The following is a 57463-nucleotide window of genomic DNA, read 5'->3' on the forward strand; positions in this document are numbered from 1 at the left end:
CTCACACCGGGCGCGCTCCCGGCGTGCGGGCCCGCTCGGGCGTACGGTCGTGACCATGCGCATTGTCATCGCAGGTGGACATGGTGGGATCGCACTGCGGCTGGAGCGTCTGCTCGCCGCACGCGGGGACGAGGCGGTCGGGGTCATCCGCGATCCGGGCCAACGCGGGGATTTGGAGGCGGTGGGCGCCGAAGCGGCCGTCCTGGACCTCGAATCGGCCTCCGTGGACGAGGTGGCCGCGGTGCTCGAGGATGCCGACGCCGCCGTCTTCGCGGCGGGCGCGGGCCCCAGCAGCGGCGCCGCCCGCAAGGACACGGTGGACCGGGCGGCAGCGGTGCTCTTCGCGGACGCGGCCGAACGGGCGGGCGTACGCCGCTACGTCATCGTCTCGTCCATGGGCGCCGACGCCACGCACGCGGGCGACGAGGTCTTCGACGTGTACCTGCGGGCGAAGGGCGCGGCCGACGACAACGTACGGGCACGCCCCGGGCTCGACTGGACGATCCTGCGCCCCGGCATGCTCACCGACGACGCCGGCACCGGACTGGTCCTGCTCTCCCCGTCCACCGGCCGCGGCCCGGTCCCCCGCGACGACGTGGCGGCAACCCTCGCCGAGCTGCTGGACACCCCGAGCACGGCGGGGCTGACCCTGGAGCTGATCTCGGGCAACGTACCGGTGGCGGTCGCGGTCAGGAACGTCGCGGGGAACTGAGCGGGGCGGGGCGCCCGGGGTTGACCTGGGCGCCCCGCGACGGGTGAGCCGCCGGGCGCCGGGCCCGGCTCGTACGGCCCGCGCTCAGCCCTGCGGTTGCGGTCCCGGACCATGAGAAAAGCCCCCGTCCACATTGCTGTGGACGGGGGCTTCCCGTTCGGTGGCGGCGCCAGGGTTCGAACCTGGGTAGGCTGAGCCGGCAGATTTACAGTCTGCTCCCTTTGGCCACTCGGGCACACCGCCTCGAACATTGCTCCGGAACTCCGCTGGTGAGCTCCTTGGCGACGACGTAAACGATACCCGATGCGCGGGGGTGCTCCGCCACTCGATTGATCAGCGTCCGGACCCGGGGTCAGCCTTTAGGCTTTCTTCTGCACGCCACGCTCACGACTGTTCACGACTGTTCACGACTGTTCACGACGCAAGGAGCCACACGTCATGGCCGACTCCAGTTTCGACATCGTCTCGAAGGTCGAGCGGCAGGAGGTCGACAACGCCCTCAACCAGGCCGCGAAGGAGATCTCCACGCGCTACGACTTCAAGGGCACCGGCGCGTCGATCGCCTGGTCCGGCGAGAAGATCCTGATGGAGGCGAACGGCGAGGAGCGCGTCAAGGCGATCCTCGACATCTTCGAGACCAAGTTGATCAAGCGCGGGATCTCGCTGAAGTCGCTGGACGCGGGCGAGCCGCAGCTCTCCGGCAAGGAGTACAAGATCTTCGCGACGATCGAGGAAGGCATCTCCCAGGAGAACGCCAAGAAGGTCGCCAAGGTCATCCGCGACGAGGGTCCCAAGGGCGTCAAGGCCCAGGTGCAGGGCGAAGAGCTGCGCGTCAGCTCGAAGAGCCGTGACGACCTCCAGGCGGTCCAGGCGCTGCTCAAGGGCAAGGACTTCGACTTCGCCCTCCAGTACGTCAACTACCGGTGACGGACGGGCTGAGGCCCGTATCCGTGCTCGCTCGCTGAGGTTCCCCACGGCGGTGTCGTCCCCGGCACCGCCGTGAGCCGTGTTCCGGCCCTGTGGAGCGGGCCGGGCCGCGCGGATGCCCCGGAAACCCGATGTCGGATTTCCGCCAGTCGGAGGACGTGCCTGTGGCGCAGACTCGTAGGTACGGGACCGGGGTGGCACGCGAGAGGGATGACGGGCGATGACGACGGTGTACACGAGGTTCGACAGCCCGCTGGGCGAGCTGCTGCTGGTCGGCGACGAGGCGTCCGGGGGGCTGCTCTCGGTGTCCGTACCGGAGCAGAAGGGCGGGGCCGTGGTCCTGGCGGGGTGGCGGGAGGCGCCGGAGGCGTTCGGGGAGGCGCGGGCGCAGCTCTCGGCGTACTTCGCGGGGCGGCGGACGCGTTTTGAGCTCCCCCATGCGCCCGGAGCCGGGACGGAGTTCCAGCGGCGGGTCTGGCGGGCGCTGGAGGAGATCCCGTACGGCGGAACGGTGTCGTACGGCTGGGTGGCGGAGCGGGTCGGTGCCGCCGGCGCCGGGGTACGGGCGGTGGGCACCGCGATCGGGCGCAATCCGCTGCTGGTGGTGCGGCCGTGCCACCGGGTGATCGGCGCGGACGGTTCGCTGCGGGGGTATGCCGGCGGCCCGGAGCGCAAGGAGCGGCTGCTGACGTTCGAGGGCGCCTGGGCCGGGGGCCGGGCGACCGGGCACGAGGCCGGGGGCGCGGTGGGGGTCGCGGCCGGGGGCCGGGCGACCGGGCGGGGCTGACGGTGTCGGCGGGGCTGTTCCCGAGGGAGCGGCGGACCGTGGCGCCCGGGGCGGTGCACGTGCCGGGATGGCTGTCCGTGGAGCGGCAGCGGGAGCTGGTGGTGGCCTGCCGGGAGTGGGCGCGCGGGCCGGTGCCGCTGCGGCACACGGAGCTGCCGGGCGGCGGGGTGATGTCGGTGCGGACGGTGTGCCTGGGGTGGCACTGGCGGCCGTACAGGTACGTCCGGACCGCCGACGACGTGAACGGGGCCCGGGTCGCGGCTTTCCCGGGGTGGCTCGCGGAGCTGGGGCGGGCGGCCGTGGCGGATGCGTACGAGGACGAGGCCGCGGGCCGGGCGTACGCGCCGGACGCGGGGCTGTTGAACTTCTACGACGACACGGCGCGGATGGGCATGCACCAGGACCGGGAGGAGCTCTCCGGGGCCCCGGTGGTGTCGCTGAGCATCGGCGACACCTGTGTCTTCCGGTTCGGCAACACGGAGGACCGGGGGCGGCCGTGGACGGACGTGGAGCTGGAGTCCGGTGATCTGTTCGTCTTCGGCGGACCGTCGCGCTTCGCGTTCCACGGGGTGCCGAAGGTGTACCCGGGGACGGCCGGCCCGGATACGGGGATGCGGGCCGGCCGGCTCAATCTGACACTGCGGGAGACTGGTCTCGACGACCGGTGACCGGCGGGTGGGGCGGGGCGGGTCAGCGGCGTTCGCGCGAGTTGCCGAAGAGCAGCCGGTAGACGATGAGCAGCACCAGGGAGCCGGCGATGGCGGCGACCCAGGTCGCGAGGTCGAAGAAGTCGTCGTTGATGGGGCGGTCGAGGATCTTCGCGGAGAGCCAGCCTCCGACGAAGGCTCCGGCGATCCCGATGAGGGTCGTGATGATGATGCCGCCGGGGTCGCGCCCCGGCAGCAGGACCTTGGCTATGACTCCGGCGACAAGCCCGAGGATGATCCACGCGATGATGCCCATGTGACCCGCCTACCCTCTTCCTGGTTGTGGAAGCAGGGACGCGCGTGGAGTGGGCACGGTTGCCCGCGCCGGTCGGATTCGTCGTTCGTCGTACCGGCGTGGCTCGCGATGCCGGCGTGGCTCGCTCTCCCCCGGCGCGGCGCCGCTCTCCCCCGGCGCGGCGCCGCTCTCCCGGTGCGGCTCGCGCTACCGGGCGGCGAAGGGCTGGTCGGTGGGGACGACCTCCTTGCCGAACGGCATCAGGGACACCGGGATCAGCTTGAAGTTCGCGATGGCCAGCGGGATGCCGATGATCGTGACGAAGAGCGCGATACCGGTGACGATGTGGCCGAGGGCCAGCCACCAGCCGGCGAGGACCAGCCAGAGGACGTTGCCGACGCAGGAGGCGCCGCCCGCGTCCGTGCGGTCGACCACCGTGTAGCCGAAGGGCCAGAGTGCGTACAGGCCGATACGGAACGCGGCCACGCCGAAAGGGATGCCGATGATCGTGATGCAGAGGATGAGACCGGCGGCGAGGTAGCCGAGGCACATCCAGAAGCCGCACAGGACCAGCCATATGACGTTCAGGATCGTCTTCACGGTCGATGACCTGCCATCTTCTCTAGACGGGCGATGCGCTCCGCCATCGGTGGATGCGTGGAGAACATCTTGGACACGCCCTGGCCGGGCCGGAAGGGGTTCGCGATCATCATGTGACTCGCGGTCTCGATCCGCGGCTCCGGCGGCAGCGGGAGCTGTTTGACGCCGGCGTCGAGCTTGCGCAGGGCGCTCGCCAGGGCGAGCGGGTCCCCGGTGAGCTGGGCCCCGGAGGCGTCCGCCTCGTACTCGCGCGAACGGCTGACGGCGAGCTGGATGACGGAGGCGGCGAGCGGGCCGAGGATCATCACGAGGAGCAGCCCGAAGATGCCGGGGCCCTCGTCGTCGCTGGAGCGGCCGACCGGGATCAGCCAGGCGAAGTTGACCAGGAACATCACCACGGAGGCGAGCGCTCCGGCCACCGACGAGATCAGGATGTCACGGTTGTAGACATGGCTCAGCTCGTGGCCGAGGACACCGCGCAGTTCGCGTTCGTCCAGGATCTGGAGGATGCCGTCGGTGCAGCAGACGGCGGCGTTGCGCGGATTGCGTCCGGTGGCGAAGGCGTTGGGCGCCTGGGTGGGCGAGATGTACAGCCGGGGCATCGGCTGGCGGGCGGCGGTCGAGAGCTCGCGCACGATGCGGTGGATGGCGGGGGCCTCGAACTCGCTGACGGGCCGCGCCCGCATCGCCCGCAGGGCCAGCTTGTCGCTGTTCCAGTACGCGTACGCGTTGGTGCCGACCGCCACGAACAGCGCGACGATCAGGCCCGTACGCCCGAAGAAACTGCCGATGACGATGATCAGCGCGGACAGGCCGCCGAGGAGTACGGCGGTCTTCAGCCCGTTGTGCCGGCGGTGCACGGTTACGCCCTCCAAGTGGTGCAGCAGGGGAACCCTTGCTCGATAGGGCTCCACTTCTCAGTGGAGCTTCCCGCTCTGGTCAACGCCAGGCGGAGTGAGCTAGTTCCCTTGTGCACGGCGCCCGGGGAGGCGAGGGCCGGGCGGCCGTACGGGCGGGAGGGCGAGGTAGCCCGTACGGGTGGCACGCGGACAGGCCGGCGGGGCGGGGCCGGTCCCGGTCGGGCTTCAGCGCTGGGCGGGCAGCTTCTGGGCGCCCGCGGGCTTCCCGGTGAGCCGCTCGGCGAGCGCCACGGCGGCGGGGTCGGGCTCGACCTCACTGGTGCAGTGGCCGCAGCGCGAGGCGATGGCCGGGATGGCGGTGTAGCAGCGCGGGCAGTCGCGCAGGGCGGCCTTGATGTCGGCGGGCTCGTCGGCCTTCTTCGCGGTGAAGCGGTCCTGGACCTTCTGCATGGGGACGACGACGCAGAAGTAGAGCACCGCGGCGGTGATGAGGAAGGCGATGGCCGCGGCGATGAACAGGCCGTAGGGGAACGCGACGTTCTCGACCTTGAAGGACGCCTTGCTGAAGTCCCCGGTGCCCCGGGTGATGACTCCGATGAGCGGCACGATGAAGGCGTTGCTGAACCCCGTGACGACGGCCGTGAAGGCCGCTCCCACGGCGAGGCCGATCGCCATCGAGACGACGTTGCCCCGCAGGATGAAGTCCTTGAATCCGTTCAGCACTGCGCTCTCTCCCTGGTTGTGCTCGTTGCGCGCCGGGGTCGCCGCCCGGTGCGTGATGGATGCACGCACGACCCTGCCCTGTCCCGGGCCGCCGGAGCAAGCCGGGGAGGTGAGGGCCGGGACGGGTGGTACGGAACCGTCAGAAAAGCGTTCCGGTGGCGAACCCCAGGACGATCTGCGGCGCTCCGGAGAGGACGAGCGCGGCGGCGGTGGTGAGGACGAGCGCGGCCACGAGGGGGACCGGCGCGGCGGCCGGGATCGCCGGTGCGGGCAGGGCCACCGGTACGGGCACGTCCTCCGTCACGGTCTCCGGGGCGTGGGTGCCGCGGAAGAGCAGCGCGGTCCACCGGAGGTAGTAGGCGAGGGCGATCACCACGTTGACGGCCATCACGACGGCGAGCCAGCCGAGGCCCGCGTCGACGACGGACGAGAACACGGTGACCTTGGCGAAGAGGCCGATGATCCCGGGCGGCAGTCCGGCCAGGCAGAGCAGGAAGAACGCCATCGCCAGGGCGGTGAGGGGCCGGTGGGCGTAGAGGTTCCGGTAGTCGGTGAGCCGGTTGCCGGGGCTCGTACGGGCCACGAGGGCGGCGACCGCGAAGGCGCCGAGGTTCACGACGGCGTACATCAGGGCGTACGCGACGGTGGAGCCCACGTGGAGGTCGTCGCTGTACGCGGACGACGCGATCGGCACCAGGAGGTAGCCGGCCTGGCCCACGGAGGACCAGGCGAGCAGGCGTACCGCGCTGCGGGAGCGGCCGGGGTCCTGGCGGAGGGCGGCGACGTTCCCGACGGTCATGGTCAGCGCGGCGAGCACGGCGAGGGCCGGTCCCCAGACGTCGGCGTATGCGGGGAAGGCGAGCACGGTGACCAGGATGAGGCCCGAGAAGCCGACGGCCTTGCCGACGACGGAGAGGTACGCGGCGATGGGCAGCGGGGCGCCGACGTAGGTGTCGGGGACCCAGAAGTGGAAGGGCGCCGCGGCGGTCTTGAAGGCGAAGCCGACGAGGGTCAGCGCGACGCCCGCCCCGGCGAGGGTGGCGAACCGGGCGGGTACCTCGTCGAGGCCGGCAGCCAGTTCGGTGAGGTGGGTGGTGCCGGTCGCCGCGTACACGAAGCTGACGCCGAGGAGCATCACGGCGGTCGCGGTGACGGACGAGAGGAAGAACTTGAGGGCCGCCTCGGAGGAGCGGCGGTCGCCGCGCTTGATGCCGACGAGGGCGAAGGCGGGGAGCGAGGCGACTTCCAGGGCGACCACGAGGGTGATGAGGTCGCGGGCGGCCGGGAGCAGCGCCGCGCCGGAGGCCGAGGAGAGCAGCAGGAACCAGAACTCGCCGGCCGGCAGCTTGCGGGTGTCGTCGAGCGAGAGCAGCGCGGTGAGCAGCGCCCCGCCGATGACCAGGGCCTGGACGGCGAGGGCGAAGTGGTCGGCGGTGTAGCTGCACGCCTGGCCCGCGCCGGGGGTGGCGGCGTCCACGCAGAAGGTGGAGCGGTGCCCGCCCCGCAGCGGGATGAGCAGGGCGAGGGCGACGACGAGTCCGGCGACGGTGGCGTACCCGAGGAGCGGCTTGTGGCGTTCGGCGAGGAAGAGGTCGGCGACGAGGACGACGAGTGCCAGTACGGCCACGGCGAGCGGCGGGGCGACGGCGAGCCAGTCGATGGACTGGACGAGGCTCGCGGCGCCGCCCGCCAGGGGCGTTCCGGTCGTCGTGCCCGCGCCGGAGCCGCCCGGGGCCGTGCCGACCCCGGCGGCCACGAGTTCCGTGATCACGACTTGCCTCCTGCGAGGAGCTTCTGCACGGCCGGGTCGCTGAGTCCCAGGAGGACGGCGGGCCAGAGTCCGGCGAGGACGGTGAGGGCGACGAGCGGGGTCCAGGTGGCGAACTCGTACGGGCGGATGTCGGCGATCTCCGCGGGGGCCGCCGTCTCCGGAGCGGTGACCACGGCCACCGCGCTCCCGACCGCTTCCGCGCTCTCCGGCCGTGTGGCGGCGCCGAGGCCGGTGCTCGTGCCGAGGCCGGTGCCGCCGCTCGGGCGCGCGGGCGGTTCGCCCATGCAGACGCGGCGGACGACGACGAGCATGTACGCGGCGGTGAGCAGGGTGCCGAACGCGCCGATCGCCATGAACGTCAGGAACGCGGAGCGGCTGAGGCCCTCGGCCGGGTCGAACGCGCCGAACAGGGTGAGCATCTCGCCCCAGAACCCGGCCAGGCCGGGGAGCCCGAGGGAGGCGACGGCGGCGAAGGCGAGCAACGCGCCCAGCCGGGGCGCGCGGCCGTAGAGGGCGGCGCCGGTGGCGCCCGCGAGGGTGTCGAGATCGGCGGTGCCGTGTCGGTCCTTCACCGCGCCGACCAGGAAGAACAGCAGGCCGGTGATGAGGCCGTGCGCGATGTTGGCGAAGAGCGCGCCGTTGACGCCGGTGGGGGTCATGGTCGCGATGCCGAGGAGCACGAAGCCCATGTGGCCGACGGAGGAGTACGCGATCAGCCGCTTGAGGTCGCCCCGGGCGCCCGGACGGGCGAGGGCGAGGCAGGCGAGCGACCCGTAGACGATCCCGGCGACCGCGAGGGCGGCGAGGTAGGGCGCGAAGGTGTGCATGCCCTCGGGGGCGATCGGGAGGAGCACGCGGACGAATCCGTAGGTGCCCATCTTCAGCATCACACCGGCGAGGAGCACCGAGCCGACCGTGGGGGCGGCGGTGTGCGCGTCGGGCAGCCAGCTGTGCAGCGGCCACATCGGGGTCTTCACGGCGAGCCCGATCCCGATCGCCAGAACGGCGATGACCTGCACGGACGTGGAGAGGCCACGGCCGTTGTCAGTGGCGAGTGCCACCATGTCGAAGGTGCCGGCGTCGAGCCCGACGAGCAGCAGTCCGAGCAGCATGACGACGGAGCCGAGCACCGTGTAGAGGACGAATTTCGAGGCCGCGGCCTGCTTGCCCTCGCCGCCCCAGCGGGCGATGAGGAAGTACATCGGGATGAGGACCATCTCGAAGGCGAGGAAGAAGAGCAGCAGGTCCAGCACGGCGAAGGTCGCGAGCGTGCCGGATTCCAGCACCAGGATCAGGGCGACGAACGCCTTCGGGGACGGCCCCGCGGGCATCTTGAAGTAGCTGTACACCGCGCAGAGGAAGGTCAGCAGCGCGGTGAGCACGAGAAGGGGGAGAGAGATGCCGTCGATGCCGAGGTGGACGCGGACGTCCAGCGCCGGGATCCAGCTGATGTCGGTGGTGGCCTGCATCGTCGCCGCGTGGTCACGGTCGAAGCCGGCCGCCAGCAGCAGGGTGACGACGAGGATCGCGCCGGTCACGGTGACGCCGTGGCGGAGCACTGCCTGGTCGGGGTCGCGGCCCTGCAGCCCGGGCGGGGCGGGGAGCAGGGCGGAGACGGCGCCCAGCAGCGGGCCGACGACGGCCAACGCCAGAAGGACCTGCATCACGGACGGGCTGATATCGATCACGGTTCACGCCCCGGCGTTGACGTTGGCATAGACGACGACGGCGATCGTCAGGACGAGTGACCCGGCCAGCAGGGCGGAGACGTAGGTCTGCGTGTTGCCGGTCTGGGTGCGGCGGACCGCGGTGCCGAGCAGGCGTGCGGTGGTGCCGGCGCCGCGTACGTACGTGTCGACGACCTCGCGGTCCAGGAAGCGGACGAGGCGTGCCGCGGCCAGGACGGGCCGTACGAACAGCCACGAGTACAGCGCGTCCAGGTGGAAGCCGGCGGCCGCCGGGGCGTGCAGGGGGCCGAGCAGCAGGCGCCCGGGGTCGGCGGGGTCGTCCGCCTCCGCGATGTCGCCGTAGAGGGCGGTGTGGGAGCTGATGGCCTCGGCCTCCACGAGCGCGGGTTCCGCCCGGGGGTGAGCGGTGACGGCACCGAGAGGATGGCCGGCGGCGTGCGCGGTGGTGTGGCGCCATGCGGCGTAGGTGACGAGTCCGCCGACGAGTCCGACGCCCGTGGAGAGGACGGCGGTGGTCAGCGTCGGGGTGAGGCGGTGCCCGTCGAACCAGTCGCCGATCATGCCGACGGTGAGGCCGAAGCCGAGGGTGGGGACGGCCAGCACCCAGAGGACGGAGGTCATCGCGACGGGCTGCTTGCCGTGGTCCGGCACGTCGGGGCCGCGGCCCTTGAAGGTGAGCAGCCAGAGCCGGGTGGCGTAGGCGGCGGTGAGCACGGCGGCCAGCAGGCCCGCGACGAGGATCGTCCAGCCGGCGGCGGCCGGGGCGACGTCGCGGTCGCCGAGGGCGGTGTGTTCGGCGGCGACGAGGACGGCTTCCTTGGAGAAGAAGCCGGCGAACGGCGGGATGGCGGCCAGCGCCAGCAGGGCGACGGTCATCGTCCAGTAGGCGTCGGGGATGCGCTTGGTGAGGCCGCCCATGCGGGACATGGCGGCGAGCGAGTTGGTGCCGGTGGCGTGGATGACGACTCCGGCGGCCAGGAAGAGGACGGCCTTGAAGGCGCCGTGCGACAGGAGGTGGAAGACGGCGGCGCCACGGTCGCCGACGGCCAGCGCCCCGGCCATGTAGCCGAGCTGACCGAGGGTCGAGTAGGCGAGGACGCGTTTGATGTCGTCCTGCGCGAGCGCGGCCAGCCCGGATCCGACCATGGTGACGGCGGCCATCACGGAGAGGACGACGAGGGCGGCGCCGGAAGCGGCGAAGACGGGCAGCAGCCGGGCCACGAAGTAGATCCCGGCGGCCACCATCGTCGCAGCGTGGATGAGCGCGGAGACGGGCGTCGGGCCGGCCATCGCGTCGGGCAGCCAGGTGTGCAGCGGGAACTGCGCGGACTTGCCCGCCACCCCGGCGAGCAGCAGCAGCGCGATGAGAGTGGGGTGGTCGAGTCCGCCGTTGCCGACCGCGCCGAGGATTCCGGTGATGCGGAAGGTGCCGGTGTCGGCGGCGAGCGCGAAGATCCCGATGAGGAACGGGACGTCGCCGAGCTTGGTGACGAGGAACGCCTTGAGGGAGGCGGCGCGCGCCTCGGGCGTCTCCCAGTAGTGGCCGACGAGGAAGTACGAGCAGATGCCCATGATCTCCCAGCCGACCAGGAGCACCATCAGGTCGCCGGAGTAGACGACGAGCAGCATCGCGGAGGTGAAGAGGGAGACGAGGGCCGCGTAGGAGGGGTAGCGGGGGTCGTCGCGGAGGTACGCGAGCGAGTAGACCTGCACGCAGGTCGCGACCAGCCCGACGAGGACGGCCACCAGGACGGCGAAGCCGTCCAGGTGGAGCGCGAGATCGATCGGCACCGAGCCGGTGGGCGTCAGCCGGGTGGAGGCGTCCACCGCCCGGCCGCCGCCCTGGTCCGCGGCGACGACCACGGCGAGCACCGCCGCGGCCAGGACCGGGAGGATGGCGAGCGGCCGGACGAACCCGGGCGCGGTGCGGCCGAGCAGCAGCCCTGCGACGGCCCCCAGGAAGGGCAGCAGGGGGACGAGGACGGCGAGGGTCGTGGTGGTCACGCGGTGGCCTCTGTCTTCCTTGCCTTCCCCGCCGGAGCGGTGGCCGGTTCATCGGGGCTGCTGGTGCGCGGGTCGGCGGGTTCGCCGTCGCCGGTCCACTCGTCGGGGAGTGCCTCGGCGTCGTCGGTCTCGGCGGTGTCGCGCAGCCGGTCCACGTCGGAGGAGCCGCGGTTGCGGTACACGGCGAGCACGATCGCGAGGCCGATGCCGATCTCGGCCGCGGCGATGGCGATGGTGAAAAGGGTGAGGGCCTGGCCGGCGTGGAGCGAGTCGCGGAGCCAGACGTCGAAGGCGACCAGGTTGAGGTTGACGGCGTTGAGCATCAGCTCGACGGAGATCAGGACCAGGATCGCGTTGCGGCGGGCGAGCACACCGTAGACACCGACGCAGAAGAGCAGGACGGCGAGCACGGCGGGATAGGCGAGGTGCATCAGCTCTTCCCTTCTTCCGGGGCGTCGGGGGCGGCAGGACCGGCCGGGGCATCGGGACCGGACGGGGCGGCATGGCCGTTGCCGGTCTCGCGGGCGGGCGTGCCACCGGGGCCGCTGCCGGGCTGGTGACCGGCGCGCGTACGTCCGGTGGCGGCACGGCGGGCGGTGGCGCGGGGTGCGGTGACGCGGGTGCCGGAGCCGCCGGGTGTACGGCTGCCGGGTGTACGGCTGCCGCGGGTGCGGCGGGCGCCGGGGAGGGCCGCGCGGGTCTCGGGGTCACGGCGGGACAGCACGATCGCTCCCACCAGGGCGGCGAGCAGTAGCACGGAGAGCGCTTCGAACGGCAGCACCCAGTGGCGGAAGAGGAAGCTTCCGGTGGCGGCGGTGGAGCCCTGGGCGGGCCCGTCCAGCTCGATCCAGGTGGTGCGGAAGGCGTCCACGACGACCCAGACGAGGGCCGCCGCCGAAGCGAGGGCCACACCGAGCGCGACCCACCGGTTCTCCGAGTCGGCGTCCGGCGACCGGCCGATGGGGGCGCGGGTGAGCATGAGGCCGAAGAGGAGGAGGACCACGACCGAGCCGACGTAGATCAGTACCTGGACCCAGGCGATGAACTCCGCCGTGAGCAGGAGGTACTCCACCGCGAGGCCGCCGAGCGTGACGACGAGCCAGAGTGCGGCGTGCACCAGCTGCCGGGTCGTGACGGTGACGAGGGCCGCGCCGAGGGTCACGAGTCCGACGAGGACGAACGCGATCTCGACGCCGGACGGGGAGAGGAAGCCGGGGTGGGCCGCCGCGCTCGCGGCGAGTGCGGGCATCATGCCTGGCCCTCCTCGTCGATCGGGCGTTCCGCCGGTGCGGTCCGTTCGGCCTGTGCTGGCTGCTCGGCGGCCTGGGCTGCCTGAGCTGCCTGAGCTCCCTGTTCCGCCTGGGCGCGCTGGGTTTCGAGCTTCTCCGCCGTCTTGCGGGCGGCGGCGATCTCCTTCGGTTCCTCCGCGCCCGGGTCCAGCGCGGGGGGCTCCGGCACGGTCCACATCCAGTCGCGGAGCTTGTCGCGCTCGTGGGTGAGGTCGCGGATGTCCGTCTCGGCGTACTCGAACTCCGGCGACCAGAAGAGGGCGTCGAAGGGGCAGACCTCGATGCAGATGCCGCAGTACATGCAGAGGGAGAAGTCGATGGCGAAGCGGTCGAGGACGTTGCGGGAGCGCTCGCGTCCGCCGGGGGCCGCGGGCGGGCTCGTCTCCTTGTGGGAGTCGATGTAGATGCACCAGTCGGGGCACTCGCGGGCGCAGAGCATGCAGACCGTGCAGTTCTCCTCGAACAGCCCGATGACGCCGCGGGAGCGCGGCGGGAGTTCGGGCTGCGCGTCCGGGTACTGCGCGGTGACCGTGCGCCTGGTCATGGTCCGCAGGGTGACGGCGAGGCCCTTGGCCAGGCCGGAGCCGGGGATCGGAGGCACTAGTTGATCGCCACCTTCACGATGCCGGTGAGCGCGATCTGCGCGAGGGCGAGCGGGATGAGTGTGGTCCAGGCGAGCTTCTGGAGCTGGTCCTCGCGCAGGCGCGGGAAGGTGACCCGCAGCCAGATCACGACGAACGCGAGGATCACCGTCTTCAGCAGGGTCCAGAGCCAGCCGAGGCTCTCCCCGCCGAACGGGCTGTGCCAGCCGCCGAGGAAGAGCACGGTGGTCAGACCGCACAGGACGACGATCCCGGCGTACTCCGCGAGCAGGAAGAGCGCGAAGCGCAGCCCGGTGTACTCGGTGTACGCGCCGAAGATGATCTCCGAGTCGGCCACCGGCATGTCGAAGGGCGGCCGTTGGAGTTCGGCGAGTCCGGCGACGAAGAAGATCAGGGCGCCGGTGATCTGCCAGGGCAGCCACCACCACTCGAAGGCGTCGAGGATGCCGGGGAGCGAGACCGTCCCGGCGGCCATCGCCACGGAGGCGGCGGCGAGCAGCATCGGCAGTTCGTACGCCAGGAGCTGCGCGGCGGTACGGAGGCCGCCGAGCAGGGAGAACTTGTTGGCGGAGGCCCAGCCCGCCATCAGCGAGCCCAGGACGCCGATCCCCATGACGGCGAGGACGAAGAAGATGCCCGCGTCGACGACCTGGCCGACCGCGCCCTCTCCGGGCCCGACCGGGATGGCGAGCACCACCAGGAGGTACGGCAGCAGGGCGACGGCGGGCGCGAGCTGGAAGATGCGGCGGTCGGCGTCGGCCGGGACCACGTCCTCCTTCTGCACGAACTTGACCCCGTCCGCGACGAGCTGCGCCCAGCCGTGGAACCCGCCCGCGTACATGGGGCCGAGCCGGCCCTGCATGTGCGCCATCACCTTGTGCTCGGTCTGACCGACGACGAGCGGGAAGACCAGGAAGACGACGAAGACGATGAGGAGCCGGAGGGCGACGTCCAGTACGTCGTTCACGCGGTATCGCCTCCGGAGGGACGGTGGTCGGGATCATCGGGCACGGCGGGGTCTGCGGGTACGGCGGGGTCATCGGGCACGGCGGGGTCTTCGGGCGCTTCGGGTCCGGGCCGCCCGGGTTCTGCGGACCGCCCGAGTTCCTCGGACTGCTCCGGGGCTTCAGGACCGGCCCCGGGGTCGGCCCGGGGGTGGGGCCCGGCCTCGGACTTGGCCTCCGGCGCGATCTCGGGCTCGCGGTCGGGCTCGCGGCCGGGCCCCACCTCCGGCTCGGGCCCCCCCTCCGGCTCGGGCTCCGACTCCGCCTCGGGCTCCGACTCAGCCCCGGCCTTCTCCTTCGCCACGCCGGGACCGTCGTCGAACGCCGGGCGGGCATGGTGCCACGGGGCGTCCGCGCTTCCGGTCGTCCGGGGAGCCGGGTTCGCCGGGGCGCCGGAGTCCGCTGTGGTACCGGTCCTCCCGGCTGCCTCCGGGTCCGTCGCGGCGGTCTCCGTACCGTCCGGGGCGGCGCCCTCCGTGCGCTGACTGGCGGAGCCGGCCGAGACGCTGCGGGACCGGCGATCGGGGCGGGCGGGCGGTGCGCCCTCGGCCGGGGTCGCGGCGGCCGGGGCGGACGGTCCGGCCTGACCCGTCCCCGGCGTCCCGGCATCGACGGCCGGGGTGTCCGGTCCGGCCGGGGGCGCGGCGGGGCGTTGTCCCGCCGAGCCCTCGGTGACGCTCCGGGCGCGGCGTACCGGTCGCTCGCCTGCGGCGGCACCGGCCCCGGCGCGGGCGCCGCGCGCCGGGCGGGCCGGTGCGGGCGGCAGCTGCCCCTTGAGCGGGCCCCATTCGTTCGGATCGGGTACGCCCGGCGGGAGCATGGTGCGCCGCTTGGGCCCGCCGTGCTCGGACTCACCGGGCTCCTTGGCGCCCGGCCATGCCTTGGCGACCCGGGCGGCGAGGACGAAGTCCTTGCGCAGCGGATGGCCCTCGAACCCCTCGGGCAGCAGCAGGGGTACCAGGTGCGGGTGGCCGTCGAAGCCGATGCCGAACATCTCGTGGGTCTCGCGCTCGTGCCAGGCGGCGCCCGCATAGACGTCGATCGCGCTGGGCAGTACGGCCGCACCGTGCGGAACCGTCGTACGGACCAGCAGCCGCCGGACCGTACCGGGGGAGAGAGCGGCCACGTGGGCGCCGACCAGGAAGCCGGTGCCGGGTTCGTCGACGGCGCTCAGCCAGTCGAAGTAGGTGCAGCCGAGCCGGTCGCGCGCGGTCTCCAGCGCGGCGGTCCAGGTGTCGGCGGGTACGTCCACGGTGAGCAGGTCGTACGCGCGGGCGGCGCTCGCCCCTTCGCCGAAGAGCCCGGCGACGGCCTCGGCGACCGCGTCCGGGTCGGCGCCGAGCAGCCGGTCGTACAGGTCGGCGGGGGGCGCGGAAGCGGACTCCGACTCGGCGGAATGCTCGGACGCGGGCTCGGCGGGGTTCACGGAAGCGGACCCGCCCGGGTTCTCAGCGGCGTTCTCGGGAGCGTTCTCGGGAGCGTTCACCGTGACTCCCCGGGCTCGGCGGGTGCGGCGACGAGACCGCTGCGCAGCGCGGCGGTCGAGGGCCGGGCGGTCGCGTACCGTTCCGCCAGCGACTCGCGGGCGATCCGCTCCTGGAGCTTGAGGATGCCCTGGAGCAGCGCCTCGGGCCGGGGCGGGCAGCCGGGGACGTACACGTCGACGGGGATGATCTGGTCGACGCCCTTGGTGACCGAGTACGAGTCCCAGTACGGGCCGCCGCAGTTGGAGCAGGCGCCGAAGGAGATCACGTACTTCGGTTCGGGCATCTGCTCGTAGAGGCGCTTCACGGCCGGGGCCATCTTGTCCGTCACCGTGCCGGACACGACCATCAGGTCGGCCTGGCGCGGGCCAGGGGCGAAGGGGATCACGCCGAGCCGCATGAAGTCGTGACGGGACATCGAGGCGGCGATGAACTCGATGGCGCAGCAGGCCAGGCCGAAGTTGAAGACCCAGAGGCTGTAGCGGCGGCCCCAGTTCAGGACCACCTTCATCGGTTCCGGCGCGAGCCGGGACAGCACGCCGAGCTGTCTGGGCTCGGGCAGCGGGACCGGTCCGGGGCCCGACACGGCCTCCCGGGTTCCGGCTGCGGGCTGCGGCTCGGGGGTCTGCCGGCTCGTCACGCCCATGTGAGGACGCCCTTCTTCCATGCGTAGAGCAGTCCCACGGCGAGGAAGCCGAGGAAGACGAACATTTCCACCAGCGTGGTCGCGCCGAATCCGGGCGCGGCGAACACGGTCGCCCAGGGGAAGAGGAAGACCGAGTCGACGGCGAAGATCACGTAGAGGAAGGCGTAGACGTAGTACCGCACCTGCGTGTGCGCCCAGCCCTCCCCCACGGGGTCCACGCCGCACTCGTAGGTGAGGAGCTTCTCGGGCGTCGGGACCACGGGCCTGAGGAGGCGTCCCGCCCCGAAGGCGACGGCGACGAAGAGCACGCCGACAAGGGCGAGCAGTCCGACGACCGAGTAGCTGTGGAAGTAATCCGACGCGAGAGCGGTCGGCTCCGGCAGTTCCGGCACGTCCGCCACGTCCGTTCCTCGCTCCCTCGAACCCTTCGACGATCTGTACGCACGGGAGTCTAGGCCCTGTTGAAGAGAGGGTAAGCAGCCGCGTCCCGGGCGGGGGCGGGCCGAGGGGTGGGGTTATCCCCCTTCCCTCGCACCCACGAGCCCCATGGCGTGCGCGGGGTTCGTACCGGCAGGCTGGGGCGCATGACGATGAGCCCCTCCGAGAGCCCCTCCGCGCCGGACGACCCCCGGCCGCCCCGACCGCGTCCGGCCCTCGACGTGTGGACGTGGAAGGAGATCGCCCATCTGCTGGCGAACCTGCCGACCACGATCATCGGCTTCGTCTACGCGATCGTGCTGGTCGGCGTCGGTGCCGGACTCTCCGTCACGGTGGTCGGACTGCCTCTGCTCGCCCTCGGTATCCAGGGCTCGCGCGGGCTCGGCCAGTTCGAGCGCGCCCGGGCCCGTGTCCTGCTCGGGGTGCATGTCGAGGAGCCGGGGGCGATCGCGCGGACCCGCCGCGAGAAGGGGTTCTTCGCCTGGCTCTGGTCGGGGCTGGGCGACCGGGTGGGCTGGCGGTCGCTGCTGTACTCGTTCGTCCGGCTGCCCTGGGGCGTGGTGACGTTCACGGTGACGCTGGTGGGCTTCTTCGTGTTCTGGCCGGTCCTCCCCTACGTGACGCGGGCGCTCGCCAACGTGGACCGCGCGATGGTGCGGACGCTCCTGGCGCCGTCGGACGAGCTGGAGCGGCGGATCGCCGAGCTGGAGTCGGACCGGGGTGTCGTGGTGGACACGGCGGCGGCGGACCTGCGCCGGATCGAACGCGATCTGCACGACGGCGCCCAGGCCCGGCTGGTGGCGCTCGCCATGGACCTCGGGCTGGCGAAGGAGAAGCTGAGCGACGATCCGGAAGCTGCCGCCCGCATGGTCGACGAGGCGCACGGCGAGGTGAAGGTCGCCCTCCAGGAGCTCCGCGATCTCGCCCGGGGCATCCATCCGGCCGTCCTCACCGACCGGGGCCTCGACGCGGCCCTCTCCTCGATCGCCTCGCGGTGCACGGTGCCCGTGACGGTCGGCGTCGATCTGCCGGGCCGGCCGGCCCAGGCGATCGAGGGCATCGCCTACTTCACCGTCTCCGAACTGCTCCAGAACGTCAGCAAGCACAGCGGGGCGCGCTCGGCCGCCGTGGACGTGTGGCGCGCGGGCGACCGGCTGATCCTCCGGGTGCGGGACGACGGCACGGGCGGGGCGCGGCCGGAGGGCGGCACGGGCCTGGCCGGTCTGTCGGAGCGGCTGGGGGCGGTGGACGGTCTGCTGGTCGTGGACTCGCCGGAGGGCGGCCCGACCTCGGTGACCGCCGAACTGCCATGGCGCGACGGGTCGGCCGGACCGGGCTGAGAGTCCGGGAACAGGAGCCGGGAAGCGGCGCGGAGGGCCGGGGCGCGTGCGCTCCGGCCCTCCGCCGTGCGTACGGCGCGCACGCCGGGGTGGGGGTAACCCCCCACCGGATACGGAGACCGCCCTCATGGTGCGGAGCGCCCGGGGGGAAGAGGCTGGAGTCATCGGCCGGCAAGCCGCGCAGGGGCGGGACGACGGCCCCCCGGGCAACCGCCGGCGCGGACGCGCGGAACGGCCGGCCGTGCACGGAACGGCATACGGCGGAACGGCACACGGAGAACGGCCCGCGACGGGCTTCACCGGAAACGGAAACGGAAACGGACGGCAGCGATGGCCACGGCATACGGATCGGACGCACGGGACCGGCAGGGCGGTGGCGGGACCGGCTCCTGGGACCACCCGGAGGAGAAGCACTTCTTCCCTGCCGTGCTCCGCGCGCCGGTCGAGGCGCGGACCTGGCGGGAGGTGCTGTACCTCCTGCTGAGCCTGCCGGTCAGCATCGCGCTCTTCACCCTCGTGGTCACCACCGTCTCGCTGAGCGCCGGCCTGATGGTCACCTTCCTCGGCATTCCGGTCCTCGCCGCCGGCCTGGCGGTGTGCCGGGGCTTCGGCGCCCTGGAGCGCCGCCGCGCCCGTGCCCTGCTCCGGCTCGACGTGGCCGATCCCGAGCCCGTGCGGGGCAGGAAGGGCGGAGTGTTCTCGTGGGCCGGCGCGGCGCTCCGCGACGGCACCTCCTGGCGCCACCTGCTCTACGGCTTCCTGCACTTCCCGTGGGCGGTCTTCGCGTTCACCGTCTCGGTGACCCTGGTGACGACCGCCTGGAGCATGTTCACGTACCCGCTCTGGGCATGGGTCTTCCCGGCGTACGTGGGCATCGACGGCCTCCAGCTGTACGGGGACGCCACGCACCGCGTCTACCTGGACTCCACCTTCGAACTGACGGCGACCTGCGGTGTGGGCCTGGTCCTCGTGCTCGTGTCGCCGTGGATCGTCCGGGGGCTGGCCTCGGTGGACCGGGTGATGGTCGCCGGGCTGCTCGGCCCGTCCCGGCTGGACTCCCGGGTGGTGGAGCTGGAGTCGGACCGGGGTGCGGTCGTGGACACGGCGGCGGCGGACCTGCGCCGGATCGAACGCGATCTGCACGACGGCGCCCAGGCCCGGCTCTCGGCCCTCGCGATGGAGCTGGGGCTGGCGAAGGACCGGCTGGCCGAGGACCCCGACGCGGCGGCGCGGCTGATCGACGGGGCGCACGGCGAGGTCAAGGTCGCCCTCCAGGAGCTCCGCGACCTCGCGCGGGACATCCACCCCGCCGTCCTCACCGACCGGGGCCTCGACGCCGCGCTCTCCTCCGTCGCCTCCCGCTGCGCGGTCCCGGTCTCCCTGGACGTGGAGCTGCCGCTGCGCCCGGCGCGGGCGATCGAGAACCTCGCGTACGTCACCGTCTCGGAGCTGCTCCGCAACGTCACCCGGCACGCCCACGCCACCCGGGCATCGGTCACGGTGCGTCGGACGGCGGACCGGCAGAACCGTGACGACCGCAAGCGTCACGACCACTCCCCCCACGACCGCCGGCCTTCCGGCCGCGAACGTTCCGGCCGCGAGGACGGACCGCTCTTCCTGGATCGCCCCGACCACCTGGTGATCCGGGTCGACGACGACGGGCGGGGCGGCGCGGAGGTGACGGCGGGCGGCCGGCTGGCGGGACTCGCGGAGCGCCTGCGGGCCGTGGACGGCAGCCTCACCGTGGAGTCCCCGGCCGGTGGACCGACGACGGTGACCGCCCGGCTCCCCTGGCGGGACTGACCGCCGCCGGTGCCGCCGGCCGCCTCAGGTGCCCCGCCGCAGTACCAGGTACGGGGCGAAGTGCACCCGAACGAGTGGTGCGGTGCGGCGCCGAGGGACGGCCTGCTGTGGTTCGGCCCTCCGCGCCGCCTTCCGACGTTCGGCTCCGACCACCCGGACCGGTTGCAGAGGCTGGTCCGAGCCCCGGTCTTCAGAGCCCTGGTCCTCAGAGCCCTGATCCGGCCGCCCGACCCGCAGCGCCACGGCTCGGGCCCGTACGGCGGGGCGAGGGCGGGGCGGCCTGGGTGAATGGAAGAGCGGGCCTGCCCCTGGGATGCTGGGCGCGGAAGAGATCCGCCGGGCGTCCGGCGCCGGACGACGACAGCAGTGGGGGAAGCGGCAGCGTGGAGAACAAGGTGCGGGTACGGGTGGTCATCGCCGAGGATTCGGTGCTGCTGCGGGAGGGGCTGACCCGGCTGCTCACCGATCTCGGGCACGAGGTCGTCGCCGGGGTCGGGGACGCGGAGGCGCTGCTCGAACTCCTGGCGTCGCTGCACGCGCGTCAGGAGCTCCCGGACGTGGTGGTCGCGGACGTACGCATGCCGCCGACCCACACCGACGAGGGAATCCGGGCGGCGGTGCGGCTGCGCAAGGACCATCCGGGTGTCGGGGTGCTGGTGCTGTCGCAGTACGTCGAGGAGCGGTACGCCACCGAGCTGCTGGCCGGCAGCACGCGCGGGGTGGGTTACCTGCTCAAGGACCGGGTGGCCGACGTACGGGACTTCGTGGACGCCGTGGTGCGGGTGGCCGGGGGCGGGACGGCCCTGGACCCGGAGGTGGTGGCGCAGTTGCTGGGGCGGAGCCGAAAGCAGGACGTGCTGGCGGGGCTCACGCCGCGCGAGCGGGAGGTCCTCGGTCTGATGGCGGAGGGGCGGACGAACTCCGCCGTCGCCCGGCAGCTGGTGGTGAGTGACGGGGCGGTGGAGAAGCACATCAGCAACATCTTCCTGAAGCTCGGTCTCGCGCCCAGTGACGGAGATCACCGGCGGGTCCTCGCGGTGCTGACCTATCTGAACTCGTAGTTCCCGCGCCTCGCGCCTCCGCGTCCGGGTCCACGCCACGTTCTCCCGTTCCCCCGGTCCTCCGCATCCTTTCGGTGGACCTCTCCGAATTCCGGACATCGCGCATTCATGAACGGTTGTCGGCACGCTCAATCCTCGGCGGACGGGAAAGTGCGGCCTACGTCGAAAGGCCGGGACTGCATCAGCCCCCCGACCTGCCACGGAAGGCTGGAATCGGAAAGAAAATAGGAAGGAACCGGCTCCCCCCGGCGGCGCCCCCCATATGATCGACGGAGGAAGGCGCCCCTTACCGACGTAGTGTGGGCCCCGGGACGTCGGCGGGCCGGCTGTTCCGGAGCCGCCGCCCAAGGGAGGTCCAGTTCAGTGACCAGCCAGGTCAGTAGCCAGGCCGATACGACCGACGAGGCTGTCCTCGGGGAGCAACGCGCCCCCCGTGCGACGAATGCGGGGATCGGCGTGAAAGAAATCCGTCGACTGGATCGGGTGATCATTCGATTCGCCGGGGATTCCGGCGACGGTATGCAGTTGACCGGCGACCGTTTCACTTCGGAGACGGCGTCGTTCGGAAATGACCTGTCAACCCTGCCGAACTTCCCGGCCGAGATCCGGGCACCCGCCGGGACCCTGCCCGGTGTCTCGTCCTTCCAGCTGCACTTCGCGGACCACGACATCCTCACGCCCGGTGACGCCCCGAACGTCCTGGTCGCGATGAACCCGGCGGCCCTCCGGGCCAACATCGGGGACGTCCCGCGCGGGGCGGAGCTGATCGTGAACACGGACGAGTTCACGAAGCGCCCGATGGCGAAGGTCGGTTACGACACCTCTCCGCTGGAGGACGGCTCGCTGGAGGCGTTCAACGTCCACCCGGTGCCGCTGACCACGCTGACGATCGAGGCGCTGAAGGAGTTCGGTCTGCCGCGCAAGGAGGCCGAGCGGAGCAAGAACATGTTCGCGCTGGGTCTGCTGTCGTGGATGTACCACCGGCCGACGGAGGGGACGGAGGCGTTCCTGCGGCAGAAGTTCGCGAAGAAGCCGCAGATCGCCGAGGCGAACGTGACGGCGTTCCGGGCGGGCTGGAACTTCGGTGAGACGACCGAGGACTTCGCCGTGTCGTACGAGGTCGCGCCGGCCTCGAAGGCGTTCCCGACCGGTACGTACCGCAACATCTCCGGGAACCTGGCCCTCAGTTACGGGCTGATCGCGGCGTCCCGGCAGGCCGGGCTCCCGCTCTACCTGGGCTCCTATCCGATCACTCCGGCCTCCGACATCCTGCACGAGCTCTCCCGGCACAAGAACTTCGGCGTGCGGACGTTCCAGGCGGAGGACGAGATCGCCGGGATCGGCGCGGCACTCGGTGCCGCGTTCGGCGGGTCGCTGGGGGTGACGACGACGTCCGGGCCGGGGGTGGCCCTGAAGTCGGAGACCATCGGCCTGGCCGTCTCCCTCGAACTCCCGCTGCTGATCGTGGACATCCAGCGCGGCGGCCCGTCCACCGGTCTGCCCACCAAGACCGAGCAGGCCGATCTGCTCCAGGCGATGTACGGCCGCAACGGCGAGGCCCCCGTCCCGGTCATCGCCCCGAAGACCCCGGCGGACTGCTTCGACGCGGCACTGGAGGCGGCCCGGATCGCGCTCACCTACCGCACCCCGGTCTTCCTCCTCTCCGACGGGTACCTCGCCAACGGCTCGGAGCCCTGGCGCATCCCGGACCTGGAGCAACTCCCCGATCTCCAGGTCACCTTCGCCACCACCCCCAACCACGTCCTCGACGACGGCACCGAGGTGTTCTGGCCCTACAAGCGCGACCCGGAGACGCTGGCGCGCCCGTGGGCGGTACCGGGGACGCCTGGGCTGGAGCACCGGATCGGCGGGATCGAGAAGCAGGACGGCACCGGGAACATCTCCTACGACCCGGCCAACCACGACTTCATGGTCCGCACCCGTCAGGCGAAGATCGACAACATCGACGTCCCCGACCTCGAAGTCGACGACCCGACCGGCGCCACCACCCTCGTCCTGGGCTGGGGCTCGACCTACGGCCCCATCACCGCCGCCGTACGCCGCCTGCGCGCGGCCGGCGACACCATCGCCCAGGCCCATCTGCGCCACCTGAATCCCTTCCCCCGCAACCTCGGCGAGATCCTCCACCGGTACGACAGGGTCGTCATCCCCGAGATGAACCTCGGCCAGCTAGCCACCCTGGTCCGCGCCAGATACCTCGTCGACGCCCACTCCTACAACCAGGTCAACGGCATGCCGTTCAAGGCCGAGCAGCTGGCCACCGCCCTGAAGGAGGCCATCGATGACTGACACCGACCGCTCCCTCCTCCAGCTCGTCCCCAAGGCCGACGCACCCCAGACGATGAAGGACTTCAAGTCCGACCAGGAAGTCCGCTGGTGCCCCGGCTGCGGTGACTACGCCGTCCTCGCCGCGGTGCAGGGCTTCATGCCCGAACTCGGGCTGGCCAAGGAGAACATCGTCTTCGTCTCCGGCATCGGCTGCTCCTCCCGCTTCCCGTACTACATGAACACCTACGGGATGCACTCCATCCACGGCCGCGCCCCCTCCATCGCCACCGGCCTCGCCACCTCCCGCCGGGACCTGTCGGTGTGGGTGGTCACCGGAGACGGCGACGCCCTCTCCATCGGTGGCAACCACCTCATCCACGCCCTGCGCCGGAACGTCAATCTGAAGATCCTGTTGTTCAACAACCGGATCTACGGACTGACCAAGGGCCAGTACTCCCCGACCTCCGAGATCGGCAAGATCACCAAGTCGACGCCGATGGGCTCCCTGGACGCACCGTTCAACCCGGTGTCCCTGGCGCTGGGCGCGGAGGCCTCGTTCGTGGCCCGGACCGTCGACTCCGACCGCAAGCACCTCACCGGCGTGCTGCGGGCGGCGGCCGACCACCCCGGCACCGCGCTGGTCGAGATCTACCAGAACTGCAACATCTTCAACGACGGTGCATTCGAGGCCCTCAAGGACAGGGAACGCGCCCAGGAAGCGGTCATCCGCCTCGAACACGGGCAGCCGATCCTCTTCGGTGCCGACGGGGCGAAGGGTGTCGTCCGCGATCCGGCCACGGGCGACCTCCAGGTCGTCGCCGTCACCGATGAGAACCGCTCCCGCGTCCTCGTCCACGACGCCCACGCCACCTCACCCACCACCGCGTTCGCCCTCTCCCGCCTCGCGGACCCCGACACCCTCCACCACACCCCCATCGGCGTCCTGCGCAGTGTCGAACGCCCGGTCTACGACACTCTGATGTCCGAGCAGTTGGACACGGCCGTCGAGCAGCGGGGCAAGGGCGATCTGGGGGCGCTCCTCGCCGGCCAGGACACCTGGACGGTCGTCGGCTGAGCGCACCCGCAGGCACCGGTACCGATTGCCGGTACCGACCGGAGGAACCACCGGCGCGGTATGAGCCCGGGTCCCGCTGCACCGTCTCCACGGCAGCGGGACCCGGGCTCCGGTGCTTCCGGACTCCGGTGCTTCCGGACTCCGGTGCTTCCGGACTCCGCTTCCGGACCCCGTGGTTCTACGGCTCAGCCGCCCCCGGGTCCCGCCTCGCGCGTGTCGTACTCCGCCCGGGCGGCGGCGACCGCCTCGACCTGGCGCTCGGACCAGCGGGCCAGCTCCCACACCCGTTGGGCGGCCTCCCGGCCCAGCGGGGTGAGGGAGTAATCCACCCGGGGCGGGATGACGGGGTGGGCGTCCCGGTGCACGAAGCCGTCGCGTTCCAGCGTCCGCAGTGTCTGGGCCAGCATCTTCTCGCTGACGCTCTCGATCGCGCGGCGCAGTTCGCTGAAGCGGTACGGGCGTTCCAGCAGCGCCGCCAGCACCAGCACGCCCCAGCGGCTGGTGACGTGTTCCAGCACCAGCCGGGACGGGCACATCGCACGGTTCACATTCGCTTCGCGCGCCGCTGCCGCCACGAGCCCGCCAGGGGTCTCCGTTTGCACCGTCATGGCACCACCTTACTTCAAGGTGGGTACTTCCTCTCAGTAAGTACACCACCTAGGGTGAGTGGAGAAAATAACACCAACAAGCCTCAACCGGGTCAATACCCCCGAACCGGGGCCGTGCGACACGAAGGAGAACCACCCCATGAGCATCGTCGTCACCGGAGCCACCGGACAGCTCGGACGCCTGGTCGTCGAGCAGCTGCTCGCCACCGTCCCGGCCGACCGGATCGCCGCGGTCGTGCGTGACGAGGCGAAGGCCGCCCCGCTCGCAGCGCTCGGTGTCGAGCTGCGGGTCGCCGACTACGACCGGCCCGAGACGCTCAAGGCGGTGTTCCACCCGGGCGACCGGGTCCTGCTGATCTCCGGCAGCGAGGTCGGCAAGCGCGTACCGCAGCACACCGCGGTGATCGACGCGGCGAAGGAGGCGGGTGTGGCGCAGCTGGCGTACACCGGCGTCCTCGGCGGACCGGCGGCCGACTTCCTGCTGGCCGGGGAGCACAAGGTGACCGAGCAGCTGATCCTGGACTCCGGGCTCCCCCACACCTTCCTGCGCAACGGCTGGTACACCGAGAACTACACCGCCAACCTCGCGCCGGTCCTGGCGCACGGCGCCGTGGTGGCCAACGCGGGCGAGGGGCGGATCGCCTCCGCGACCCGGGCCGACTTCGCCGCCGCAGCCGCCGCCGTGCTGACCGGCGAGGGCCACCTGAACACCGCGTACGAGCTGAGCGGCGACACCGCCTGGTCGCTGGCGGAGTACGCGGCCGAGGTCTCCCGTGCCACCGGCAAGGAGATCGCGTACAACGACGTGCCCGCGGCCGTGCACCAGGAGATCCTGGTCGGCGCCGGGCTGCCCGCGGACTTCGCGGAGATCCTGGTCGACGTCGACGAGGCGATCGCGCGCGGTCTGCTCGCCGGCACCGGCGGAGACCTGGCCCGGCTCATCGGCCGCCCCACCACCCCCCTCGCGACGACGGTCGCCGAAGCCGTCGCCGCCGCCTGATCGCCCCGCGTAAGACGAGAGGGATGCTCGCGTCATGACCGTCACCGCGATACGGAGCTGACGCGGGCCCCCTTCCGGAGCTACCTTCGTGGCGTCGGCGACCGCCGGCCCACGCATGGAGGAGGCCCCGTGAAGGGGAAGGACGAGCAGCGGGTCGGGCTGCTCAACGGAGTCGGCGCCTATGGGATGTGGGGCCTCGTCCCGCTCTTCTGGCCGCTGTTGAAGCCGTCCGGGGCGGCCGAGATCCTGGCCCACCGGATGGTGTGGTCGCTGGCCGTGGTCGGCGTCGCCCTGCTCGTACTGAAGCGCTGGGCGTGGATCGGCGTACTGGTCCGCCAACCGCGCAAGCTCGCCCTGATCGCCGTCGCCGCGGCGGTGATCACGGTCAACTGGGGCCTGTACATCTGGTCCGTCAACAGCGGTCACGTGGTCGAGGCGTCCCTCGGCTACTTCATCAACCCGCTGGTCACCATCGCCATGGGCGTGCTGCTCCTCGGTGAGCGCCTGCGGCCCGCCCAGTGGATCGCGGTGGCGACCGGGTTCGCCGCCGTGCTGGTCCTCGCCATCGGATACGGCCACCTCCCGTGGATCTCCCTGGTGCTGGCCTGCTCGTTCGCGACCTACGGCCTGGCGAAGAAGAAGGTCGACATGGGCGGCCTGGAGTCGCTGGCCGCCGAGACGGCGATCCTCTTCCTGCCCGCCCTCGGTTTCCTGATCTGGCTCGGCGCGCGCGGCGAGGCGACCTTCACCTCCGGCGGGGGTGCCGGACACGGGCTGCTGCTGGCATCGACCGGCCTGGTGACGGCGATCCCCCTGATCGCCTTCGGAGCGGCGGCGATCCGTGTCCCGCTGTCCACCCTGGGCCTCCTCCAGTACCTGGCGCCCGTCTTCCAGTTCGCCCTCGGGGTGGCGTACTTCCACGAGGAGATGCCGCCGGAGCGCTGGGCGGGGTTCGCGCTCGTCTGGGTGGCGTTGACGCTGCTGACCTGGGACGCGCTGCGTACGGCGCGGCGCGGCCGGGCGGAGGCGCTCCGGCTCGCAGCCACGGCCGCGACGGCCGGAGTGACGCCGGGGACAGGGGCAGCGGCCGACAGGCCCCCGTCACCGGCCGGGACAGCCGGCCCGGCGGTTGGCGGTGGCGTCCCGGGCGCGACGGCCGCCACCGGCTCCCACGACGACAAATAGTTACCCGGTTGCTTTTTTGCCTGGGTTGCGTTTCCCTTGGGGGCCCGAACCCCGCCCGAGGAGCAGCCATGACCACCGACGTACTGATCGTGGGCGCCGGCCCCACCGGCCTGACCCTGGCGTGCGACCTGGCGCGCCGGGGCGTCGACGTACGGATCATCGACAAGTCGGCCGCCCCTCCGCGCAGCTCCCGGGCGAAGGGGCCGAACCTGCGGTCGCTGGAGGTCCTGGCGAGCCTCGGGGCGGCCGACGAGGTGCTGGCGGCCGGGTCGCTGCCGCTGCCCATGCGCAAGTACCGCGACCAGGTCCCGGTCGCCGACTTCGATCCGTACGCCGACCCCGCCCCGGTCCCGGCCAACGCCTTCGACTGGCCCCGGCTGATCGCCCAGTGGCGGTTGGAGGAGATCCTCCGGGACCGGCTGGCCAAGGACGGCGTCCGGGTCGAGCTCGGTGCCGAGCTGGTCGGTCTTGACCAGCACTCCACGGGCGACGCGGCGGCCGTGACGGCCACCCTCGCCGACGGCGCAGCCCTCCGGGCGCGGTACGTGGTGGGCTGCGACGGGGCCCACAGCCGGGTGCGCAAGCTGCTCGGCATCCCCTTCACCGGTGAGATCCGGACCGACCAGGTGATGGTCTGCGGTGACGTCGAGATCGACGAGGGCGCGCTCGACCGGGGCATCTGGCACCAGTGGTTCGACGCCACCGGGGCCGTGATGCTCTGCCCGATCCCCGGCACCCGGGCGGGCTGGTGGTTCCAGGCGGGGCCCGAGCGGGACGGGGCGGGGGTGCCGCAGCCGCCGACCGAGGAGGGTTTCCGCCGCCTCCTCACCCGGCACACCGGGCTCCCCGGCGAGGTGCTGCGGCGCGCCACCCTGCTCTCCACGTACCGCGTCAACGTCCGCATGGCCGATCGTTTCCGGGACGGCCGGGTACTGCTCGCCGGGGACTCGGCGCACGTCCACTCGATCGCGGGCGGGATGGGCATGAACACCGGCATCCAGGACGCCTTCAACCTCGGCTGGAAGCTCGCCCACGTCCTGACGGGCCTGGCGGCCCCGGCCCTGATCGACACCTACGAGGAGGAGCGGCTGCCCGTCGCCGCCTGGACCCTGGACTTCACCTCCGCGCGGCTGGCCGAGACGATGGCCGCCATCCGCCGCCCCGGCGGCGGCCTGGACTCGGCGACCGCCCCCGAGGCGAGCGGACTGTCCACCGGCTACCGGTGGAGCTCGCTCGCCGCCGGAGCACCGGAGAACGGCCCCCGTGCCGGGGACCGGGCGCCGGACGCGCCGTGCCGGTCGGCGGCGACCGGTGCGCCGACCCGGTTGCACCACCTCTTCGCCGAGCCGCGCCCGACCCTCCTGGGCTTCGGCCCGGAGAGCGAGGAGATCCTCCGCGAGGCCGCGCGGACGTACGGCGACGCCGTCCGTATCCACCGGGTGTACGGCGCCGAGGAGGTGCCGGACGATCCCGCCGGCGTGGTCGACCACGAGGGGCGGGCCCGCGCCGCGTACGAACCCGGTGCGGACGGCACCGTCGTGGTGGTACGCCCCGACCACCACGTCGGGCTCGTCGCCCCCGCGACGGAGGCGCCCCGGGTGCGGGAGTACCTGGCGCTGCTGTGCGGGGGGTCGGGGGCGACCGTTTCCCGAGGGTGACGGGCGGGGGTGACCAGTCGGGGCAACGGGTCGGGGCGACGGGCCGGGGCGACGGGTCGGGGCTGCGAGTCCGGGGCGACGGGCCGGGGATGACGGGTCCACGATCGCCGGACCGCCCCGCCGGACCGCCCGCTGGGCCGAACGGGCGTCGAAGGACCGTTTCGTCAGGACCGCACGGTTCGCGCCTGCTCCGTCCCGGGCATACCGAGGGAACCCCCCTCCCCGGCAGTTCCGCCGCATCCCTCCCCCGCGACCCCGGCGCCCCACCTACGCCGCCGCGTCCCGTCGCACCGGCGGAACACCCGTCCCGCACGCGCCCCCACGGGCCCACCTGCGTCTCGTACAGGCGTCCGACCGGCACCGTGCGCCGGAGGCGGGGATTCCGGTCCGCCCCGGTGCGCGCTTCCCCCACGGCGCGTACCGGGGCCAATCATCCGAGATCACCTCTTTCCGCCGCCCGGACGACCGACCCTCTCCCTGCCCCGCCGGGAAGCTGACCGTCGCCCCAGGTCAGGGCCGCCCGGCGAAATGCCGATCTCCCTACGCTGGAACCATGCATTCGTCACCCGCGCCCGTGCACCCCCGGGTCGCGCACACCCTCGTCGCCACGGACCTGGACGGCACCCTGCTGCTGCCCGACGACTCCGTGAGCCCCCGCACGCACGCCGCCCTCCGGCGCGCGGCCTCGGCCGGTGCCCGGCACATGATCGTCACCGGCCGGGCGGTCCCGGGGATACGCGCCCTCCTGGCGACGCTGGACTACCGCGGCCCGGTCGTCTGCGGGCAGGGCACCCAGGTGTACGACGCCGAGTCGGCCCGGATGCTCCGCTCGGTCCCCCTGGACCGGGAGCTGGCCGACATGGCGCTGGGCAAGATCGAGGCGGAGGCGGGGCCGGTCTTCGCCGCCGTCGACCAGGACGGCCCGGCGGGGCTGACCCTGATCGAGCCCGGGTACCGGATGCCGCATCCGACCCTCCCCGCCCAACGGGTCGGGCGCCGCGACGACCTCTGGGCGGAACCCGTCATCAAGGTGATGGTGCGGCACCCGGAGCTGACCGACGACGAACTCGCCGCTCTCGGCCGGGCCGCCGTGGGCGATCTGGCGACGGTCACGATGGCCGGCCCCGGCATCGTCGAACTCGCCCCCTACGGCGTCCACAAGGGCACCGGGCTCGCGGTGGCGGCGGAACTCCTCGACCTGGATCCGGCGGACGCCATCGCCTTCGGCGACATGCCCAACGACCTGCCCATGTTCGGGCTGGTCGGGCACGGGGTGGCGATGGGCAACGCCCATCCGGAGCTGAAGGCCGCCGCCGACGAGGTCACCCTGCCGCATACCGAGGACGGCATAGCGGTGGTGCTGGAACGTCTCTTCGGCTGATCGGCGCACCGGCCGAACGCACCTCGGCCGGTGTCCTTCCTCCGGCACCCCGTCCTCCGGCACGCACCGTCCCCGGCCCCGGCCCCGAGCGGGGCACGCGTCGCCGGCCGTCAGACGAGACCCGCGCCCGCCTCCGCGCCCACTTCTCCGGCCGCGACCGCGCACGGCCCCCGCAGCACCACGGCGACCAGTGCGGCGATCGTCGCCTCGTCCTGGGGCGGCTTGCGCAGGATGTGGCGGTAGTAGACCGGCCCGTAGAGCAGCTCCACCATCAGCCGCGGATCGGCGTCCGCCGGGATCTGCCCACGCTCCTGGGCCCGGGTGAGCAGGGTGACCGCCAGTTCCACCCGCGGGTCGACGACCCGCTCGGCGAGGTCACGTGCGAGGTCCTCGTCGTGGTGGAGCTCGGAGAGTATGCCCGCGTACGCCGGTCCGTACGGGGGTGTGCCGAGGAGCCGTACCGCCAGTCCGATGTGCCTTCGCAGATCGGCCTCGATGTCTCCGGTGTCGGCGAACGGGGCGGCGTCGGACAGGACGTCGGTGAAGATCTCCATCAGGATGCCGCTCTTCGCCGGCCACCACCGGTAGATCGTCTTCTTGCTGACACCGGCCCGGGCGGCGATGGCCTCGACCGTCACCCGCCCGTACCCCCTCTCCGTGCAGAGCTCCAGCGCCGCCTCCAGGATCGCGCGTCGGGACCGTTCGCTGCGTCGCACAGAACTCGGCAATGCGCTCATTCCGTGAGCATAGGACCCCTCTCTCCACTCCTTGTTGACAGGTCGTCGCCAAAAGTCGAACATGAGCGAGGCGGAAACGGAACGTATCGTGTCGGCTCCGCTGTTCGCACCGTTCGTGCCGTTCGTGCCGCGACGAGCCGATCGGGGGACGGCTCGGCCGGCCGACGGCACGAACGGCCCGGAGCCGATCGACCCGTCCTCACCGGAGAACCCCTCCCGACCGGCCCCTGTGCTACCGGCCCTGGCTGTCGGCGTTCGCCGCCCGTACGAGCGCGTCGCGGGTCACCGCACCGACGTAGACCTTGCCCTGATCGGTGATGAGGGCGTTCACCAGGCGCGTGCTGAAGACCGTGCCGGAGCCGAACTTCCCCGATGCCTCGGCGCCGAGGGCGTCCAGCAGTGAAGAGCTGTCCTTCGCCGACGCCAGTCCCTCGCCGCCGGGTACCTCGGCCCGCAGGATCGTGGTCCAGCCCTTCCCGACCGTCTTGACGCCCCCGGCGTCTCCGGCGTACCCGGCACCGCCGGCGTCCGCCAGTCCCCCGAGGCCGCCGGGCAGCAGGTCCCCGAGGGCGCCACTCCCCTCGTCGGCCGCCTCCTGACCCGCGGCGTCGTCCGCCTCGGTCACCTTGGCGCCCTTGGGCGGGGTGAAGTGGAAGGCCGAGGCGGCGGGCTTGCCGAAGTCCACCTTGGTGAAGCCGACGTTGACGGCGGCCTTTCCGCCGGAACTGGGGTTCAGGGTGAACCGCAGCGGCAGGCCGTTCTCCGCGTCCACCGCGATCCGTACGGAACCGATGGTGGAACCGGACTGCTTCGGCTTGATGAGCAGTTGGTAGGCGTCCCGGCCGGCCACCCGTACGGTGCCGTCGACGGTGACCGACGTGGTGTCGTCGACCGCCTTCAGCGCCTCCTCGGCGAACTGCCGGGGTGTGCCGTCCGCCGTGTCCCCGCGGCTGTCGTCCTCGTGGCGGGGGGTGCCGGTCTTCAGGTGGAAGACCTCGTGGGACCCGCTGTCGTAGGCCCAGACCTGGTCGGTGTCGTGGATCAGGCTGTACTCGGAGCCCTTCCCGAGGATCGTCAGCCGCTGCTTGTCGGGGCCGTCCGCAACCACCTTCAGGGTGTGCGTACCCGAGGCCAGCTCGGTCAGCCGGTCCTCGGGCGCGGCACTGCCCGAGCTCCCCGCGCCCGGGACGAAGGAGCCGGCGAGGCCACCGAGGGAGGGGATGCCGAGGTCGGTGGTGATCTTCACCGTGCCGGAGAGCCGCTGGGTGTCCGAGGCGGCGATCTTCTCGACGAGTCGCTGTGCGGTGATCTTCGGCAGGTCCGGGTCGCCGCTGTCGGCGAGTGCGGGGACGAGTCCGATGGTCGCGGCGGCCACTCCGGCCACCGCGACGGGGACGAGGGTGCGTGATGCCTTCCGGCGGGCTCGGTCGGCGCGCGTGGACGTGCCGGTGGGGTCGCCGGGGGTCCCGCTCCGGGTCTCCGCGCTGTCGATGGGTGCCATGTGTGCCCTACCTCCGTGGTCGGCGGCTTCCGTTCTACGGTCGCGTTCGTCCACTCCCTGCCGCGCTTCTCACCCGATGGGGTCAGGAGGAGTGGTTGTTCTCCATCTGACCCCATCGGGGGAACTCACGCGTCAGCCCGCGGGCTCAACTCCGCGTACGGCTCGGGTATGACGTCACTCCACCGGAGGTACGCCAACCCCTACGGGTCGGCCCGGGAGAGCATCGGACGGGGCGTCAGCCCGCCCGGTGCACCACGAGGTCGCACAGTTCGGCGAGCGCCGACTTGGCGTAGCAGTCGGGCAGCGGATGGAGGGCCGCCCTGGCCTCCTCGGCGTACCGGATGGTGTCGCGGCGGGCCTGCTCCAGCGCCGGGTGGACGCGCAGTCGGCGCAGCGCCTCGGCGAGGCGGGCGTCGTCGGCGAGGTCACCGTCGAGCAGTTCCACCAGCTCCAGGTCGTCCGGCTTGCCGTCCGCGGCGGCCTGGGCACGCAGCAGCAGGACGGGGAGGGTGGCGATGCCCTCCCGCAGGTCGGTGCCGGGGGTCTTGCCGGACTCGTGGGAGTCGGAGGCGATGTCGAGGACGTCGTCGGCGAGCTGGAAGGCGACGCCGAGCCGTTCGCCGTACTGGGTGAGTACGTCCACGGTCCGCTCGTCGGCGCCGGACATGAGGGCGCCGAACCGTCCGGAGACGGCCATCAGGGACCCGGTCTTCCCGCTGAGGACGTCCATGTAGTGGTCGACCGGTTCGCGGCCCTCGCGCGGGCCGACCGTCTCCAGGATCTGACCGGTGACCAGCCGTTCGAAGGCTTCGGCCTGGATGCGGACGGCCTCGGGGCCGAGGTCGGAGAGGATGTGCGAGGCGCGGGCGAAGAGGAAGTCACCGGTGAGGAGAGCGACGGAGTTGCCCCAGCGGGCGTTGGCGCTGTCCACCCCCCGGCGGACCTCGGCCTCGTCCATCACGTCGTCGTGGTACAGCGTCGCCAGGTGGGTCAGCTCGACCACGACGGCGGAGGGCACCACGCCGGGGGCGTCGGAGTCGCCGAACTGGGACGCCAGCATCACCAGCAGGGGCCGGAACCGTTTGCCTCCGGCCCGGACCAGGTGCTGCGCGGCCTCCGTGATGAAGGGGACGTCGCTCTTGGTGGCCTCGAGAAGCCCGGCCTCGACAGCGGCCAGGCCGGTCTGGACCTCGGCCTCGAGAGCCTGGTCCCGCACGCGCAGCCCGAACGGCCCGACGACGGTCACGAGAGGGTCTCCTGTCTGCTGACGATCACACGAATGTCGATCTGTCGGCTGTCTTCACTCATGCCAGCGTATCCGGTCCCCTTTCGATCACCGTGGGCGGCTTCCCGCCACCGCCGGTATGTTCGGGATCGGCTCATACGATCACGAGTTGCCGTTTTGTCGCACCCCGCGGGGACCCCCGGTCGCCCGGGCCTCCGGCCCCCTCCACCGAGGTACGCCATGCACATCCGGACCGAGTTCCCGTACGAGACCGTCCGCGAGGACCTCCGCGTCCCGCTCCCGGACGGCACTCCCCTCTACGCGCGAGTGTGGCGGCCCGTCACCGAGGAGCCGGTCCCCGCGCTGCTGGAGTACCTGCCGCACCGGCTCGGCGACGGGACGGAGCCCCGCGACCGGCAGCGGCACCCCTGGTACGCGGGCCACGGCTACGCCTCGGTACGGGTGGACGTGCGGGGCCACGGCAACAGCGGGGGCCTGCCGGGCGACGCGTACGGGGACGCCGGGGTCGCCGACGGGGTGGCGGTGATCGACTGGCTGGCGCGGCGGGAGTGGTGCTCGGGCCGGGTCGGCATGTTCGGCATCTCCTGGGGCGGCTCCGCCTCGCTCCGGCTCGCCGCGGCGGCCCCGGACGCGCTGCGGGCGGTCGTCGCGGTGTGCGCCACGGACGACGGGTACGACAACGGCGGCCAGTACTGGGGCGGCTCGGTCCTCGCCTCGGACCTGCCCGCCCGGGCCGCCGGGCTGCTCGCCGCCGCCTGTGAACCACCCGACCCGGTGATCGTCGGGGATGGCTGGAAAGAGATGTGGCTCGCCCGGCTGGAGTCGCTCGACCCCGTCGTCCACACCTGGCTGGCCCATCAGACCCGGGACGACTACTGGTCGCGCGGCAGCGTCCGCGAGGGGTACGGGGCGATCCGGGCGGCCGTCCTCGCGGTGGGCGGCTGGCACGATCCGTACCGGGACACCGTGCTGCGGCTCGTGGAGCATCTGGACCCGTCCCGGGTGCGCGGGCTGATCGGGCCCTGGCCGCACCAGTACCCGGACCGGGGCCGGCCGCCCGGTCCGGCCATCGGCTTCCTCCAGGAGACGCTGCGCTGGTGGGACCAGCACCTGAAGGAGAAGGAGACCGGGGTGATGAGCGAGCCCCTGCTGCGGTCCTGGATCAGTGGTTCCCACCCGCCCGCCACCCGGTACGAGACGCTGCCCGGCCGCTGGGTCGGGGACCGGACCTGGCCGTCGGAAAACGTCACTCCGGTGACGTACGCCCTGCTGGGCGGTGGCCGGATCGTCCGCTCGCCGCAGCAGACCGGGCTGGACGCGGGCCGGTACTCCCCGTGCGGGAACGACGCCGACCTGCCGCCGGACCAGCGCGACGAGGACGCCAAGTCGGTCGCCTTCGAGTTCCCGGTGGAGGGGGCGCCCGTCGAGATCCTCGGCCGCCCCCGGGTACGGCTGCGGCTGACCCTGGCGGTGCCGCGCGGGCAGGTCGTCGCCCGGCTCTGCGACGTGGCGCCGGACGGCTCGTCCGCCCTGGTCACCCGGGGCGCCCTCAATCTGGCCACCCGCCACGGGCGCGACCGCGCCGAGGACTGGCCGGCCGGCACGACCGAGGACGTCACCTTCGAACTCGCCGGCATCGGGCACGCCTTCGTGCCCGGTCACCGCATCCGACTGGCCGTCTCCTCTTCGTACTGGCCCTGGGTCTGGCCGCAGGCCGACTCCGCGGGGTTCACGCTCGACGCGGACGGCAGCCTGGTGGAACTCCCGGTCCGCCGGCCCACCGACGAACCCGCCCCCGCCTTCGGCGAGCCCGAGCAGGCCGAGCCGCTCGGCGAGGCCGTACCGGCCACCCTGGACGGGGAGCGCCCGGAGCGGCGGATCGTCCGGGACCTCGCCCGGGGCCAATGGCGGCTGGAGGCCGACCCGCGTCCGGGTGGGACGCGGTTCCACCCGGACGGGCTGGAGATCACCGAGGACGCCCTCGACACCTTCACGATCCAGCAGGACGACCCGCTGTCGGCCCGGGCCGGGTCGGACCGGACGGTCCGGCTGCACCGGCCGGAGACGGCCTGGCGGACGGAGATCGTGACCCGCTCGGAGACCTGCGCGGACGCGACGCACTTCCTCACCTCCGACGAGGTGATCTGCAAGGAGGGCGACGAGATCGTCTTCCACCGCACCTGGGAGAAGCGGTTCCCGCGCACAGCGGGCTGACGGGTCGCCAGGCACCCTCCGCACGGCGTCCGCAGGGCGTCCGTACGAGGTGAGTGCGGGGCAGGTGCGGGGTAGGTGCGGCCTCGGTGCGGGGGAGCGCGTGCGAACGCCCCGGGTAGGCGGACCTCTTGCCGACACGGCCGCGCCGCACGGACGTAACGTGGTCCATGAGCGACGTGTCTCCCCCGGTGACGTGTTTCCCGGCGGCGCGTCTCCCAGCGACTGGAAAGCGAGGCAGCACCCCATGCCCGAGCAGAGCAGCCCGCTCGACACGGACGAGGGCGACCCCTTCGGCCCGCACAACCTTCCTTACGGCGTGTTCTCCGTCTCCGACGGCCCCTCCGAAGGCCCTTCCGGCGGCCCGTCCGGTGAGCCGCCCCGGCGGCGGGTCGGTGTCAGGATCGGGTCGCACGTGCTGGACGCCGGGGCGGCGGCCCGCGCCCTCGGCTCCCCGTACGCCGGGCTGCTGGCGCAGCCCAGCCTGATGCCGCTGCTCGCGGCCGGGCGCACCGCGTGGCGGGACGTGCGGCGGGCGCTCACCGGCTGGCTCGCCGTCCCCTCGCACCGTGCCCAACTGGAGCCGTTGCTCCACCCGCTCGAAGCGGTGACGCTCCACCTTCCGTACGAAGTGGCCGACTACGTCGACTTCTACGCCAGCGAGCACCACGCCACCAACGTCGGCCGGATCTTCCGCCCGGACGGGGCCGCGCTGACGCCCAACTGGAAGCATCTGCCCATCGGTTACCACGGCCGGGCCGGTACGGTCGTCGTCTCCGGCACGGACGTGGTGCGCCCCCGGGGGCAGCGCAAGGCGCCCACCGACGCGGCGCCCGTCTTCGGGCCCTCGGTGAAGCTGGACATCGAGGCCGAGGTGGGGTTCGTGGTGGGCGTGCCGTCCGCCCAGGGCACGGCGGTGCCGCTGGCCGACTTCCGCGAGCACGTCTTCGGTGTCCAACTGCTCAACGACTGGTCGGCGCGGGACATCCAGGCCTGGGAGTACGTCCCGCTCGGCCCGTTCCTCGGCAAGTCCTTCGCCACCTCGGTCTCCGCGTGGGTGACCCCGCTGGAGGCGCTGGACGCGGCCCGTACGGCCCCGCCCGCCCGGGACGCGGAGCTGCTGCCGTACCTCGACGACGCGGACGAGGAGGATCCGGGCGGGATCGATCTGCGGATCTCCGTCGAGATCAACGGGAAGCTCGTCGCCGAGCCGCCGTTCTCCACCATGTACTGGACGGCGGCCCAGCAGCTGGCCCAGATGACGGTGAACGGCGCCTCGCTGCGCACCGGCGACCTCTACGGCTCCGGCACGGTGAGCGGGCCCGAGCCGCACCAGCGCGGCTCCCTCCTGGAGCTGACCTGGAACGGCCGCGACCCGCTCGAACTGCCCGGGGGCACCCGGACCTTCCTGGAGGACGGCGACACGGTGACCCTCACCGCGTGGGCGCCGGGGCCGCACGGCACCCGGGTGGGGCTCGGCGAGGTGACGGGGACGATCGTGGCGGCGGGGTGAGGCGGTGGGACGGTGTCAGGCGGCGGCGCGCGGTGAGTCGGTGGGGCGGTGTCAGGCGGCGGCGCGCGGTGAGGCGGTGGGAACGGTCGGTCCGGGTCAACTCGGACGCGGGCGTTCACCTGTTCGCGCGACTCCTGTCCCGTTCCGTCCCGATACCCTGAAACACGTCCGTGAGACTCCGGCCATGGGAGCACCGATGAGCATCGAACCCGAGGTCCCGGAACCTCGGTGGGCGGTCCCGCCCGAGGGCGGCTGGACCGCCGATGACCTGGACACCCTCCCCAATCTGCCTCCGCACACGGAGCTGATCGACGGGAGCCTCGTCTTCGTGAGTCCGCAGACCGTTTTCCACATGCAGGCACTGCGCTTCTTCGAGTCGCAGCTGGTCCTCCGCGTCCCACCGGGGCTGGCGGTCGCCCGCGAATTCACCATCGACATCGACCGGTACAACCGGCCCGAACCGGATGTGCTGGTCGTGGACGCCGAGACCCTGGAGTCGATGAACCAGACCCGCGTCCCCGCCGAAGCGGTCCGGCTCGCCATCGAGGTCGTCTCCACGGAGTCCCGCTCACGGGACCGGGAGACCAAGCCGGTGAAGTACGCCCGCGCCCGCATCCCGCACTTCTGGCGGGTGGAGAACCAGGACGGGCGGGCCGTGGTGTACGTCTTCGAGCGGGAGCCGGCCACCGGTGCGTACACCTCGACCGGGATCTTCCACGACCGGCTGAAGGTCTCCGTGCCGTTCCCGATCGACCTCGATCTCACCGCGATCACGCCGCCGCGCCGGCCGGTGGAGCCGGAGTAGCTCCGGCTCCACCACCCTCCCGTCGCCGCCCCCGGGTCACTCGTACTCCGGAGGCTCCTCCTCGTCCCAGCCGAACTCGGCGTCGCCGTGCGGGTCGGCCGGGGCGGCCACCGCACGCGTGGACGCCCGCGCCGGAGCCTCGACCACCGGGGCCGCCGGGGCGGCCTTCTCGGCGGGCGCTCCCAGACCCGCCAGGACCTCCAGCACGCCTTCGCCGTACGTCGCCAGCTTCTTCTCTCCGAGCCCGCTGATCCCGCCCAGCTCGGCCAGGGACGAGGGGTGCAGGGTGGCGATCTCGCGCAGGGTCGCGTCGTGGAAGATGACGTACGCCGGGACGCCCTGCTCCTTCGCCGTCGCTCCGCGCCAGGCGCGCAGCGCCTCGAAGACGGGGACGGCGGACGCGGGCAGGTCGGCGGCGGCAGCCGACTTGGCGCGGCGCTCGCCCTTGACGGCCGTCTGCGCGGTGACCCGCTTGGGTTCCTTGCGCAGCAGCACCTCGCGCTCACGGCCGAGGACCGTGGCGCTGGTGTCGGTCAGTACGAGGGTGCCGTACTCCCCCTCCACGGCGAGCAGACCCTGGGCCAGCAGCTGGCGGACGACACCGCGCCACTCGGCCTCGGCCAGCTCCTCGCCGATACCGAAGACGGAGAGCTGGTCGTGGTCGAACTGGATGACCTTCGCGGTCTTCCGCCCCAGCAGGATGTCGATGATCTGCCCGGCGCCGAACTTCTGTTTCCGCTCGCGCTGGAGCCGGACCACGGTGGAGAGCAGCTTCTGTGCGACGACCGTGCCGTCCCAGGTCTCCGGCGGCACCAGGCAGGTGTCACAGTTTCCGCAGGTGGCGGCGGTGGGTTCCTGGCCGAAGTAGGTGAGGAGCTGGGCACGGCGGCACTGGACGGTCTCGCAGAGCGCCAGCATCGAGTCCAGGTGCGCGGAGGCGCGGCGGCGGTGCGCCTCGTCGCCGTCGCCGCCCTGGATCAGCTTGCGCTGCTGGACGACGTCCTGGAGGCCGTACGCCATCCACGCGGTGGAGGGGGTGCCGTCCCGGCCGGCACGGCCGGTCTCCTGGTAGTACCCCTCGACGGACTTGGGGAGGTCGAGGTGGGCGACGAAGCGGACGTCCGGCTTGTCGATGCCCATGCCGAAGGCGATCGTCGCGACGACGACGAGCCCCTCCTCGCGCAGGAAGCGGGACTGGTGGGCGGCGCGGGTCCCGGCGTCCAGACCGGCGTGGTACGGCACGGCCTCGATGCCGTTGCGGCAGAGGTACTCGGCCGTCTTCTCGGTGGAGTTGCGGGAGAGGCAGTAGACGATGCCCGCGTCCCCGGTGTGCTCCTCCTTGAGGAAGGTGAGCAGCTGCTTCTTGGGGTCGGACTTGGGGACGATGCGGTACTGGATGTTGGGCCGGTCGAAGCTGGCGACGAAGTGCTTGGCGTCCGGCATGCCCAGGCGGCGGGTGATCTCCTGGTGCGTGGCGTCGGTCGCGGTCGCCGTCAGGGCGATGCGGGGTACGTCGGGCCAGCGCTCACCGAGGACGGAGAGGGTGAGGTAGTCGGGGCGGAAGTCGTGGCCCCACTGGGCGACGCAGTGCGCCTCGTCGATCGCGAAGACGGAGACGGTGCCCCGGGAGAGGAGCGAGAGCGTGGAGTCCAGGCGCAGTCGCTCGGGCGCGAGGTAGAGGATGTCCAGCTCGCCGGCGACGTACTGCGCCTCCATGGAGCGGCGCTCGTCGAAGTTCTGGGTGGAGTTGATGAAGCCGGCCCGGACGCCGAGCGCGCGCAGGGCGTCGACCTGGTCCTGCATGAGGGCGATCAGCGGGGAGACGACGACGCCGGTGCCGGGGCGGACCAGGGCGGGGATCTGGTAGCAGAGGGACTTGCCGCCGCCGGTGGGCATGAGGACGACGGCGTCGCCGCCGGCGACCACGTGGTCGATGATCGCGCCCTGCTCGCCGCGGAACGACTCGTATCCGAAGACCCGGTGCAGGGTCCGTCGCGCCTCGCTGTCACCGGCCCCGGTGGCCCCGCTTACTGCGGCCCCGCTGCTGGGAGCCTCGCTGCTGGGAGCCTCGGTCCCGGCCTGGGTCACGGCCTCGGTCCCGGCCTCGGTCCCGGCCTCGGTCCCGGCCTCGGCCTCGGCCTCGGTCACATCCATGGTGTCGCCCGTCCTGCTCGTCGCTCTGTTCGCCGTCGTCGCTGTCGTCGTCGCGGTCAGTGCTGTCGTCGTCGCGGCGTGCCGTCGTCGTCCGGCTCGTCCCCCTTCACCATAGGCGGCCCGTACGACAACGCCGGACGGGCTTGACTCCAGCCCGTCCGGCGTCCGTGGTGTGGTGGCTCCGCCACCGGGACCGCTACCGCACGAAGATTCCCGCCTGGCTCGCCAGGTCGAGGAAGTACTGCGGGGCGAGGCCGAGCACCAGGGTGACCGCGACGCCGATACCGATGGTGGTCATCGTCAGCGGGGACGGGACGGCGACCGTGGGGCCGTCCGCCTTCGGCTCGCTGAAGAACATCAGCACGATGACCCGGATGTAGAAGAACGCGGCGATCGCCGAGGAGATCACACCGACCACGACGAGTCCGCCCGCGCCGCCGTCCGCCGCCGCCTTGAAGACGGCGAACTTGCCGGAGAAGCCGGAGGTGAGCGGGATACCGGCGAAGGCCAGCAGGAACACCGCGAAGACGGCGGCGGTCAGCGGGGAGCGCCGGCCGAGACCGGCCCACTTCGACAGGTGGGTCGCCTCGCCGCCCGCGTCGCGCACCAGGGTGACGACGGCGAAGGCGCCGACCGTCACGAAGGAGTAGGCGACGAGGTAGAAGAGGACCGAGGAGATGCCCTCCGGGGTGGTCGCGATGACACCCGCCAGGATGAACCCGGCGTGCGCGATCGAGGAGTAGGCGAGCAGCCGCTTGATGTCGGTCTGGGTGATCGCGACGATCGCCCCGCCGAGCATGGTGACGATGGAGACGCCCCACATGACCGGCCGCCAGTCCCAGGTGAGGCCGGGGAGCACGACGTACAGCAGGCGGAGCAGCGCGCCGAACGCGGCGACCTTGGTGGCGGCGGCCATGAAGCCGGTGACCGGGGTCGGTGCGCCCTGGTAGACGTCCGGGGTCCACATGTGGAACGGCACGGCGCCGACCTTGAAGAGGAGCCCCATCAGGATCATCGCTGCGCCGATGAGGAGCAGCGCGTCGTTGCCCATCGTGGAGGCGAGGGCGGGGTCGATCTCGGTGACCGAGCCGTCGACGACGCTCGCGATGGTGGCGTACGAGACGGAGCCCGCGTAGCCGTAGAGGAGGGCGATCCCGAAGAGGAGGAACGCCGAGGAGAACGCGCCGAGCAGGAAGTACTTCACCGCGGCCTCCTGCGACATCAGCCGCTTGCGGCGGGCGAGGGCGCAGAGGAGGTAGAGCGGCAGGGAGAAGACTTCGAGCGCGACGAAGAGGGTCAGCAGGTCGTTGGCGGCCGGGAAGACCAGCATGCCCGCGATGGCGAAGAGGACGAGGGGGAACACCTCGGTGGTGGTGAACCCGGCCTTGACGGCCTGCTTCTCGCTGTCGCTGCCCGGAACGGACCCGGCCTGTGCGGCGAAGGAGTCGACCCGGTTGCCGTGCGGGGCGGGATCGAGCCGCCGCTCGGCGAAGGTGAAGACCGCGACGATCGAGGCCAGCAGGATGGTGCCCTGCAGGAAGAGCGCCGGGCCGTCCACCGCGATGGCGCCCATCGCCGCGATGTGGGCCTTGGTCGTGCCGTACCCGCCGGCGGCGAGGCCGACGACCGCGGCGAACGCGGCGGCCAGGGCGACGACGGTGAGGAGGACCTGGGTGAGGTACCGGGCCCGGCGGGGCACGAAGGCTTCCGCGAGGACGCCGATCACCGCCGCGCCGACCACGATCAGGACGGGCGCGAGTTGGGCGTACTCGATGGTGGGGGCCGTGAACTTCACGTCCGGGGCGGCCGTCGTCACCCCGCCCGCCACGGTCCACATGCTGTGGACAGCTGTTGCGCTCACTGGGCGGCCTCCACCTCGGGCTGGGGGTCCTGCTTCTGTACGTCGGACATGGTGTGCTCCACCGCCGGGTTGACGATCTCGGTGAGCGGCTTCGGGAAGACGCCCAGGAAGATCAGCAGCGCGATCAGGGGTACGACCACCGCCAGCTCACGGACCCGCAGGTCGGGCATGCCCTGGACGGTGGCCTTCACCGGGCCGGTCATGGTGCGCTGGTAGAGGACCAGGACGTAGAGCGCGGCGAGCACGATGCCGGTGGTGGCGATGATCCCGGCCACCGGGTACGCGCTGAACACTCCGACCAGGACCAGGAACTCGCTGACGAACGGGGCGAGTCCGGGGAGCGAGAGGGTGGCCAGGCCGCCGACGAGGAAGGTGCCCGCCAGAATCGGGGCGACCTTCTGCACTCCTCCGTAGTCGGCGATGAGACGGGAGCCGCGCCGGGTGATGAGGAATCCGGCGACCAGCATCAGCGCGGCGGTCGAGATGCCGTGGTTGACCATGTAGAGCGTGGCGCCCGACTGGCCCTGGCTGGTCATCGCGAAGATGCCCAGGATGATGAAGCCGAAGTGCGAGATCGACGCGTAGGCGATCAGCCGCTTGATGTCGCGCTGGCCGACCGCGAGGAGCGCGCCGTACACGATGGAGACCAGCGCGAGGACGAGGATCACCGGGGTCGCCCACTTGCTGGCCTCCGGGAAGAGCTGGAGGCAGAAGCGGAGCATCGCGAAGGTGCCGACCTTGTCGACGATCGCGGTGATCAGCACGGCGACGGGCGCGGTCGCCTCACCCATGGCGTTGGGCAGCCAGGTGTGCAGCGGCCAGAGCGGGGCCTTCACCGCGAAGGCGAAGAAGAACCCGAGGAAGAGCCAGCGTTCGGTGCCGGTCGCCATCTCCAGGGAGCCGCTCGCGCGGGCCTCGGCGATCTCGGAGAGCGAGAAGCTCCCGGCGACGGCGTACAGCCCGATGACGGCGGCCAGCATGATGAGGCCGCCGACGAGGTTGTAGAGCAGGAACTTCACGGCGGCGTACGAGCGCTGGGCCGCGGCGTTCTCGTCGGTGCCGGCGTGGGCCCGGTCCCCGAAGCCGCCGATGAGGAAGTACATCGGGATGAGCATGGCTTCGAAGAGGATGTAGAAGAGGAAGACGTCGGTGGCCTCGAAGGAGAGGATCACCATCGCCTCCACCATCAGGATCAGGGCGAAGAAGCCCTGGGTGGGGCGCCACCGGGAGCTGTGCGTCTCCAGGGGGTCGGCGTCGTGCCAGCCGGCCAGGATCACGAACGGGATGAGCAGCGCGGTGAGCGCGAGGAGCGCCACCCCGATGCCGTCCACGCCGAGTTCGTACCGGACGCCGAAGTCGGCGATCCAGGCGTGGGACTCGGTGAGCTGGTAGCGGTCGCCGCCGGGTTCGAAGCGGACGAACACGATCGCCGCGAGCACCAGGGTGGCGAGCGAGACGAGCAGCGCCAGCCATTTCGCGGCGGTGCGCCGCTGGGCCGGGACGGCGGCGGTGGCGATGGCGCCGATCGCGGGGAGTGCCGCCGCCGCTGTCAGGAGGGGAAAGGACATGGTGATCAGACCGCCCTCATCAGCAGGGTCGCGGCGATGAGGACCGCCGTACCGCCGAACATCGAGACCGCGTAGGAGCGGGCGTAGCCGTTCTGCAGTTTGCGCAGCCGGCCGGAGAGTCCGCCCATCGAGGCGGCCGTGCCGTTGACGACGCCGTCGACCAGCGAGTGGTCGACGTAGACCAGGGAGCGGGTGAGGTGCTCGCCGCCGCGGACCAGGACCACGTGGTTGAAGTCGTCCTGGAGGAGGTCGCGGCGGGCGGCCCGGGTGAGCAGCGAGCCGCGCGGGGCGAGGGCGGGTACGGGCTTGCGGCCGTACATCGCCCAGGCGAGGGCGACACCGATGACGAGCACCACCATGGTGGCGCCGGTGACGGTGGTCGCGCCGACCGGGGAGTCCCCGTGGTCGTGGCCGGTGACGGGCTCCAGCCAGTGCAGGAACCGGTCCCCGATGGAGAAGAAGCCGCCCGCGAAGACCGAGCCGAAGGCGAGCACGATCATGGGGATCGTCATCGACTTCGGGGACTCGTGCGGGTGGGGTTCGTGGCCTTCGGCGTCCGGCTGCCAGCGCTTCTCGCCGAAGAAGGTCATCAGCATCACGCGCGTCATGTAGAACGCGGTGATCGCGGCACCCAGCAGGGCGACGGAGCCGAGGATCCAGCCCTCGGTGCCGCCCTTGGCGAAGGCCGCCTCGATGATCTTGTCCTTGGAGAAGAAGCCGGAGAGGCCGGGGAAGCCGATGATGGCGAGGTAGCCGAGGCCGAAGGTGATGAAGGTGACCGGCATGTACTTCCGCAGGCCGCCGAACTTCCGCATGTCGACCTCTTCGTTCATGCCGTGCATGACCGAACCGGCGCCGAGGAAGAGTCCGGCCTTGAAGAAGCCGTGCGTCACCAGGTGCATGATCGCGAAGACGTAGCCGATGGGGCCGAGGCCGGCGGCGAGGACCATGTAGCCGATCTGCGACATGGTCGAGCCGGCCAGCGCCTTCTTGATGTCGTCCTTGGCGCAACCGACGATCGCACCGAAGAGGAGCGTGACCGCTCCGACGATCGCGACGACGAGCTGTGCGTCCGGGGCGGCGTTGAAGATCGCGCCGGAGCGCACGATGAGGTACACGCCCGCGGTGACCATGGTCGCCGCGTGGATGAGGGCGGAGACCGGGGTCGGGCCCTCCATCGCGTCGCCGAGCCAGGACTGGAGCGGCACCTGCGCGGACTTGCCGCAGGCGGCGAGCAGCAGCATCAGGCCGATCGCGGTGAGCTTGCCCTCGCCGGTGTCGCCGGTCGCTCCGAGCACCGGCCCGAAGGCGAAGGTGCCGAAGGTGGTGAACATCAGCATGATCGCGATGGAGAGGCCCATGTCGCCGACCCGGTTGACCAGGAAGGCCTTCTTGGCGGCGGTCGCCGCGCGGGGCTTGTGCTGCCAGAAGCCGATGAGGAGGTACGAGGCGAGGCCGACGCCCTCCCATCCGACGTACAGCAGCAGGTAGTTGTCGGCGAGGACCAGGATGAGCATCGCCGCGACGAAGAGGTTGAGGTAGCCGAAGAAGCGGCGACGGCGTTCGTCGTGCTCCATGTAGCCGATCGAGTAGATGTGGATCAGGGTGCCCACACTGGTGATCAGCAGGACGAACGTCATCGACAGCTGGTCGAGCTGGAAGGCGACGTCGGCCTGGAAGCCCTCCACCGGAATCCAGCTGAACAGCTTCTGGTGGAGCAGGCGGTCGTCCGCGCCCCTGCCGAGCATGTCGGCGAAGAGCACCACGGCCAGGACGAACGACACTCCGGCGAGCAGGGTGCCGAGCCAGTGTCCGGCCCGGTCGAGCCGGCGGCCCCCGCACAGCAGGACGGCCGCTCCGAGCAGGGGCGCCGCGATGAGCAGCGCGATCAGGTTCTCCACGATTCAGCCCCTCACAGCTTCATCAGGCTGGCGTCGTCGACCGAGGCCGAATGGCGGGAGCGGAACAGCGACACGATGATCGCCAGCCCGACGACGACTTCCGCGGCGGCGACGACCATCGTGAAGAACGCGATGATCTGGCCGTCGAGGTTGCCGTGCATGCGGGAGAAGGTGACGAAGGCGAGGTTGCAGGCGTTGAGCATCAGCTCCACGCACATGAACACCACGATCGCGTTCCGCCGGATCAGCACCCCGGAGGCGCCGATGGTGAACAGCAGAGCTGCCAGGTACAGGTAGTTGACGGGGTTCACTGGGTGTCCTCCGCCTTTCCGGCGCGGTCGGTCGGGCGCACCGATGACGCTGACGCTCCCGCGCCCCGGGCGGTGAGGGCGGTGGAGCGTCCGAGCCGCTCACCGGACCGCTGTTCCAGTGCCTTGAGGTCGGCGAGCGCCTCCTCGGAGACGTCGCGGATCTGTCCGCGGTCGCGCAGGGTGCGCATGACGGTCAGCTCGGACGGGGTGCCGTCGGGGAGCAGGCCGGCGATGTCCACGGCGTTGTGCCGGGCGTAGACACCGGGGGCGGGCAGCGGCGGCAGGTGGTTCGAGCGGACCCGGGCCTCGGACATCTCGCGCTGGTTGAGGGCGCGTTCGGTGCGTTCCTTGTGGGTGAGCACCATCGCCCCGACCGTCGCGGTGATGAGGAGGGCGCCGGTGATCTCGAACGCGAAGACGTACTTGGTGAAGATGAGGTTGGCGAGGCCCTCGACGTTCCCCCCGTGCACGGCGTTGGCGGTGCCGAGGCCGGTGAAGCTGGTCAGGGAGGCGTTGCCGATGCCGGCGATGAGCAGCACCCCGAAGCCGAGACCGCATCCGGCGGCCAGCCAGCGCTGGCCCTTGAGGGTCTCCTTCAGCGAGTCCGCGGCGGTGACGCCGACGAGCATCACGACGAAGAGGAAGAGCATCATGATCGCGCCGGTGTAGACGACGACCTGCACGATGCCGAGGAAGTACGCGCCGTTGGCGAGGTAGAAGACCGCCAGCACGATCATGGTCCCGGCGAGCGAGAGCGCGCTGTGCACGGCCCGCTTCATCAGGACGGTGGAGAGGGCGCCGAGCACGGCGACCGTACCGAGGATCCAGAACTGCACGGCCTCGCCGGTCGAGGTGGTGGAGGCGGCGGCTGCGAGAGCGCTCATGCGTCCGCCCCCCTCTGCGCGTGCGCGCCGTGCGTCGGGGACCCGAGCGCGTGCTCGTGGGACGCGGCCGCCGCGGCCTCGGACCCGGGCACCGTCGCCGCGGAGTCGTCGTCGGCGGTGGTGTCACTACCGGTGTCGTCGGGCTTCTCGCCCTTGGACACCGCGAGCTGCCGCTCGGTGCCGGGGGCCGCCTCGGTCACCAGACCGCGGTAGTAGTCCTGTTCGTCCATGCCGGGGAAGATCGCGTGCGGGCTGTCGACCATGCCCTCCTCCAATCCCGCGAGCAGCTCGTCCTTGGTGTAGATGAGGCTGGCACGGGTGGTGTTGGCGAGCTCGAACTCGTTGGTCATCGTGAGCGCCCGGGTGGGGCACGCCTCGATGCAGAGACCGCAGAGAATGCAGCGCGCGTAGTTGATCTGGTAGACGCGGCCGTACCGTTCGCCCGGGGAGTACCGCTCCTCGTCGGTGTTGTCCGCGCCCTCGACGTAGATGGCGTCGGCCGGACAGGCCCAGGCGCACAGCTCGCAGCCGACGCACTTCTCCAGGCCGTCCGGGTGCCGGTTGAGCTGGTGACGGCCGTGGAAGCGCGGCGCCGTCACCTTCGGCGTCTCCGGGTACTGCTCCGTGAGCCGCTTCTTGAACATGGCCTTGAAGGTCACGCCGAACCCGGCCACGGGGTTCTGGAACTTCTCTCCCGAGGATCCCGAAGATCCCGAAGGATGGGGTGTCTCAGACACGGTCGGCCTCCTTTCCGTCACTCGCGTTTCCGTCACTCTGAGTATCGGTGCCACCACTGACAACGAGCTCCCGTTCGCGGCGCGGGGTGCGCCGAGGCACGGGCGGCAGGGTCTGTCCGGGCAGCGGCGGTACGGGGAATCCGCCCGCCATCGGGTCGAACTCGGGCGGCGGGCCCGCGTTCGCCTCCTCCTCGCGGCCCTTGCGCTCGCGGAAGGCGTCGGCGACGAAGGAGATCAGCAGCACCGCGATCACGGCGCCGGCCACGTACAGCACGATCTTCGAGAAGTCGTAGCCCTCGTTGTTCATGGCGCGCACGGTGGCGACCAGCATCAGCCAGACCACGGAGACCGGGATGAGGACCTTCCAGCCGAGCTTCATCAGCTGGTCGTAACGGACGCGGGGCAGCGAGCCGCGGAGCCAGATGAAGAAGAAGAGGAGCAGCTGCACCTTGACGACGAACCAGAGCATCGGCCACCAGCCGTGGTTCGCGCCCTCCCAGAAGGTGCTGATCGGGTACGGGGCCCGCCAGCCGCCCAGGAAGAGGGTCGCGGAGACCGCGGAGACCGTCACCATGTTCACGTACTCGGCGAGCATGAACATCGCGAACTTGATCGACGAGTACTCGGTGTTGAAGCCGCCGACGAGGTCGCCCTCGGACTCCGGCATGTCGAACGGGGCACGGTTCGTCTCGCCGACCATCGTGACGATGTAGATGATGAACGAGACCGGCAGCAGGATGATGAACCAGCGGTCCTGCTGCGCCTCCACGATCTTCGAGGTCGACATCGAGCCGGAGTAGAGGAAGACCGAGGCGAACGCGGCGCCCATCGCGATCTCGTAGCTGATCATCTGGGCGCAGGACCGGAGCCCGCCGAGGAGCGGGTAGGTCGAGCCGGAGGACCAGCCGGCGAGGACGATGCCGTAGATGCCGACCGAGGCGACCGCGAGGATGTAGAGCATCGCGATCGGCAGGTCGGTGAGTTGCATCGTCGTGCGGTGGCCGAAGATCGACACCTCGTCGCCGGACGGGCCGAACGGGATCACGGCGATCGCCATGAACGCCGGGACGGCCGCCACGATCGGGGCGAGGATGTAGACGACCCGGTCGGCGCGCTTGACGACCAGGTCTTCCTTCAGCATCAGCTTGACGCCGTCGGCGAGCGACTGGAGCAGCCCCCAGGGGCCGTTCCGGTTGGGGCCGATGCGCAGCTGCATCCAGGCGACGACCTTTCGCTCCCAGACGATCGCGAAGAGCACGGTCACCATCAGGAACGCGAAGCAGAAGACCGCCTTGACGACGACGAGCCACCAGGGGTCGGTGCCGAACATCGAGAGGTCCTCGGCGGCCAGCGGGGCGCTGCCGGGCGCCGTGGCCAGGTGAGCGAGGCTGATCACGCTCGCACCTCCGGTGAGTGGGCGGGGTCTGCGGTGGTGGCGGCGCCGATGCGGACCAGGCCGCCGGGGCGGGCGCCGGTCTGCGCCGGGACGCCGCGTCCGGTGGAGTTGAGCGGTACCCAGACCACCCGGTCCGGCATCTCGGTGATCCGCAGCGGGAGTTCGACGCTGCCGACGGGTCCGGACACGGCGAGCAGGTCGCCGTCCTTCACCCCGGCCTCGGCGGCGGTGGGCGCGGAGAGCCGGGCGACGGCGGCGTGCCGCGTACCGGCGAGCGCCTCGTCGCCCTCCTGGAGCCGGCCGAGGTCGAGCAGCATGCGGTGGCCGGCGAGGATGGCCTCGCCGTCGCCGGGCCGGGGCAGCGGGCGCCCGGTCTCCGTCGGGGCGCTCGCGTGTCCGCCGGTCCAGCCGCCGAGCCGGTCGAGTTCGCGGCGGGCTGCGGCGAGGTCGGGCAGGGCGAGGTGGACGTCGAGCGCGTCGGCCAGCATGTGCAGCACCCGGCCGTCGGTCGGCGCGAGCGCACGGGTCATCTGCTCGGGCTTGAGCGCCGCCTCGAACATCCGGGCGCGGCCCTCCCAGTTGAGGAAGGTGCCGGACTTCTCGGCGACGGCGGCCACCGGCAGCACCACGTCGGCGCGGTCGGTGACCTCGCTGGGCCGCAGCTCCAGCGAGACGAGGAACCCGACCTGGTCCAGTGCGGTCAGGGCGGCGGCCGGGTCCGGCAGGTCGCGGGGTTCGACGCCCGCGACGAGCAGGGCGCCGAGTTCGCCGGTGGCGGCGGCACCGAGGATCTGGCTGGTGTCGCGGCCGTGACCGGCCGGGAGGTCGGCGAGGCCCCAGAGGGCGGCGACCTCGTCGCGGGCGCGCGGGTCGGTGGCCGGGCGGCCACCGGGCAGCAGGTTCGGGAGGGTCCCGGCCTCCAGTGCCCCGCGCTCCCCGGCCCGGCGCGGAATCCACACCAGGTCGGCACCGGTGGCGGTGGCGGTGCGCAGCACGGCGGTGAGCGCGCCGGGGACCCCGGCGAGCCGTTCGCCGACCACGATGACGGTGTTCTCGCCGCGCAGCGCTTCGGCGGCGGCCGCTCCGGCCTCGTCGAGCCCGACGCCTCCGGCGAGCGCGTCCAGCCACTCGGTCTCGGTGCCGGGGGCGGCCGGCAGCAGCGTGCCGCCCGCCTTCTCCAGCCCGCGGGTGGCGTGCGAGGCGAGCGCGTAGGTCCGCAGGCCGTGCTTGCGGTGGGCCTTGCGCAGCCGGAGGAAGACGCCGGGCGCCTCCTCCTCGGACTCGAACCCGACGAGCAGGACCGCCGACGCCTTCTCCAGCGAGGTGTAGGTGACTCCCCCGCCGTCCAGGTCGTGGCCGCGTCCGGCGACGCGGGCGGCCAGGAAGTCGGCCTCCTCGCCACTGTGCACGCGGGCCCGGAAGTCGATGTCGTTGGTGTCCAGGGCGACCCGCGCGAACTTGCTGTACGCGTAGGCGTCCTCGACGGTCAGCCGGCCACCGGTCAGCACCCCGGCCCGGCCGCGTGCCGCGCCGAGTCCCGCAGCGGCGGCGGCGAGCGCCTCCGGCCAGGACGCCGGTTCGAGGACGCCCTCGGCGTTGCGGACCAGCGGGGTGGTGAGCCGGTCGCGCTGCTGGGCGTAGCGGAAGCCGAAGCGCCCCTTGTCGCAGAGCCACTCTTCGTTGACCTCGGGGTCGTTGGCCGCGAGGCGGCGCATGACCTTGCCGCGCCGGTGGTCGGTGCGGGTGGCGCAGCCGCCGGCGCAGTGCTCGCAGACGGAGGGCGAGGAGACCAGGTCGAAGGGGCGCGAACGGAAGCGGTACGCCGCCGAGGTGAGCGCCCCGACGGGGCAGATCTGGATGGTGTTGCCGGAGAAGTACGACTCGAAGGGGTCGCCCTCGCCGATGCCGACCTGCTGGAGCGCGCCGCGCTCGATCAGTTCGATCATCGGGTCGCCGGCCACCTGGTTGGAGAACCGGGTGCAGCGTGCGCAGAGCACGCAGCGTTCGCGGTCGAGCAGCACCTGGGTGGAGATCGGGACGGGCTTCTCGTACGTACGCTTCCGTCCCTCGAACCGGGATTCGGCGTCGCCGTGCGACATCGCCTGGTTCTGGAGCGGACACTCGCCGCCCTTGTCGCAGACGGGGCAGTCCAGCGGGTGGTTGATGAGCAGCAGCTCCATCACACCCTTCTGGGCCTTCTCGGCGACGGGCGAGGTGAGCTGCGACTTGACGACCATGCCGTCGGTGCAGGTGATGGTGCAGGACGCCATCGGCTTGCGCTGGCCCTCCACCTCCACGATGCACTGGCGGCAGGCGCCGGCCGGGTCGAGGAGCGGGTGGTCGCAGAAGCGCGGGATCTCGATGCCGATCTCCTCGGCGGCACGGATGACCAGGGTCCCCTTCGGGACACTGGTCTCGATGCCGTCGATGGTCAGCGTGACGAGGTCCTCGGGCGGTACGGCCGCCTGTCCGCCCCCGGAGGGCGCACTCGTGGTGACTGTCATGCGTTCACCCCCCGGTGAGCGTCTTGGTCGTCGGCGTCTTCGTCGTCGGCCCAGAGGGTCGACTTCGCGGGATCGAAGGGGCAGCCCTTGCCGGTGATGTGCTGCTCGTACTCGTCGCGGAAGTACTTCAGCGAGGAGAAGATCGGCGAGGCGGCTCCGTCGCCGAGGGCACAGAAGGACTTGCCGTTGATGTTGTCGGCGATGTCGCCCAGCTTGTCGAGGTCGCCGGGGCGGCCCTTGCCCGCTTCGATGTCGCGGAGCAACTGGACGAGCCAGTAAGTGCCTTCGCGGCAGGGCGTGCACTTGCCGCAGGACTCGTGGGCGTAGAACTCGGTCCACCGGGTGACGGCCCGCACCACGCAGGTCGTCTCGTCGAAGCACTGGAGCGCCTTGGTGCCGAGCATGGAGCCGGCGGCGCCGACGCCCTCGTAGTCGAGGGGGACGTCGAGGTGTTCCTCGGTGAACATCGGCGTGGACGAGCCGCCCGGGGTCCAGAACTTGAGGCGGTGCCCGGCGCGGATGCCGCCGCTCATGTCGAGCAGCTGGCGGAGCGTGATGCCGAGCGGGGCCTCGTACTGGCCGGGGGTGGTGACGTGGCCGCTGAGCGAGTAGAGCGTGAAGCCCGGGGACTTCTCGCTGCCCATCGACTTGAACCAGTCCTTGCCGCGCTGGAGGATCGCGGGAACCGAGGCGATGGACTCCACGTTGTTCACCACGGTGGGGCAGGCGTACAGACCGGCGACCGCGGGGAAGGGGGGCCGCAGCCGGGGCTGGCCGCGCCGTCCTTCGAGGGAGTCCAGCAGTGCGGTCTCCTCTCCGCAGATGTACGCCCCGGCGCCCGCGTGCACGGTCAGTTCCAGGTCGAGCCCGGGACCGAGCGCGTCCTTGCCGAGGTAGCCGGCCGCGTACGCCTCGCGGACGGCTTCGTGCAGCCGCCGCAGGACGGGGACGACCTCGCCGCGCAGGTAGATGAAGGCGTGCGAGGAGCGGATCGCGTAGCAGGCGATCACGATGCCCTCGATGAGGCTGTGCGGGTTGGCGAAGAGGAGCGGGATGTCCTTGCAGGTGCCGGGCTCCGACTCGTCGGCGTTGACGACGAGGTAGTGCGGCTTGCCGTCGCCCTGCGGGATGAACTGCCACTTCATCCCGGTGGGGAAGCCGGCGCCGCCGCGTCCGCGCAGACCGGAGTCCTTGACGTACGCGATGAGGTCGTCCGGCGACATGGCGAGGGCCTTGCGGAGGCCCTCGTACCCGTCGTGACGGCGGTAGCTCTCCAGCGTCCAGGGTTCCGCTTCGTCCCAGTGGGCGGAGAGGACCGGGGCGAGGAGCTTCTCGGGGCTGGTCCCGTTCCTGTCGATCTCGGCGGCCAAGGTCATCACTCCCCCTCCTCGGCTGCGGGTCCGGCCGGGTTGTCCGGGTCGGAGGCCGATGTCTGCTGCGGTGCGTCGTGCGAGCTGAGGTGCTCGGACGGCGAGGGATCGTGCGGCTGGCCGGCGGGGACGTCCCGGCGCTGGGCGACGACCCGGTGTCCCGGGGTGATTTCTCCCTTGGCGAGCCGGAGCCCGGCCAGCGAGGCGGGTCCGGCGCCGCCGCTCGCGGCGACCGCTCCGGGGCGCTCGTCGGGGAACCCGGCGAGGATGCGGGCGGTCTCCTTGTACGAGCAGACCGGGGCGCCCCGGGTGGGTTCGACGGTCCGCCCGGCGATGAGGTCGTCGACGAGCTTCGTCGCGCTCTCGGGGGTCTGGTTGTCGAAGAACTCCCAGTTCACCATCACGACGGGCGCGTAGTCGCAGGCCGCGTTGCACTCGATGTGTTCGAGCGTGACCTTGCCGTCCTCGGTGGTCTCGTCGTTGCCGACACCCAGGTGCGTCTTGAGCCGGTCGAAGATGGCGTCGCCGCCCATGACCGCGCAGAGGGTGTTGGTGCAGACGCCGACCTGGTAGTCGCCGCCGGCCTTGCGCCGGTACATCGTGTAGAAGGTCGCGACCGCCGTGACCTCCGCCGTGGTGAGGCCGAGGAGTTCGGCGCAGAGGGCCATGCCCGTACGGGAGACGTACCCCTCCTCGGACTGGACGAGGTGGAGCAGCGGCAGCAGCGCGGAGCGGCTGTCGGGGTAGCGGGCGATCACCTCCCGCGCGTCCGTCTCGAGCCGTGCCCGTACGTCGTCGGGGTAGGCGGGGGCGGGGAGCTGCGGCATCCCCAGACTGACCTCTTGATTCGCTGCGGTCACCGGTCGACGCCTCCCATCACGGGGTCGATGGACGCGACGGCGACGATGACGTCGGCGACCTGGCCGCCCTCGCACATCGCCGCCATGGCCTGAAGGTTGGTGAAGGACGGGTCGCGGAAGTGGACCCGGTAGGGGCGCGTGCCGCCGTCGGAGACGACGTGGACGCCGAGTTCGCCCTTGGGCGATTCGACGGCGACGTACGCCTGTCCGGCGGGGACCCGGAATCCCTCGGTCACCAGCTTGAAGTGGTGGATCAGGGCCTCCATGGAGGTGCCCATGATCTTCTTGATGTGTTCGAGCGAGTTGCCGAGCCCGTCCGGTCCGAGCGCGAGCTGCGCGGGCCAGGCGATCTTCTTGTCGGCGACCATGACCGGGCCGGGTGCCAGCCGGTCCAGGCACTGTTCGACGATCCTGAGCGACTGCCGCATCTCTTCCAGGCGGATGAGGAAGCGGCCGTAGGAGTCGCAGGTGTCGGCGGTCGGTACGTCGAAGTCGTACGTCTCGTAGCCGCAGTACGGGTCGGTCTTGCGCAGGTCGTGCGGGAGGCCGGCGGACCGGAGGACCGGGCCGGTGGCGCCGAGCGCGACGCAGCCGGTGAGGTCGAGGTAGCCGACGTCCTCCATGCGCGCCTTGAAGATCGGGTTGCCGGTGGCGAGCTTGTCGTACTCCGGCAGGTTCCGCTTCATGGTGGTGATGAAGGAGCGGATCTGGTCGACCGCGCCGGGGGGCAGGTCCTGGGCGAGACCGCCGGGACGGACGAACGCGTGGTTCATCCGGAGACCCGTGATCAGCTCGAAGAGGTCCAGGATCAGCTCACGGTCGCGGAACCCGTAGATCATGATCGTGGTCGAGCCGAGCTCCATGCCGCCGGTGGCGATGCACACGAGGTGCGAGGAGATCCGGTTCAGCTCCATCAGCAGGACCCGGAGCACGGTGGCGCGGTCGGGGATCTGGTCCTCGATGCCGAGGAGCTTCTCGACGCCGAGGCAGTACGCCGTCTCGTTGAAGAACGGCGTCAGGTAGTCCATGCGCGTCACGAACGTGGTGCCCTGGGTCCAGTTCCGGAATTCGAGGTTCTTCTCGATGCCGGTGTGGAGGTAGCCGATGCCGCAGCGGGCCTCGGTGACGGTCTCGCCGTCGATCTCCAGGATCAGCCGGAGCACGCCGTGCGTGGACGGGTGCTGGGGCCCCATGTTGACGATGATGCGTTCGTCGTCGGACTTCACGGCCGCCTCGACGACCTCGTCCCAGTCGCCGCCGGTGACTGTATATACAGTCCCCTCGGTCGTGTCGCGGGGCGTTGCGTGGGAAGTGGTCATCAGGAGTACGACCTCCGCTGGTCCGGAGCCGGGATCTGGGCGCCCTTGTACTCGACGGCGATGCCGCCGAGCGGATAGTCCTTGCGCTGCGGGAAGCCCTGCCAGTCGTCCGGCATCATGATCCGGGTGAGCGCGGGGTGCCCGTCGAAGACGAGCCCGAAGAAGTCGTACGCCTCGCGCTCGTGCCAGTCGTTGGTCGGGTAGACCGCGACCAGCGACGGGACGTGCGGGTCGCTGTCGGGCGCGGACACCTCCAGCCGGATCAGCCGGCCGTGGGTGAGGGAGCGCAGGTGGTACACGGCGTGCAGCTCGCGGCCCGTGTCCCCGAGGAAGTGGACCCCGCTGACACCGGTGCAGAGCTCGAAGCGGAGCGCCGGGTCGTCGCGCAGGGTGCGGGCCACGGTCACCAGGTGCTCGCGCGCGATGTGGAAGGTCACCTCGGCGCGGTCGACCACGGTCCGCTCGATGACGTTCTCGGGCACGAGCCCCTGCTCGTCCAGGGCGCCTTCGAGCTCGTCGGCCACCTCGTCGAACCAGCCGCCGTACGGGCGGGGGCTCGCGTGCGGCAGCCGCACCGTCCGGACGAGGCCGCCGTAACCGGAGGTGTCGCCGCCGTTGTTGGCGCCGAACATCCCCTTCCGTACGCGGATGACCTCGCCGCCGTCGCCGCGGGGGGCGGGGAGTGCGCTGCCGTTGGCGTCGTGCGCGGCGTTGCGGCCGTTGGCGTCGTGCGGGCCCTGGGCATCGTTCGGGCCGCTCGCGCCGTTCCGGCCGTCGGCGGCGGCGCCGTTGCCGCCGCTGGGGTTGTCGCTCACCGGAGGAGCCCCTTCATCTCGATCAGGGGGAGCGCCTTGAGGGCCGCCTCCTCCGCCTCGCGGGCGGCCTCCTCGGCGTTGACCCCGAGCTTGGAGCCCTGGATCTTCTGGTGGAGTTTGAGGATGGCGTCCATCAGCATCTCGGGACGCGGCGGGCACCCCGGCAAATAGATATCGACGGGAACAATGTGGTCAACACCCTGAACAATGGCGTAATTATTGAACATTCCGCCTGATGAAGCACAAACCCCCATGGAAATGACCCACTTGGGATTCGGCATCTGGTCGTAGACCTGCCGCAGCACGGGCGCCATCTTCTGGCTGACCCGTCCGGCGACGATCATCAGGTCCGCCTGGCGCGGTGACCCCCGGAAGACCTCCATCCCGAAGCGGGCGAGGTCGTACCGCCCCGCTCCGGTCGTCATCATCTCGATGGCGCAGCAGGCGAGGCCGAAGGTGGCGGGGAAGACGGAAGACTTCCGTACCCATCCGGCGGCCTGCTCGACAGTGGTCAGTACGAAGCCACTTGGCAGTTTCTCTTCGAGTCCCATGTGCCCCTCAGCCCCTCAGTCCCATTCCAGGCCGCCGCGCCGCCACACGTACGCGTAGGCGACGAAGACGGTGAGCACGAAGAGCAGCATCTCCACGAGCCCGAACATCCCCAGGGCGTCGAAGGTGACGGCCCAGGGATAGAGGAAGACGATCTCGATGTCGAAGACGATGAAGAGCATCGCCGTCAGGTAGTACTTGATGGGGAAGCGACCGCCTCCGGCGGGAGTCGGAGTGGGTTCGATACCGCACTCGTACGCTTCGAGCTTTGCCCGGTTGTAGCGCTTGGGGCCGATAAGCGTGGCCATGACCACGGAGAAGATCGCAAACCCTGCCCCCAGGGCGCCGAGCACGAGGATGGGCGCGTAAGCATTCACGCTCCTCGCTCCTTCCAGTCGTCCTTGACCGTTGGACCGCATCGGGCGACCGGTTCCCCGCCTCACCAAGATCGTGCACATGTGAGGCAGTTCACAAGCCCGACTGCCCCGCATACTATGCCCGCCATCCTGTGATCTGCGACACGGGGTACGCCAACGTCTTTGTGATCTCCACCACCTGACGAACGATCATGAAGTCGGATGAGCCGAGTTGTTCGCACGAGAAGCGGCCAAGTGATCACGAGTGGTGACATTCGACGGTGTTACCGCTGGTCAAAGGCTTGGCGCACTATCAACCGATGCACGTCGTGCGCAAATTGGCGATGGACGGACACGGGTGATAAAGGGGTTCACCGGATCCGATGCCACTCGGACGAGGGATGGCGCGGAACGATGTGGACATAGCGCCCCATGGGCGAACTTCCGGGCGTACGGGGCGCGGAGGGAGGCGCGAGGAGGCGCAGGACGGGGGCGGGGTGACGGGTGGAGCGCTCGGGCGGGCGAGTCTGTGAATGGGCGCACGAGCGTCGGGCGATCTCCGGACGAGCTCGGGATGAGCGAGCGGAAGCGTGGCGGGGGAGAGTGACGGGCGGCGCCCAGCGAGCGCGGGCAGGCGGGTGCGCGCCGCGCCTCGCGGCCCACGCGAAAGGCACGCGCGCGGTTGCCCTTCACAGGTGACGCACACGGTGACCTGCGTCACCCCGAACCTGCCCGGAATCAAGCGGGCTTGGCCATCAGGATGAACAGATGGTAAGCGGCGGGCAATTCGGGCGTATTACCAAAACCCCGTGATCACAGCGTTATAGACGCGTGTCCGCTTTGCCCGTTACGGGATCAATAAAGATTCCACGCAAGCGGAATCTCATATTCCGGACGTAACTGTGGTGCAACACACGTTTCTTGATGGGAGCCGTACTGCCCTGATAGCGCTAGTACCTATGTCCCTCACCGTTCACATACCCAGCCA

The 57463-nt window shown here is 71.5% G+C and carries 50 protein-coding genes and 1 tRNA gene (1 of these 51 cut by a window edge); 17 read left to right on the top strand and 34 right to left on the bottom strand.

The window, feature by feature from the left end; all coding sequences use genetic code 11:
- The first annotated feature begins 55 nt into the window (after positions 1-55).
- Entirely contained in the window at positions 56-712 is a 657-nt protein-coding gene (locus ACFYPN_RS10860; protein ID WP_358755831.1) for an NAD(P)H-binding protein, read from the top strand.
- Between the two features lie 161 nt (positions 713-873).
- On the opposite strand, the gene ACFYPN_RS10865 is transcribed toward ACFYPN_RS10860, so the two are convergent.
- A tRNA-Tyr gene (locus tag ACFYPN_RS10865) sits at positions 874-955 on the bottom strand.
- Positions 956-1150: 195 nt separating this feature from the next.
- Here ACFYPN_RS10865 and ACFYPN_RS10870 point away from each other — a divergent pair.
- The 3 genes from ACFYPN_RS10870 to ACFYPN_RS10880 all read left to right on the top strand — a co-directional run bounded on the left by ACFYPN_RS10870 (position 1151) and on the right by ACFYPN_RS10880 (position 3094).
- Complete coding sequence (locus tag ACFYPN_RS10870; protein WP_358755829.1) at positions 1151-1639, top strand: YajQ family cyclic di-GMP-binding protein; 489 nt, start codon at positions 1151-1153, stop codon at positions 1637-1639.
- Between the two features lie 220 nt (positions 1640-1859).
- Positions 1860-2426 carry a methylated-DNA--[protein]-cysteine S-methyltransferase gene (locus tag ACFYPN_RS10875; RefSeq protein ID WP_389297729.1) on the top strand — a complete coding sequence of 189 codons (567 nt, stop codon included), beginning with the start codon at positions 1860-1862 and terminating at the stop codon, positions 2424-2426.
- Positions 2427-2428: 2 nt separating this feature from the next.
- Positions 2429-3094, top strand: coding sequence for an alpha-ketoglutarate-dependent dioxygenase AlkB family protein (locus tag ACFYPN_RS10880; protein ID WP_389297731.1), 666 nt, complete (start codon positions 2429-2431; stop codon positions 3092-3094).
- Between the two features lie 22 nt (positions 3095-3116).
- On the opposite strand, the gene ACFYPN_RS10885 is transcribed toward ACFYPN_RS10880, so the two are convergent.
- The 14 genes from ACFYPN_RS10885 to ACFYPN_RS10950 form a co-directional block, all read right to left on the bottom strand.
- Entirely contained in the window at positions 3117-3389 is a 273-nt protein-coding gene (locus ACFYPN_RS10885) for a GlsB/YeaQ/YmgE family stress response membrane protein (RefSeq protein ID WP_358755823.1), read from the bottom strand.
- A gap of 186 nt (positions 3390-3575) precedes the next feature.
- Positions 3576-3968 (bottom strand): YccF domain-containing protein, encoded by a 393-nt coding sequence (locus ACFYPN_RS10890; protein WP_358755821.1) that lies wholly within the window; start codon positions 3966-3968, stop codon positions 3576-3578.
- The gene (gene htpX, locus ACFYPN_RS10895) at positions 3965-4828 is read right to left on the bottom strand and encodes a zinc metalloprotease HtpX (RefSeq protein WP_358755820.1); all 864 of its coding nucleotides are present in this window, start codon (positions 4826-4828) and stop codon (positions 3965-3967) included. Before htpX ends, ACFYPN_RS10890 begins: the two co-directional genes overlap by 4 nt.
- A gap of 225 nt (positions 4829-5053) precedes the next feature.
- Entirely contained in the window at positions 5054-5551 is a 498-nt protein-coding gene (gene mscL / locus ACFYPN_RS10900) for a large conductance mechanosensitive channel protein MscL (RefSeq protein WP_358756091.1), read from the bottom strand.
- 139 nt (positions 5552-5690) lie between these two features.
- Positions 5691-7244 (bottom strand): NADH-quinone oxidoreductase subunit N, encoded by a 1554-nt coding sequence (locus ACFYPN_RS10905; RefSeq protein WP_389297919.1) that lies wholly within the window; start codon positions 7242-7244, stop codon positions 5691-5693.
- Positions 7245-7318: 74 nt separating this feature from the next.
- A complete protein-coding gene (locus ACFYPN_RS10910) occupies positions 7319-8986 on the bottom strand; it encodes a NuoM family protein (protein ID WP_389297921.1) in 1668 nt (555 codons plus the stop codon).
- A gap of 27 nt (positions 8987-9013) precedes the next feature.
- Positions 9014-11014 (bottom strand): NADH-quinone oxidoreductase subunit L, encoded by a 2001-nt coding sequence (locus ACFYPN_RS10915; RefSeq protein WP_358755818.1) that lies wholly within the window; start codon positions 11012-11014, stop codon positions 9014-9016.
- Entirely contained in the window at positions 11011-11445 is a 435-nt protein-coding gene (gene nuoK, locus ACFYPN_RS10920) for an NADH-quinone oxidoreductase subunit NuoK (RefSeq protein WP_389297734.1), read from the bottom strand. The genes ACFYPN_RS10915 and nuoK (ACFYPN_RS10920) overlap by 4 nt, the downstream gene beginning before the upstream one ends.
- Positions 11445-12263 (bottom strand): NADH-quinone oxidoreductase subunit J, encoded by an 819-nt coding sequence (locus tag ACFYPN_RS10925; RefSeq protein WP_389297923.1) that lies wholly within the window; start codon positions 12261-12263, stop codon positions 11445-11447. Before ACFYPN_RS10925 ends, nuoK (ACFYPN_RS10920) begins: the two co-directional genes overlap by 1 nt.
- A complete protein-coding gene (locus ACFYPN_RS10930; RefSeq protein WP_389297736.1) occupies positions 12263-12904 on the bottom strand; it encodes a NuoI/complex I 23 kDa subunit family protein in 642 nt (213 codons plus the stop codon). Before ACFYPN_RS10930 ends, ACFYPN_RS10925 begins: the two co-directional genes overlap by 1 nt.
- Entirely contained in the window at positions 12904-13872 is a 969-nt protein-coding gene (locus ACFYPN_RS10935) for a complex I subunit 1 family protein (RefSeq protein ID WP_358755810.1), read from the bottom strand. The genes ACFYPN_RS10930 and ACFYPN_RS10935 overlap by 1 nt, the downstream gene beginning before the upstream one ends.
- Positions 13869-15266 (bottom strand): NADH-quinone oxidoreductase subunit C, encoded by a 1398-nt coding sequence (locus ACFYPN_RS10940; RefSeq protein ID WP_389297925.1) that lies wholly within the window; start codon positions 15264-15266, stop codon positions 13869-13871. The genes ACFYPN_RS10935 and ACFYPN_RS10940 overlap by 4 nt, the downstream gene beginning before the upstream one ends.
- Positions 15267-15391: 125 nt before the next feature.
- Entirely contained in the window at positions 15392-16039 is a 648-nt protein-coding gene (locus ACFYPN_RS10945) for an NADH-quinone oxidoreductase subunit B (protein WP_389297738.1), read from the bottom strand.
- A complete protein-coding gene (locus tag ACFYPN_RS10950; RefSeq protein ID WP_358756083.1) occupies positions 16030-16431 on the bottom strand; it encodes an NADH-quinone oxidoreductase subunit A in 402 nt (133 codons plus the stop codon). The genes ACFYPN_RS10945 and ACFYPN_RS10950 overlap by 10 nt, the downstream gene beginning before the upstream one ends.
- Positions 16432-16623: 192 nt before the next feature.
- Between ACFYPN_RS10950 and ACFYPN_RS10955 the strand changes: the two genes are divergently transcribed.
- From ACFYPN_RS10955 to ACFYPN_RS10975, 5 genes are all read left to right on the top strand, one after another.
- Entirely contained in the window at positions 16624-17817 is a 1194-nt protein-coding gene (locus ACFYPN_RS10955; protein WP_389297740.1) for a sensor histidine kinase, read from the top strand.
- A 330-nt stretch (positions 17818-18147) separates the two neighbouring features.
- Complete coding sequence (locus ACFYPN_RS10960) at positions 18148-19620, top strand: sensor histidine kinase (protein WP_389297742.1); 1473 nt, start codon at positions 18148-18150, stop codon at positions 19618-19620.
- 407 nt (positions 19621-20027) lie between these two features.
- Positions 20028-20681: a response regulator gene (locus ACFYPN_RS10965; RefSeq protein WP_389297926.1), complete on the top strand. Its 654-nt coding sequence runs from the start codon at positions 20028-20030 to the stop codon at positions 20679-20681.
- 363 nt (positions 20682-21044) lie between these two features.
- The gene (locus ACFYPN_RS10970; RefSeq protein WP_389297744.1) at positions 21045-22991 is read left to right on the top strand and encodes a 2-oxoacid:acceptor oxidoreductase subunit alpha; all 1947 of its coding nucleotides are present in this window, start codon (positions 21045-21047) and stop codon (positions 22989-22991) included.
- Positions 22984-24045: a 2-oxoacid:ferredoxin oxidoreductase subunit beta gene (locus ACFYPN_RS10975; RefSeq protein WP_358755801.1), complete on the top strand. Its 1062-nt coding sequence runs from the start codon at positions 22984-22986 to the stop codon at positions 24043-24045. The genes ACFYPN_RS10970 and ACFYPN_RS10975 overlap by 8 nt, the downstream gene beginning before the upstream one ends.
- A gap of 185 nt (positions 24046-24230) precedes the next feature.
- Here ACFYPN_RS10975 and ACFYPN_RS10980 read toward each other — a convergent pair whose 3' ends face one another.
- On the bottom strand, positions 24231-24653 hold the full coding sequence (locus ACFYPN_RS10980) for a helix-turn-helix domain-containing protein (RefSeq protein WP_358755799.1): 423 nt from the start codon (positions 24651-24653) through the stop codon (positions 24231-24233).
- Between the two features lie 139 nt (positions 24654-24792).
- Between ACFYPN_RS10980 and ACFYPN_RS10985 the strand changes: the two genes are divergently transcribed.
- The 4 genes from ACFYPN_RS10985 (at position 24793) to ACFYPN_RS11000 (ending at position 29877) form a co-directional block, all read left to right on the top strand.
- A complete protein-coding gene (locus ACFYPN_RS10985) occupies positions 24793-25653 on the top strand; it encodes an SDR family oxidoreductase (protein ID WP_358755797.1) in 861 nt (286 codons plus the stop codon).
- Between the two features lie 129 nt (positions 25654-25782).
- Positions 25783-26838 carry an EamA family transporter RarD gene (gene rarD / locus ACFYPN_RS10990; protein ID WP_389297747.1) on the top strand — a complete coding sequence of 352 codons (1056 nt, stop codon included), beginning with the start codon at positions 25783-25785 and terminating at the stop codon, positions 26836-26838.
- Between the two features lie 68 nt (positions 26839-26906).
- Entirely contained in the window at positions 26907-28496 is a 1590-nt protein-coding gene (locus ACFYPN_RS10995; protein ID WP_389297749.1) for an FAD-dependent oxidoreductase, read from the top strand.
- Positions 28497-29049: 553 nt separating this feature from the next.
- A complete protein-coding gene (locus ACFYPN_RS11000; RefSeq protein ID WP_358755791.1) occupies positions 29050-29877 on the top strand; it encodes a Cof-type HAD-IIB family hydrolase in 828 nt (275 codons plus the stop codon).
- Positions 29878-29987: 110 nt separating this feature from the next.
- On the opposite strand, the gene ACFYPN_RS11005 is transcribed toward ACFYPN_RS11000, so the two are convergent.
- The 3 genes from ACFYPN_RS11005 to ACFYPN_RS11015 form a co-directional block, all read right to left on the bottom strand.
- Entirely contained in the window at positions 29988-30614 is a 627-nt protein-coding gene (locus tag ACFYPN_RS11005; RefSeq protein WP_358755789.1) for a TetR/AcrR family transcriptional regulator, read from the bottom strand.
- 232 nt (positions 30615-30846) lie between these two features.
- Positions 30847-32115 (bottom strand): sigma-E factor regulatory protein RseB domain-containing protein, encoded by a 1269-nt coding sequence (locus ACFYPN_RS11010; RefSeq protein WP_358755787.1) that lies wholly within the window; start codon positions 32113-32115, stop codon positions 30847-30849.
- A 235-nt stretch (positions 32116-32350) separates the two neighbouring features.
- Complete coding sequence (locus ACFYPN_RS11015; RefSeq protein ID WP_389297752.1) at positions 32351-33361, bottom strand: polyprenyl synthetase family protein; 1011 nt, start codon at positions 33359-33361, stop codon at positions 32351-32353.
- 219 nt (positions 33362-33580) lie between these two features.
- On the opposite strand from ACFYPN_RS11015, the gene ACFYPN_RS11020 reads away from it, so the two are divergent.
- From ACFYPN_RS11020 to ACFYPN_RS11030, 3 genes are all read left to right on the top strand, one after another.
- A complete protein-coding gene (locus tag ACFYPN_RS11020; RefSeq protein WP_358755782.1) occupies positions 33581-35575 on the top strand; it encodes a CocE/NonD family hydrolase in 1995 nt (664 codons plus the stop codon).
- Positions 35576-35819: 244 nt separating this feature from the next.
- Positions 35820-37085 (top strand): fumarylacetoacetase, encoded by a 1266-nt coding sequence (fahA, locus tag ACFYPN_RS11025; protein ID WP_358755780.1) that lies wholly within the window; start codon positions 35820-35822, stop codon positions 37083-37085.
- A gap of 196 nt (positions 37086-37281) precedes the next feature.
- A complete protein-coding gene (locus ACFYPN_RS11030; protein ID WP_358755777.1) occupies positions 37282-37890 on the top strand; it encodes a Uma2 family endonuclease in 609 nt (202 codons plus the stop codon).
- Positions 37891-37926: 36 nt separating this feature from the next.
- Here ACFYPN_RS11030 and recQ read toward each other — a convergent pair whose 3' ends face one another.
- From recQ to ACFYPN_RS11105, 15 genes are all read right to left on the bottom strand, one after another.
- Positions 37927-40044, bottom strand: coding sequence for a DNA helicase RecQ (gene recQ, locus ACFYPN_RS11035; RefSeq protein WP_358755775.1), 2118 nt, complete (start codon positions 40042-40044; stop codon positions 37927-37929).
- A 196-nt stretch (positions 40045-40240) separates the two neighbouring features.
- Positions 40241-41905, bottom strand: coding sequence for an NADH-quinone oxidoreductase subunit NuoN (gene nuoN, locus ACFYPN_RS11040; RefSeq protein ID WP_358755773.1), 1665 nt, complete (start codon positions 41903-41905; stop codon positions 40241-40243).
- Positions 41902-43473, bottom strand: coding sequence for an NADH-quinone oxidoreductase subunit M (locus tag ACFYPN_RS11045; RefSeq protein WP_358755771.1), 1572 nt, complete (start codon positions 43471-43473; stop codon positions 41902-41904). Before ACFYPN_RS11045 ends, nuoN begins: the two co-directional genes overlap by 4 nt.
- Before the next feature lie 5 nt (positions 43474-43478).
- The gene (nuoL, locus tag ACFYPN_RS11050) at positions 43479-45374 is read right to left on the bottom strand and encodes an NADH-quinone oxidoreductase subunit L (RefSeq protein ID WP_358755769.1); all 1896 of its coding nucleotides are present in this window, start codon (positions 45372-45374) and stop codon (positions 43479-43481) included.
- An 11-nt stretch (positions 45375-45385) separates the two neighbouring features.
- Positions 45386-45685 carry an NADH-quinone oxidoreductase subunit NuoK gene (nuoK, locus tag ACFYPN_RS11055; RefSeq protein ID WP_024493678.1) on the bottom strand — a complete coding sequence of 100 codons (300 nt, stop codon included), beginning with the start codon at positions 45683-45685 and terminating at the stop codon, positions 45386-45388.
- The gene (locus ACFYPN_RS11060; protein WP_358755767.1) at positions 45682-46569 is read right to left on the bottom strand and encodes an NADH-quinone oxidoreductase subunit J; all 888 of its coding nucleotides are present in this window, start codon (positions 46567-46569) and stop codon (positions 45682-45684) included. Before ACFYPN_RS11060 ends, nuoK (ACFYPN_RS11055) begins: the two co-directional genes overlap by 4 nt.
- Entirely contained in the window at positions 46566-47306 is a 741-nt protein-coding gene (gene nuoI / locus ACFYPN_RS11065; RefSeq protein WP_358755765.1) for an NADH-quinone oxidoreductase subunit NuoI, read from the bottom strand. The genes ACFYPN_RS11060 and nuoI overlap by 4 nt, the downstream gene beginning before the upstream one ends.
- On the bottom strand, positions 47299-48702 hold the full coding sequence (nuoH, locus tag ACFYPN_RS11070) for an NADH-quinone oxidoreductase subunit NuoH (protein WP_358755763.1): 1404 nt from the start codon (positions 48700-48702) through the stop codon (positions 47299-47301). The genes nuoI and nuoH overlap by 8 nt, the downstream gene beginning before the upstream one ends.
- On the bottom strand, positions 48699-51206 hold the full coding sequence (locus ACFYPN_RS11075; protein ID WP_358755761.1) for an NADH-quinone oxidoreductase subunit G: 2508 nt from the start codon (positions 51204-51206) through the stop codon (positions 48699-48701). Before ACFYPN_RS11075 ends, nuoH begins: the two co-directional genes overlap by 4 nt.
- On the bottom strand, positions 51203-52582 hold the full coding sequence (nuoF, locus tag ACFYPN_RS11080) for an NADH-quinone oxidoreductase subunit NuoF (protein WP_358755759.1): 1380 nt from the start codon (positions 52580-52582) through the stop codon (positions 51203-51205). Before nuoF ends, ACFYPN_RS11075 begins: the two co-directional genes overlap by 4 nt.
- Positions 52582-53403, bottom strand: a complete 822-nt coding sequence (gene nuoE, locus ACFYPN_RS11085) for an NADH-quinone oxidoreductase subunit NuoE (RefSeq protein ID WP_389297928.1) — start codon at positions 53401-53403, stop codon at positions 52582-52584. Before nuoE ends, nuoF begins: the two co-directional genes overlap by 1 nt.
- Before the next feature lie 29 nt (positions 53404-53432).
- Positions 53433-54755 (bottom strand): NADH-quinone oxidoreductase subunit D, encoded by a 1323-nt coding sequence (locus tag ACFYPN_RS11090; protein WP_358755757.1) that lies wholly within the window; start codon positions 54753-54755, stop codon positions 53433-53435.
- Positions 54755-55570, bottom strand: a complete 816-nt coding sequence (locus ACFYPN_RS11095; RefSeq protein ID WP_358755755.1) for an NADH-quinone oxidoreductase subunit C — start codon at positions 55568-55570, stop codon at positions 54755-54757. The genes ACFYPN_RS11090 and ACFYPN_RS11095 overlap by 1 nt, the downstream gene beginning before the upstream one ends.
- A complete protein-coding gene (locus ACFYPN_RS11100; RefSeq protein WP_111337185.1) occupies positions 55567-56121 on the bottom strand; it encodes an NADH-quinone oxidoreductase subunit B family protein in 555 nt (184 codons plus the stop codon). The genes ACFYPN_RS11095 and ACFYPN_RS11100 overlap by 4 nt, the downstream gene beginning before the upstream one ends.
- Before the next feature lie 15 nt (positions 56122-56136).
- Positions 56137-56496: an NADH-quinone oxidoreductase subunit A gene (locus ACFYPN_RS11105; protein ID WP_266705409.1), complete on the bottom strand. Its 360-nt coding sequence runs from the start codon at positions 56494-56496 to the stop codon at positions 56137-56139.
- Between the two features lie 938 nt (positions 56497-57434).
- Here ACFYPN_RS11105 and ACFYPN_RS11110 point away from each other — a divergent pair.
- Positions 57435-57463 carry the start of a C40 family peptidase gene (locus ACFYPN_RS11110; protein WP_358755753.1) on the top strand. Its footprint extends 847 nt past the window's final position, so only the first 29 of its 876 coding nucleotides appear in the window; the start codon lies at positions 57435-57437; its stop codon lies beyond the right edge, outside the window.

The organism is Streptomyces sp. NPDC005576 (assembly GCF_042871745.1).
In the GTDB taxonomy this organism is placed as follows: domain Bacteria; phylum Actinomycetota; class Actinomycetes; order Streptomycetales; family Streptomycetaceae; genus Streptomyces.

Excerpts from the sequence above, each read along its gene's own strand:
- ACFYPN_RS11020 (WP_358755782.1), top strand. The coding sequence starts at position 33,581 with ATGCACATCCGGACCGAGTTCCCGTACGAGACCGTCCGCGAGGACCTC.
- ACFYPN_RS11005 (WP_358755789.1), bottom strand. The coding sequence starts at position 30,614 with ATGAGCGCATTGCCGAGTTCTGTGCGACGCAGCGAACGGTCCCGACGC.
- ACFYPN_RS10925 (WP_389297923.1), bottom strand. The coding sequence starts at position 12,263 with ATGCCCGCACTCGCCGCGAGCGCGGCGGCCCACCCCGGCTTCCTCTCC.
- nuoF (WP_358755759.1), bottom strand. The coding sequence starts at position 52,582 with ATGACCTTGGCCGCCGAGATCGACAGGAACGGGACCAGCCCCGAGAAG.
- ACFYPN_RS11030 (WP_358755777.1), top strand. The coding sequence starts at position 37,282 with ATGAGCATCGAACCCGAGGTCCCGGAACCTCGGTGGGCGGTCCCGCCC.
- ACFYPN_RS11100 (WP_111337185.1), bottom strand. The coding sequence starts at position 56,121 with ATGGGACTCGAAGAGAAACTGCCAAGTGGCTTCGTACTGACCACTGTC.
- ACFYPN_RS11000 (WP_358755791.1), top strand. The coding sequence starts at position 29,050 with ATGCATTCGTCACCCGCGCCCGTGCACCCCCGGGTCGCGCACACCCTC.
- ACFYPN_RS11060 (WP_358755767.1), bottom strand. The coding sequence starts at position 46,569 with ATGAGCGCTCTCGCAGCCGCCGCCTCCACCACCTCGACCGGCGAGGCC.
- nuoK (WP_389297734.1), bottom strand. The coding sequence starts at position 11,445 with ATGCACCTCGCCTATCCCGCCGTGCTCGCCGTCCTGCTCTTCTGCGTC.
- ACFYPN_RS10960 (WP_389297742.1), top strand. The coding sequence starts at position 18,148 with ATGGCCACGGCATACGGATCGGACGCACGGGACCGGCAGGGCGGTGGC.
- ACFYPN_RS10945 (WP_389297738.1), bottom strand. The coding sequence starts at position 16,039 with ATGGGCGTGACGAGCCGGCAGACCCCCGAGCCGCAGCCCGCAGCCGGA.
- ACFYPN_RS11010 (WP_358755787.1), bottom strand. The coding sequence starts at position 32,115 with ATGGCACCCATCGACAGCGCGGAGACCCGGAGCGGGACCCCCGGCGAC.
- ACFYPN_RS10875 (WP_389297729.1), top strand. The coding sequence starts at position 1,860 with ATGACGACGGTGTACACGAGGTTCGACAGCCCGCTGGGCGAGCTGCTG.
- ACFYPN_RS11075 (WP_358755761.1), bottom strand. The coding sequence starts at position 51,206 with ATGACAGTCACCACGAGTGCGCCCTCCGGGGGCGGACAGGCGGCCGTA.
- ACFYPN_RS10980 (WP_358755799.1), bottom strand. The coding sequence starts at position 24,653 with ATGACGGTGCAAACGGAGACCCCTGGCGGGCTCGTGGCGGCAGCGGCG.
- nuoE (WP_389297928.1), bottom strand. The coding sequence starts at position 53,403 with ATGCCGCAGCTCCCCGCCCCCGCCTACCCCGACGACGTACGGGCACGG.
- ACFYPN_RS10870 (WP_358755829.1), top strand. The coding sequence starts at position 1,151 with ATGGCCGACTCCAGTTTCGACATCGTCTCGAAGGTCGAGCGGCAGGAG.
- ACFYPN_RS10985 (WP_358755797.1), top strand. The coding sequence starts at position 24,793 with ATGAGCATCGTCGTCACCGGAGCCACCGGACAGCTCGGACGCCTGGTC.
- fahA (WP_358755780.1), top strand. The coding sequence starts at position 35,820 with ATGCCCGAGCAGAGCAGCCCGCTCGACACGGACGAGGGCGACCCCTTC.
- ACFYPN_RS10910 (WP_389297921.1), bottom strand. The coding sequence starts at position 8,986 with ATGCAGGTCCTTCTGGCGTTGGCCGTCGTCGGCCCGCTGCTGGGCGCC.
- ACFYPN_RS10860 (WP_358755831.1), top strand. The coding sequence starts at position 56 with ATGCGCATTGTCATCGCAGGTGGACATGGTGGGATCGCACTGCGGCTG.
- ACFYPN_RS11090 (WP_358755757.1), bottom strand. The coding sequence starts at position 54,755 with ATGACCACTTCCCACGCAACGCCCCGCGACACGACCGAGGGGACTGTA.
- ACFYPN_RS11045 (WP_358755771.1), bottom strand. The coding sequence starts at position 43,473 with ATGTCCTTTCCCCTCCTGACAGCGGCGGCGGCACTCCCCGCGATCGGC.
- ACFYPN_RS10995 (WP_389297749.1), top strand. The coding sequence starts at position 26,907 with ATGACCACCGACGTACTGATCGTGGGCGCCGGCCCCACCGGCCTGACC.
- recQ (WP_358755775.1), bottom strand. The coding sequence starts at position 40,044 with ATGGATGTGACCGAGGCCGAGGCCGAGGCCGGGACCGAGGCCGGGACC.
- ACFYPN_RS10975 (WP_358755801.1), top strand. The coding sequence starts at position 22,984 with ATGACTGACACCGACCGCTCCCTCCTCCAGCTCGTCCCCAAGGCCGAC.
- ACFYPN_RS10955 (WP_389297740.1), top strand. The coding sequence starts at position 16,624 with ATGACGATGAGCCCCTCCGAGAGCCCCTCCGCGCCGGACGACCCCCGG.
- ACFYPN_RS10885 (WP_358755823.1), bottom strand. The coding sequence starts at position 3,389 with ATGGGCATCATCGCGTGGATCATCCTCGGGCTTGTCGCCGGAGTCATA.